This is a genomic window from Burkholderia sp. SCN-KJ (assembly GCF_024656005.1).
Classification (GTDB): Bacteria; Pseudomonadota; Gammaproteobacteria; order Burkholderiales; family Burkholderiaceae; genus Burkholderia.
In genome coordinates this window covers 114,618-171,865 of the sequence record NZ_JANKOG010000016.1, presented here as the reverse complement: position 1 = coordinate 171,865, position 57,248 = coordinate 114,618, and the positions used below count along the sequence as shown (strand labels likewise).

Genomic DNA, 57,248 nt, shown 5'->3' with positions numbered 1-57,248 from the left:
ACCGGTTTCCCGTCGTGGAACGTGACGCCCTTGCGCAGCTTGATGATCCACGTCTTCGCGTCGGTCGTCTGCAACGACTGGGCGAGATTCATCTGCGGCGTCAGGCTCGCATCGAGCTGCGTGAGGCCACTGTAGAACATGAAGAAACGAATGTAGTCGGCGCCCGTCGAGCCCTTGGCCGGGTCGAGCGTATCGGCCGTCGAGCCCGATTCGTTCGCAACCCGAATCTTGCCGCCGCGCTTGGGCGCGGGTGCCGCAAAGGCACTCCCGGGTTGCATCAGCAGCCCGCCGGCGCCGGCGGCCATCATGCCGCTCGCCGCCATGACCCGCATCATGTCGCGGCGCGTGAAGCCGCCCTTGCTGCCGTTGTCGATATCGTCGCTCATCCGAACTGCTCCTGACTGTGGAAAGTGGGTCCTGGGGCCCAGCGTGGTTCGAGAATCCCGTCGTGCCCGTGTGCTGGTCGCGGGCGCGACGTCGTGCGCATTGAGTTCATTTAAGCATCGCCAAAATGCGGGTTATCGCGATTCGGGGCGGCTGCACGATACGATTCGACCGTTTTGGACCGCCCGCGCAGCATGATTTGCTGCGTGACCGCGCGTACCGCCATCGGCTCGATGCCGCGTCGCGACCACTGCGCGATACGTGCGCGACGAAGGAAATCGTAAAGTGATACGCGCGGCAGATTGCGCCGACAAAATTGGCCGCGCGGCATCCGAAACGCGTTCGACGCACGCAAACCGCATGTTTGTGTGGAATGCGGGCTCGCGGCCGCGGCACCCGGTACGACCGGGACGTCGCGCACGCGTCGGACGGCGGGCGCCGGCCGCGAGAACGCCCGGCGCATGAAAGGTCAGGAGATTGCCGCGACGTCGAAGCGGCTTTGCCGGACGACGGGCGGACGACGGGGATGCCGCCGGATGATCCGACGCGGGGCGCGAACCCGTGACGGGCCGTCAAGCCGCGACTCCCCACTGCGACGCGGTCGGAGCCGGCAGGTTGGTGAGCACCACGCCGGACACTTGCCGGCGTGGCGTCAGGAAAACGAGGTGATGGCGTTGCCGGCGGGTGCGCACGCGGCGGTCAGCAGTCGGGCGATCAGGCGGTCAGGCAGTCAGGCAGTCAGGCAGTCAGACGTCGAGCAATCAGGCAGTCGGGCAGTCACACGGTCACGCGGTCAGGCGGTCAGGCGGTCACGCAGTCACGCAGTCACGCAGTCACGCAGTCACGCAGTCACGCAGTCACGCAGTCACGCAGTCAGACAGTCAGACAGTCAGACAGTCAGACAGTCAGACAGTCAGGCAGTCAGGCAGTCGAGCAATCAAGCCGTCAGCCTGAACACCGATACGGCGGCCCTCAACCGTGCCGCCTGTTCATCCAGCGAGGACGCGGCCGCGGCGGCCTGCTCCACCAGCGCGGCATTCTGCTGGGTCACTTCATCCATCTGCGCGACCGCCAGGCCGATCTGTTCGATGCCGGTGCTTTGCTCGGCGGATGCCGCGGTAATCTCGCCCATGATGTCGGCGACCCGGTCGATCGACCGGACGATCTCCGTCATGCGCGCGCCGGCCGTCTCGACGAGCCGGCTGCCGCTGCCGACCCGCTCGACCGACGCCTCGATCAATCCCTTGATGTCTTTCGCGGCCGCCGCGCTGCGTTGCGCGAGCGAGCGGACCTCCGCGGCCACGACCGCGAACCCGCGCCCTTCCTCACCGGCCCGCGCGGCTTCGACCGCGGCATTGAGCGCGAGAATGTTGGTCTGGAACGCGATGCTCTCGATCACGACGGTAATGTCGGCGATCCGCACCGATCCGTCCGAAATCTGCCGCATCGTTTCGACGACTTCCCGCACGGCGGCGCCGCCGAGTTCGGTCGCCTCCTTCGCGTGGGTCACGAGCGCATTCGCCTGACGTGCATTGTCGGCATTCTGTTTGACCGTCGACGTGATCTGCTCCATGCTGGCGGCCGTTTGCTGCAGCGACGCGGCCTGTTCCTCCGTGCGCTGGGACAGGTCCAGGTTGCCTTGCGCGATCTCGCCGGTGCCGACGGCAATCGAGCGGGTCGTGGTCTGGATGTCGGCGATGGTTTCGGTGAGTCGCGCCTTCATGTCGCCGAGCGCGACGAGCAGGCTGCCCGGTGCGGCGTGCGCCGTATCGAACTGCACGTCCAGTTCGCCGGCGGCGATGCGGGCCGCGATCCCGGCCGCCTGCGCGGGCTCGCCGCCCAGCGTCCGCCGGACGCTGCGCAACACCCCCCACGCGATCGCCGCGAGCGCCGCGGCGATGACGAGCGTGATGGCGCCGAGCACCTGCGCGAGCCGCGCAAACGCCGCGTTGATGTCGTCGTAGAAGAATCCCGTGCCGATCCACCAGTCCCAGTCCGGAATGGCGACCACGCCCTGGAGTTTCGGCTCCACGTCCGCGTCCGGGCTGCGCCTGATCAGCACGTCGACGAGCGCGAAATGCGCCTGGGCCATTCCGGCGCGGTATGCCTCGCTGTCGGTCAGGCCGCTGGTCGTGCGGTTGCCCTTCGCGCGGGTGCCGATGAACTTCGCGTTCGGATGCACGAGGTTGACGCCGTCGGACGTCGTCACCCAGTAGTAGCTCTTCGAATTCGCATTGAGCGCGGACAACGCGGCCTTGGCCTGCTGCTGGGCCTGCTCCCGGGTGAGCGTTCCGCTCGCCTGCATCGCGCGATACGAGTCGACCAGATGCTCGGCTTTAGTCAGAAGAATGACGATCTCGTCACGACGGCTGTCGATCAGCGCGTCGCGCAGCGTGTGCAGCGACATCGCGGCGAGCAATGCAACGCCGAGCAGCGCCGCGACGACGAGCATCAGCAGTTTCGTGGACAACTTCATGCGGGGGCCTCGCGATATTAACCGTTCGGTACATATATCGGCTCGGACGGCCCCGCCTTGAATGGCGCCGTATCGGTAATTACCCTCAGTTCGTGCGGTGAGCGAACGCGTGAAGGGGCACGGCCGTCGCGCCCCCTTGGCCGGTCCCGACAGGCCTGCCGGCACGGCCGCGCGCGCGGAGCACGCAGCCGCCCGCCTGCGCGGCGACGCTTACAGCCCGAGCTGCGTCGCGAGGTGGCCGATGTCCGACACCTCGTAATAGTTGTAGAACGGCGTGCCCGGCTCGTGCCCGCGATTGACGAATGCCTTGTGCTTGATGCCGAGATCCTCGGCCGTCATCAGGTCGTAGCGCAGGCTCGACGACACGTGCAGCACGTCCTCGGGCTTGCAGCCGAGCTTGCCGAACATGTATTCGAAGCCCTGCATGCGCGGCTTGTACGATTGCGCCTGCTGCGCGGTGAACACCGCATGGAACGGCGCGCCGAGCTTGTCGACGTTGCTCATGATCTGCTCGTCCATGGCGTTCGACAGGATCACGAGCTTGTACTTCTGCGCGAGCCGCGACAGGCCGGCCGGCACGTCCGGATGCGGGCCCCACGTCGGCACCGCATGATAGAAGCGCTCGGCCTCGGCTTCGTCGAACGGCGTGCCGATGCGCGCGCAGGTGCGCCGGATCGCGTTGACGACGACGTCGCGGTACGGCTTCCACGCCCCGAGCACCTCGTCGAGCCGATAGGCGGCGAACGCGCGCACGAAATCCTCCATCGCGACCGGCGACAGCCGGTCCGCGTAGATCTCGCGCGCCAGGTCCGCCATCTGGAAGCGGGTCAGCGTGCCGTAGCAGTCGAACGTGATGAACTTCGGTTCAAATTGGATCATGGTGAGGTCCTGTCGGTATGAAACCCCGGCAGGGCCGGGGACGGGCTGGGTTCAACGCAATTGAATCAGGGCAAAAAATCCGTCGCGCATCGTTCGACGCCGGTCGAAACGCAGATTCGCCGCGTGTTGCAGGCCGCGGGCAGCACGATCTGCGGCACGGTCGCGCGCGGCGCCGCGGGCCACCCCGGCAGGCTTCGCGCAACCGCGGCGCGCCAACCGCCCGGCGGGCCCGGCGCGGCTCGCCCGGGCGGCGCCGCTGCAGTTCCATCGTAGTGTCATTCCCACAGCAGAAGCTGGCGGATTGGCGGGCCGCGCCGGCATGAAGCGCGCGTTCGCGCGCGCCGATCGCGCCGGTTTGCGTCGATCTCGCCCGGCCGCCCGCCGTCGCCGGAAAACAGGCGAATCGTCCTATCCGCGCCGCGGTGTCGCTGGCAGAGTCGATACGTTATTCCTACCCATCCGGAGTCCGGCGTGTCCGATCTCAACCCTTCCAGCACGCTTATCTATCGTCCGTTCACCGACACCGACCTGCCCGCCGCGCATCGTCTGTCGGAAGCGGTCAAGTGGCCGCACCGTCTCGACGACTGGCGCTTCGCGCTCCAGCTCGGCAGCGGCTTCGTCGCCGAAGACGAAGGCGGCATCGTCGGCACCGCGCTCGGCTGGCGCTTCGGCGACGCGCACGCGTCGCTCGGCATGGTGATCGTGTCGCCCGAGCGCCAGGGCCGCGGCATCGGCCGCGAACTGCTCGCGCGCGTCGTCGACAGCCTCGGCGCGCGCACGATCTTCCTGCATGCGACGCCGTCCGGCGAACCGCTCTACGTGAAATTCGGCTTCGAGGCGATCGGCACGATCGACCAGCACCAGGGTGCCGCGTTCCAGCCGCCGCTGATCTCGCTGCCGCCGGGCGAGCGCCTGCGCCCGCTCGGCACCAACGACGGCCCGCGCCTCGCGGCGCTCGCCTCGCGCGCGGCAGGCTATCCGCGCGACGCGGTGATCGATGCGCTGCTCGGCGTCGCGAACGGGATCGCGCTCGATCGCGACGGCGAGCTGCTCGGCTTCGCGCTGTTCCGCCGCTTCGGCCGCGGCCATGTGATCGGCCCGGTGGTCGCACCCGACGCGCTGCGCGCGCAGGCGCTGATCAGCCACTGGCTCGCGCTGCACGAAGGGATGTTCGTGCGGCTCGACGTGCCGGGCGACAGCGGGCTGTCGGACTGGCTGCAGGGCCTCGGGCTGCCGCGCGTCGACACGGTCGTCGCGATGGCGCGCGGCGCGGCGCCCGCGCGCGACCCGGCGCTGCGCACGTTCGCGATCGTGAACCAGGCGCTCGGCTGAGCGGCACGCGCGATGAGCTTTCTCTACAAGGCCGACCCGGTGCGCGGCGCACAATGGGCGCAGCGCTTCGCGCAACAGGCGCCCGACCTCCCGTTCCGGATCTGGCCGGACCTCGGCGACCCTGAAACCGTCCGCTATCTCGCCGCCTGGCAGCCGCCCGACGATCCGGCCGCGCTGCTGCCGAATCTCGAGGTCGTGTTCTCCGTCGGCGCCGGCATCGACCAGTTCGACCTGTCGCGCGTGCCCGCGCACATCCCGGTCGTGCGGATGATCGAGCCGGGCATCGTCGAAGGGATGGTCGAGTACGTGACGCAGGCGGTGCTGACGATCCACCGCGACCTGTTCGACTACGCGGCGCAGCAGCGCGCGCAGGTGTGGCGCGAGCGGCCGGTGCGCGCGGCCGCGTCGCGGCGCGTCGGCGTGCTCGGGCTCGGCACGCTCGGCCAGGCCGTGCTCGACACGCTGCGGCGCTTCGGCTTCCCGTGCGCCGGCTGGAGCCGCACGCCGCGCACGCTCGACGGCATCGACTGCTACGCGGGCGACGCGGCACTCGACGCGTTCCTGGCCCGCACCGACATCCTGATCTGCCTGCTCCCGCTCACCGACGGCACGCGCGGGCTGCTCGGCGCGCGCGTGTTCGATGCGCTGCCGGCCGGCGCGTCGCTCGTGCAGGTCGGGCGCGGCCCGCAGCTCGACGAGGCCGCGCTGCTCGCGGCGCTCGCGAGCGGCCGGCTCGACAGCGCGATCCTCGACGTGACGGACCCCGAGCCGTTGCCGGCCGGCCACCCGTTCTGGACGCACGCGCGTATCCGGATCACGCCGCACATCGCGAGCGCGACGCGGCCCGATACCGCGGTCGACGCCGTGCTCGCGAACCTCGCGCGCCACCGCGCGGGCCAGCCGATGATCGGCGTCGTCGATCGCGCGCGCGGCTACTGACGCGCGCGCCCGGCCCGGCGGGGCGCGCAGCAGAAAATGCCGAAGCGTCCGGTGCAAACACCGTTTTCATACGTTTCAGGGCGCAAATTGAAGACACGTGCGGATTTCTCGCCCGGTAGCATGAACTCACGCTGACACCCGACGAGAGTCCCTCCCCGCCATGAACCAAGCCGCGCTGATCGAAGCCGATCGTCAACACCTGATCCACCCCGTCGTCAATTACCGCGTGCACGAGGCGCGCGGCGTCACCGTGCTCGACTCCGCGAGCGGCGTGTTCCTGCGCGACGCCGACGGCCATACGCTGCTCGATGCGTTCTCGGGCCTGTGGTGCGTCAACGTCGGCTACGGTCGCGACAGCATCGTGAAGGCCGCCGCCGACCAGATGGCGAAGCTGCCCTACGCGACCGGCTATTTCCATTTCGGCTCGCAGCCGGCGATCGAACTTGCCGAGCGGCTCGCCGCGCTCGCGCCGCCTTCGCTGAACCGCGTGTACTTCACGCTCGGCGGCTCGGACGCGGTCGACTCCGCGGTGCGCTTCATCACGCACTATTTCAACGCGACCGGCCGCCCGTCGAAGAAGCACATGATCGCGCTCGAACGCGGCTATCACGGCTCGTCGTCGATCGGCGCCGGCCTGACCGCGCTGCCGGCGTTCCACCGTCATTTCGACCTGCCGCGCGCGGACCAGCACCACATCCCGTCGCCCTACCCGTACCGCCATCCGCTCGGCGACGATCCGCAGGCGCTGATCGCCGCGTCGGTCGCCGCGCTGGAAGCGAAAGTCGCCGAACTCGGCGCGGACAACGTCGCCGCGTTCTTCTGCGAACCGGTGCAGGGTTCCGGCGGCGTGATCGTGCCGCCGGCCGGCTGGCTGAAGGCGATGCGCGACGCGTGCCGGCGCCTCGGCATCCTGTTCGTCGCCGACGAGGTGATCACCGGCTTCGGCCGCACGGGCCCGCTGTTCGCGTGCGAGACCGAACAGGTCGACCCGGACCTGATGACCGTCGCGAAGGGCCTGACCGCCGGCTACGCGCCGATGGGCGCGGTGCTGATGTCCGACGAAATCTACGAAGGCATCGCGGGCAGCCGCACGGAGTCGGCCGCGGTCGGTCACGGGCATACGTATTCCGCGCATCCGGTCAGCGCGGCGATCGGCCTCGAGGTGCTGAAGCTCTATCACGAAGGCGGGCTGCTCGCGAACGGCCAGGCGCTGGCGCCGCGCTTCGCCGCGGGCCTCGATGCGCTGCGCGCGCATCCGCTCGTCGGCGACGCGCGTTCGGCCGGCCTGCTCGGCGCGCTCGAGCTGGTGGCCGACAAGGCGCACAAGACGCGCTTCGACCCGGCGCTGAACGTGCCGGACAAGATCGCGGCGGCTGCGTACGCGAACGGCGTGGTGTTTCGCGCGTTCGGCGACGGCGTGCTCGGTTTCGCGCCGGCGCTGAGCTTCACCGCGGGCGAGTTCGACCTGATGTTCGAACGCGTGCGCAAGACGCTCGACGACGTGCTGGCCGACCCGGGCGTGCAGCGCGCGCTCGACGTCGCGCACGCGCAGCCGGCCTGACGGGCCGAGGGAAAGCCGGGCTTGTGGCGGCCATCGTTCGACTCTAAAGTAACCGGACATTCCATTTTTTCCCCTCTCACGGAACCATGACGGACAGCAAGCTGGATCGCATCGACCTGCGCATCCTCTCCCAGTTGCAGAAGCGCGGCCGCATGACCAACGTCGAGCTGGCCGATGCGGTCGGGCTGTCGCCGAGCCCGTGCCTGATCCGCGTGAAGCGGCTCGAGAAGGCCGGCTACATCGGCGGCTACGGCGCGCACATCCAGCTCGAGAAGCTCGGCGACGTGCAGGTCGTGTTCACCGAGGTCACGCTGGCCGACCACCGGCGCGAGGACTTCGACCGCTTCGTCGCGGCGATCCGCAACGTCGACGAGATCGTCGAATGCCACCTCGCGAGCGGCGGCTACGACTATCTGCTGAAGTTCATCACGCGCAGCGTGAGCCATTACCAGACGATCGTCGAAGGGCTGCTCGAGCAGAACATCGGCATCGAGAAGTATTTCAGTTACGTGATCATCAAGTCGCCGTTCGTCAAACGGCACTACCCGCTCGAATCGCTGTTCGGCGAACGGCACTGACCGCGGCACGCGGCACCCTTGAACGCGGCAGCCCGCTGTCCGCGCGGGGTCGTCGCGCGCCGGCGTCGCCGCCGAACCGCCTCACCCAAGGACCTGTCATGCCGCTTACGCTGTCCCGCACCGAACTCGTTCGCACCGCCAACCTGATCGACGGCACCTGGCGCGACGCGCTCGACGGCCGTCGCTTCGACGTCACCGATCCGGCAACGCTCGACCTCGTCGCCCACGCACCCGACAGCGGCGCCGCCGACGCGCGCGCCGCGACCGACGCGGCCGCACGCGCGCTGCCCGGCTGGCGCGCGACGCCCGCGCGCGAACGCGCCGCGATCCTGCGTGCGTGGCACGCGGCGATCGTCGCGCACACCGACGATCTCGCGAAGCTGATGTCGCGCGAACAGGGCAAGCCGCTCGCCGAAGCGCGCGGCGAAGTCGCCTATGGCGCGTCGTACGTGCTGTGGTTCGCCGAGGAGGCGACGCGCACGTATGGCGACCTGATTCCGCAACAGCAGCGCGGCAAGCGGCTCAGTGCGGTGAAGGAGCCGATCGGCATCGTCGCCGCGATCACGCCGTGGAATTTCCCGCTCGCGATGATCGCGCGCAAGATCGCGCCCGCGCTCGCGGCCGGCTGCACGGTCGTCGCGAAGCCGGCGGAGGACACGCCGCTCACCGCGCTCGCGCTGGCCTTCCTCGCGCAGGAAGCCGGCGTGCCGCCCGGCGTGCTGAACCTGATCGCCGCGTCGCGCGAACGCGGCATCGACGCGGTGGCCGACTGGCTCGCCGACGGCCGCGTGCGCAAGATCACGTTCACCGGCTCGACGCCCGTCGGCAAGCTGCTCGCGCGCGAGTCGGCCGCGACGCTGAAGAAGCTGTCGCTGGAGCTCGGCGGCAATGCGCCGTTCATCGTGTTCGACGATGCCGAGCTCGACGCCGCGGTCGACGGGCTGATGGCCGCCAAGTTCCGCAACGGCGGCCAGACCTGCGTGTCGCCGAACCGCGTGTACGTGCAGGCCGGCGTCTACGAGGCCTTCGCCGCGAAGCTCGCCGCGCGCGTTGCCGCGCTGAAGGTTGCGCCTGCAACCGACCCGGCCGCGCAGATCGGCCCGATGATCAACGCGCGCGCGGTCGACAAGATCGCGCGCCACGTCGGCGACGCGATCGAGCGCGGCGCGCGCGTGCTGACGGGCGGCACGCGCCTGACCGAACTCGGGCCGCACTACTACGCGCCGACGGTGCTCGCCGACGCCACCGCCGACATGCAGCTGACCTGCGAGGAAACCTTCGGCCCGGTCGCCGCGCTGTTCCGGTTCGATACCGAGGACGAAGCCGTCGATGCCGCGAACGACACGCCGTTCGGGCTTGCCGCGTATTTCTACACGCAGGACGTGCGGCGCATCGCGCGCGTGTCGGCGCGGCTCGAAACCGGCATCGTCGGGATCAACGAAGGCGCGCTCGCGAGCGAGGCCGCGCCGTTCGGCGGCGTGAAGGAATCGGGCTACGGCCGCGAAGGCTCGCGCTACGGCCTCGACGACTACCTGTCGATCAAGTACCTGTGCCAGGGCGGGCTCGACTGATCCCGCGCCGATCGCATGCAGCCGCCCGGCGCCGCCGCGGCTGCATGCCCGTTGTGCGGTGCGCCGCTGCCGCACACGTTTGCGGCGCCGGGTGCGGCGATCGCGGCGCGAATCGGCCTCGATTTCCGGGCATACTTGCCGTTAACCCGGATTTGACCCGCGCCGCTGCAGTCGCAGCGAGCTTCCCGCACGAGCGCCAGCCATGCCTGCACCCACTTCGATCGAGAAAATTGCCGACTGGGCCGGCCGCAATTACTTGATCGTCGGCGTGCTGGGCACGCTGATGTCGCTGGCGGCGCTCGGCATCAGCGCGGCGACGCTGTGGGCCGCACGCAGCGAAGTGGTCGAACATGCGCACGAGACGTCGCGCAACGTCGCCGCCGTGCTGGTCAGCGAGATCGGGCGCACCGTCGAAACGTCCAACAATGCGCTCGTCGCACTCGCCGCCAACCTGCGCAACCCCGCGGTCGCGCGCATCGACACCGGGCTGCGTCACGACGTGCTGTTCGAGCGCACGACCGCGCAATACATGACCGGCATGGGCGTGACGAACCGCGACGGCCGGCAGATCGACGGATGCTGCGGCCCGCTCCACAACTGGGATTTCAGCGATCGCGACTACTTCAAGGTCCATCGCGATGCGCACAACGTCGGCCTCTACGTGTCCGAGGCGTATAGCGCGCGCTCGCGCGGCGGCACGAAATCCATCGCGCTGTCGCGGCGCATCGAACGGCCGGATCACACGTTCGACGGCATCGTGGTGGTCGCGATCAACCTGGCCTACTTCGATCACCTGCTGTCGCGCCTGAACGTCGGACCGCACGGCGTCAGCGCGATCCTGCGCGCGGACGGCACGATCCTCGCGAGAAACCCGCCGTTGAGCGATCAGCAGATCAGCCGGCTGCGCCGCACGAAGTCGTTCGTGCAGATGCTGAGCCGCGACTCGGGCTTCTATGCGGCGCGCTCGAGCATCGACGGCGTCGCGCGGCTTTATACGTACCAGCACGTGCCCGGCACGCCGTTGATCGCGGTCGTCGCCCCGGCCGAGGGCGACGTGCTGGCCGGCATCACGCGCCTGACGTGGACGGTCGGCGTGTCGGCGTCCGTCATCGGCGCGCTGTTCTGCGCGGTGGTGTGGCTGCTCGCGTTCGCGCTGCGCGACAACCTGCGCAAGCAGACGCTGCTCACGGACCAGACGCGCACCGATCCGCTGACGGGCCTGCACAACCGCCGCGCGCTCGATGCCGCGCTCGCCGACGAATGGGCGCGGCTGCAGCGCGGCAGCGGCGGCAGCCTGTCGGTGCTGTTCATCGACGCCGACCACTTCAAGCAGTACAACGACCGCTACGGCCATGCGCAAGGCGACACGGCGCTGCGCTTTCTCGCCGAATGCATCCGCGCGAACGTGCGGCGGCGCGGCGACATCGCTGCACGCTACGGCGGCGAGGAATTCGTCGCGGTGCTGCCCGATACGGACGAACGCGGCGCCGCGGAAGTCGCGGAAGCGATCCGGTGCGCGGTCGAACACAGCCGGCTCGACGGCTTCGATGCAACGATTCCGCCGTTCACGGTCAGCATCGGCTGCGCGACCGGCCATCGCGCGCACCCGCGGACCGTGCATGCGCTGTCGCATCAGGCGGACCTCGCGCTCTACGCGGCCAAGCGGCACGGCAGAAACCGCGTGTGCCGCGCCGACGCGGAACCGGCCGCCGAGGCGGCGTGATCGCGCCGGTTATCGTCGTCGTTCTGGGGAACACCAGTGCGGCCGGACGCACGCATGGCCGGCGCGTTACGATGCGCTGCCGATGGCCCGCTCGCCTCGACCACAACGTTCAGCATCCCAAATTCACCAAATAGTGAGCATTCGCGCGCTTCGACCGCGCCGCGCAACAAAACCTTAACGGCTGCGTCACGATCGCCCACGACAATCCGCCATCTTCAACACACCGGATGGAGTTTTGCATGTTTGCGTCACGAAGCCGTTTCCCGCTGCACGTCGCAGCGCTGTCGAGTGCGATCGTTCTCGCCGCGTGCGGCGGCGGCGACGATGTCGCGTCGACCACCTCGACCAGCGCGGCCATGCCGGCGCCGCCGGCCGACCCCGGCTTCGTCGACAGCGCACCCGTGCCGAGCGTGCCGGCCTTCGTCGACAACATCGCGACCAACCAGCGCGGCGACGCGCGCTATGCGACGCTGTCGACCAACGCCGCGGTGCGCGTGGTGAGCCGCTTCCTCGACCTGTGGCAGCCGTCGACGATGCTCGTCGACGCGGGCGTGACCGCGGCCGCGAACGGCGCGTTCCCGGCGATCTCGCCGTCGACCTGCTCGGGCCTGCCCGGCAGCGGTACGCCGTGCGGCACGATCCTGAACGACACGGTGCTGGCGGCCAATGTTCAATACGTGATCAACGCAACGACCGCGCGCACGCAACAGCAGGCCGATGCCGCCTACTTCGACGACCGCCGCGGCAAGGGCTACAGCGTGACCGACGGCATGGGCCCGCTCACCGGCGCGTGGCGCACGGCCGCGCAGCAGACGACCAGCATCACCAGCGTGCCCGCCGACGCCACCACGGTGCTGTACAACGACAGCGGCAACAACGTCGGCGTCGGCAGCAGCGCCAACGCGAACTTCGGGAAAGTCGTCGACCTGCTCAACGAAATGGGCAACAACGCGTCGACCGAACCGTCGAAGCGCTTCTACAAGTACGCACGGCCGTACCGCTGGAGCGCGAGCGTGGTCGTCGCGCCGACGCTCGTGCCGGCGGAAAGCACCACGCCCGCGACCGACGGCGGCTTCATCAGCGGCCACACGGCCGAAGCGATGCGCGACGCGATGACGATGGCGTGGCTCGTGCCGGAGCGCTTCCAGGAGATGGTCAGCCGCGGCCTCGAACTGGGCGAGAACCGGATCCTCGCCGGCATGCACTCGCCGCTCGACGTGATCGGCGGCCGCATGCTCGCGCTGGCCGTCAGCGCGGCGAACCTCACCGCGTACGCGAGCGACGCGCAGGCCGCGTACGGTCAGGCTCACCAGGCGCTTCAGCAACTCACGGGGACGACCGGCACGACCTTCGCCGCGTTCGCGCATTCGGGCACGACGGCCACCGACCGGTTCGCCGATTACGCGACCAACAAGGCCGCTTTCACGCGCCGCATGACGTTCGGCTTCGGCGCGATCGAATCGACCGATGCACCGCCCGTCGTGCCGAAGGGCGCGGAGGTGCTGCTGCAGACGCGCTTCCCGTACCTGAGCGCCGACCAGCGGCGCGTCGTGCTGAAGACCACCGAAGTGCAGTCCGGCTATCCGGTGATGGATGATGCGGAAGGCTGGGGCCGCCTGAACCTGTTCGCCGCGGGCGACGGCTACGGCGCGTTCAACGGCAACGTGATCGTGTCGATGGATGCATCGCAGGGCGGGTTCAATACGGCCGACCAGTGGCGCAACGACATCGCGGGCGCGGGCAAGCTGACGCTGCAAGGCACCGGCACGCTGACGCTGGCGGGCGACAACCGCTATACGGGCGGCACGCAGGTCAGCGGCGGCACGCTCGCCGCGGCATCGGCAAGCGCGTTCGGCACCGGCGACGTGTACGTCGGCGCCGGCGGCAGCGTGAAGATCGCGGCCAGCGCACCCGTCACGATCGCGACGCGCTACACCCAGCTCGACAACACGACGCTCGAACTCGACATCGACGGCAACGGCGGCGGCCGCCTGCGCGTGGGCGGCCCGCTCACCGTCGCCGGCGGCACGCTGCACGTGAAGTTCGTGAACGGCTACGCGCCGAAGGCCGGCGACACGATCGCGCTGATCGACGGCGCGGCGGCTTCCGCGAAGTTCTCGACGGTGACGGTCGACGGGTTCAAGGCGACGCCGGTTTATACGGCGACGGGGGTGTCGGTCAGGTTGTCGGCGTCGTAACCGGCAGCGGCCGTCGGGTCACGCCGGGCGCACCGCGTAGCCTGTTTGCGTCGATCACTCACGCGTTCCAGTTCGATTCGGTTTGCCGTCGGCCGTCCCGTCGGCGGCAAACCGCCATTCTGCTTCGAAGGTCTCGTTTCTCGGTCGTCATGGTCCGACTGCATGTGTCCAACCGGACACTCCGCATGAGCTTTCGCACAGATAATGACAAATTTCACATACTTTTCGCGCAGCAGATTCGCTAGGATCATTTCCCTGCTTTTCCGATTCATATTTTCTCGCAGGGAATGGCGAAAAATGAAGAAACCTATCCGACACGCAATCACGGCATTTGCGCTTTTGACAAGCGCACAGTTTTCGAACGCGCAAGCCATTGCGGCTGACACGCCGCAATCCAATGGCGCGCTGCCCGTGACGCTACCTCAACCGGATTACACTTCGCAGCGCGTGAAAGTCGGTTTGTCGAGCGCAGAAACGACGCTCGTTCTTCCGTGGTTCGTGGAGGAGCTGATCGCGACAGCCAACACCAGCCATTCACTGGACGAAGCAGCCAGGGATTATGCAGGGCGTTTAAAGCGTGGTCTTTAATCAATAGTCCGTTACCAAACCTGACGGTAACCAGACGCCAGAACGCCCGCTGCGCCGCATCGGGCATTTTCCGTTTCAGTGCGTACGACGGACATCCGTCATATTTTGAATTGCCGACGGAGGCTATATGCCATTAACCGTCGGCATGCTTGCCCGGCGTCGATGCCGGCACCTTTTCATCAGGAGGGAGTGCATGAACCGCATACCGGACGAATCGACCGCGTTCCGGATCGGTGCTCGTCGCGTTCGAACGATGCAGCTGGACGGCGGCATCCTGGCCGCACAGGTGGGTAGCGAACCGCCCGCGGTCATCGTACTGAACGGCGGACAAGCCTTCGTCTCGAAGACGACCTCGCGCCGGCTGCGGCGCGACCTGCTCCGCGTCGCCGGTATCTTGCCGCCCGACACGCCATTCGTCCTGCTCGGGTATCCTGACAAGCCCGGTGCGCAATACCGAATCGCCGACATCGCCGAGCATCTCGCGCGCGGCATCGCCGCGCATTGGCAGTGCACGACGCTCATCGGCATCTCGTTCGGCGGCGTCGTGGCGGCGCGCCTCGCGGCCGCCCACCCGGAACGCGTCTCGCGACTCGGGCTGGTGTCGAGCGCGCATCGTCTTGCCCCGAACGGCTGCCGGCTCATCGAGCAGCAAATCGTGCATACGACCCGCTCCGATTTCGTCCGTCTGCTCGAAACGATGTCCGGATGCTTCCGCGCCAGCTGGCGCAACATGCTCCTGCGCGCGGCGCTGTTCAGTCGACGCCGCCACGTCGCGTCATCGGTCAACGAACGACACGTCATTGTCCGCACCCTGCGCGCCTTGCGTGACGATGCACGCGACGATACGCCGTGGCCGCGGCGGATCCGCGCGGATACGTTGATCGTCGGCGGCGCCGACGACCCGATCTTCGCCGAGGCGGCGCTCGAAACTTCCGCGTGGGTGCCGTCGGTGACGCATCATGCGCTGCCAGGCGAAGGGCACATGGTGATGATCGAGCGCAGGAAGCAGGTTGCGCGACTCGTTCGGAACTGGCTCGCCGCGCGATCCTGATGTTCGCGTCCGAATAGACGCCTGCACACGATGATCCCTGAGATGTGGCGCACGACGCGGCCGCACCAGGTACGAAATATGCGCACATCCCGGATTGCCGGTTGCCCGGCAGATATTGCAACGCAGGCAACCGGCATCATGACCCACAACTACAGGAGAAAAGTAATGACCCTGCTTATCTACCTGCTCGGATGGATCGTTTTCATCGCCGGCGTGGCATGGGGCCTGATGACGCTGCATGTGTCGCAGCACATCATCGAGATCGTCGCCGTCATTCTGTTCGGCATCGCGGTGATCACGGGCGCGACGCGCGCGCGCCATCGCGACCGGACGTAGTCGCGGAACGGGCGCCGGATTTCGCTGCATTCAGGCGTCGCGCAGGTCAACGGCCCGTCGCCGGACGCCCGCGCGGGTTATCCGTACCACCCGCGGCGGCGCGTCGTGCCGGCGCCGCCGCGAGCGTGCGTCGATTTCATCGAGGCGCAGGCGCGGTAGAACGCCGCCTCAGCGCCGGTTCGAGCGCGACACCACGTCGATCCACACGGCCAGCACCAGCACCGCGCCCTTGACGATCATCTGCCAGTACGCGTCGACGTCGAGCATCGACATCCCGTTGTCGAGGCTCGCCATCACGAGCGCGCCGATCAGCGCGCCGTAGACGGTGCCCGACCCGCCGCGCATCGACGTGCCGCCGATGAAGCACGCGGCGATCGCGTCGAGTTCGCCCATCGTGCCGGCCGACGGCGAGCCGGCCGCGAGCCGCGCGGTGTTGACGATGCCCGCGAACGCGCACATCAGCCCCATCAGCGCGAAGATCGCGAGCTTCACGCGATCGGTGTCGACGCCCGACAGCCGCGTCGCCTCCAGGTTCGAACCCACTGCATAGATGCGCCGGCCGAACACGGTCTGCGTCGCGATCCACGAGAACGCGCCGAGCAGCGCGAGCAGCAGCAGCACGGGCACCGGAATGCCGCCGTAGCGGTCGAGCGTCGCGACGAACGCGAACAGCACGGCCCCGGCGCCGACGACCTTCGCGACGTCCTGCCACAGCGGCGCGACGGCGAGCCGGTAGCGGTGCCGCGTGGCGCGCTGCCGCAGCACCAGCAGCGCGACGAGCGCGAACAGCAGCACCGCGAGGCCGTCGCCGGCCGCGCGCGGCAGATAGCCCTGGCCGATGAACACGAAGCCGTCGGACACCGGCGCGATCGTCGAGCCGCCCGTCACGCCGAGCAGGATCCCGCGGAACGCGAGCATCCCGCCCAGCCCGACGATGAACGACGGCACGCGCCGGTAGGTCGACCACCAGCCGTTGAACAGCCCGACCAGCACGCCGAGCGCGAGCACCGCCGGCACCGTCACGGCGACCGGCCAGTGCCGATTGACGTCGAGGATCGCCGCGACACCGCCGAGCAGCCCGAGCAGCGAGCCGACCGACAGGTCGATCTCGCCCGCGATGATCACGAACACCATGCCGCACGCGAGCATCCCGGTGATCGACATCTGCCGCAGCAGGTTCGACACGTTGCGCGGCGTGACGAACGCGCCGTCGGTCAGCACCGAGAAGAACACCCAGATCGCCGCGACCGCGAACAGCAGCGCGAGGACCTTGTAGCGCACGAACACCTGGCGCAGCGGACGGCCGTGCGTGCGACGCGCGTCGGCGCCCGGCGGCACGGCGGGAGAAGAAGAAAGTTCGGTATTCATGGTGCACTCGCTGCAATGGGTTCGGACGGCTGCCGCGCGGATTTCAGCGCGGCGCCGAGGATCTGTTCCTGCGTGAGACCGTCGTTGACGAAATCGCCGCGCAGCTCGCCTTCGCCGATCACCAGCACACGATCGGCGAGCCCGAGCACTTCCGGCAGTTCCGACGACACGACGATCAGCGCGACGCCGCGTTTCGCGAGCGCGAAGATCAGCCGGTAGATCTCGGCCTTCGCGCCGACGTCGACGCCGCGCGTCGGTTCGTCGAGGATCAGCACCTGCGGGTCGGCCAGCAGCATCCGCGCGAGCACGGCCTTCTGCTGGTTGCCGCCGGACAGGCTCGCGATCGGCAGGAACGGGTGCGCCGCGCGCACCGACAGCCGCTGCATCTCGGTGCGGATCGCATCGAGTTCGGCGGCCGCGTCGATCCTCCCGCGCGCGGCGAAACGGCGCAGCACCGACAGCGTGATGTTGTGGCCGACCCCGAGCTGCGGCACGATCCCGTGGCGCTTGCGATCCTCCGGCACCATCGCGATGCCCGCACGGATCGCGTCGGCCGGCGAGCGGATCGCGAGCGGCTGGCCGTTCATCCGCACGGTCGCCGCGCTCGCGCCCGGATACGCGCCGAAGATCGCCTGCATCAACTCGGTGCGGCCCGCGCCGACGAGCCCGGCGACGCCGAGGATCTCGCCGCGCCGCACGCTGAACGACACGTCGTCCACGCGCTTACGGCGCGGGTTCGCCACGTCGTGACAGGTCACGTTGCGTGCCTCCAGCACGACGTCGCCGATCTCGTGCGGCTCGCGCGGATACAGGTTCCGGATCTCGCGGCCGACCATCATCGCGATGATCCGGTCGGTGGTCAGCGCGCGCATCGGCTCGGTCGCGACATGGCGGCCGTCGCGGATCACGGTCACGGTGTCGCACACTGCGTCGACTTCGTCGAGCTTGTGCGAGATGTATACGCACGCGACGCCGCGGCGCTTCAGGTCGCGCACGATGTCGAGCAGGATGCGCGTCTCGGCGGCACTCAGCGACGACGACGGCTCGTCGAGGATCAGCAGCTTCGCGCGCTTGTTCAGCGCCTTCGCGATCTCGATCAGCTGCTGATGGCCGCCGCCGTAGTTCATCACCGGCTGCGCGACGTTGATTGCGTCGATCCGCAGCTCGCGCAGCAGCGCTTCCGAACGCCGCACCATCTCCGCATAGTGCATGCGCCCGCCGGGCAGCGTGATCTCGTTGCCGAGGAAGATGTTCTCGGCGACCGACAGCTCGGGCACCAGCATCAGTTCCTGGTGGATGATCACGATGCCCGCGCGTTCGGTGTCACGCACGCCGGACGCCGCGAGCGGCGCGCCTTCCCAGCGGATCTCGCCGTCCCACGTGCCGTGCGGGTAGACGCCCGACAGCACTTTCATCAGCGTCGACTTGCCGGCGCCGTTCTCGCCGCACAGGCCGACGCACTCGCCGGGGCGCACGGTCAGGTCGATGCCGTCGAGCGCCTTCACGCCGTCGAATGCCTTGACGATGCCGCGCATCGTCAGCAAGGGTTCGGTCATACGTTCATTGCCTCGCAGTGCGCACGCGGCCAGCGAGGTGCGGCCGCGTGCGTCATGCCCATCGAGCGGTTACTGGCTCGCGAGCTGGGCCTGGGTGTAGAAGCCGTCCTTCACGACGACGTCGACGTTGCGTTTGGTCAGGAGCGTCGGCTGCAGCAGCACCGTGTCGACCTTCTTCTTGCCGTTGTCGTATTGCGCGTTGAACGCGGGCTTCGTACCCTTCGCGAGATCGACCGCGAGCTTCGCGGCTTCGCTCGCGATCAGGTTCAGCGGCTTGTAGACGGTCATCGTCTGCGTGCCGGCGATCACGCGCTTGACGGCCGCGAGGTCCGCATCCTGCCCGGACACCGGCACCTTGCCGGCCAGATGCTGCGCGGCGAGCGCCTGGATCGCGCCACCCGCGGTGCCGTCGTTCGACGCGACGATCGCGTCGATCTTGTTGTTGTTCGCGGTCAGCGCGTCCTCGACGATCCGCAGCGCGGTCGATGCGCTCCACTCCGGCACCCACTGCTGGCCGACGACCTTGATGTCGCCGCGCTCGATCGCCGGCTTCAGCACCTTCAGCTGGCCCTCACGCAGCATCTTCGCGTTGTTGTCGGTCGGCGCGCCGCCGAGCAGGAAATAATTGCCCTTCGGTTTCGCGTCGAACACGCCCTGCGCCTGCAGTTCGCCGACCTTCTGGTTGTCGAACGAGATGTACGCGTCGACGTCCGCGTCGAGGATCAGGCGGTCGTACGACACGACCTTGATGCCGGCCTTGCGCGCTTCGGCGACGACGTTGCCGAGCGTCTTCGAATTGAACGGCACGATCACGATCACGTCGACGCCGCGCGAGATCAGGTTCTCGATCTGCGAGATCTGCCGCGCCTCGCTCGCGTCGGCCGACTGTACGGATACCTTGGCGCCGAGCTTCGTCGCGGCCGCGACGAAATAATCGCGATCGCGCGACCAGCGCTCGACGCGCAGGTCGTCGATGCAGAAGCCGATCTCGGGCTTGTCCTTGCTCGCATGCGCGAGCGGCGCGCCCAGCGCGAACATCGCCAGCGCAGCGGCGCCGGCAAGCGAACTCAATACGGTACGACGCGTCACGGATTTCATTGTCTCCACTCCTTGTTATCGAACTTGTCGAACTACCTCACGAACATCGGGCGGGCGCATGAGTGCGCCGCCCGCATCGAGTCCTCGCAACGCGCGGCATCGTGCGATGCGAACCGCGCGCGCCATCCGCGCGTCACGCGCCCATTGCAAACACCGGTTCGAGCGCGCGGTACAGCGCGCGAAACGTCGGCCGCCGCATGTCGCGATACCACGCGTGCCGCGCGAGATCGGGCTCGCGCACCGCGACGACCGGCGGTTGCGGGCACACGTCGCCGAGCGGCGTATCCGGTTCGAGCGCGAGGCGAGCAAGGCGCGCGGCACCGAGCGCCGGACCGACCTCGCCACCCGCGCGCAGCGTCAGCGCGCGTCCGCTCAGGTCGGCGAGCATCTGCGTCCAGTAAGCGCTGCGCGAGCCGCCGCCGATCACCGTGATGCCGGCGGGCTCGAGCCCGGCCGCATGCAGCGCGTCGATGCCGTCGAGCAGCGCGAAGCCGACGCCTTCGAGCGTCGCGTTCGCGAGATCCGCGCGCTGTGTATCGGGCGTCAGCCCATAGAAGACGCCCTTCGCATTCACGTCGTTGTACGGCGTGCGCTCGCCGCTCAGGTAAGGCAGGAACCACGGGCGGGTCGCGCGCGCGTTCGCCTCGGCATCGGCGAGCAGCGCCGCGACGCCGTCGTAACCGGTCAGTTGCGCGGTGAAGTCGACGCAACCGGCCGCGTTCAGCATCACCGACATCAGGTGCCACGTATCGGGCAACGCGTGACAGAAGCTGTGGACCGCCGATTCGGGGTTGGCGCGAAACCCGTCCGACACCGCGAAATACACGCCCGACGTGCCGAGCGACAGCAGTGCATCGCCTGGCCGCACGATCCCCACCCCGACCGCGCCGGCCGCGTTGTCGCCACCGCCGGCCACCACCGGGATCTCGCGCAGCCCGAGTGCGCGCGCGACGGCCGGCAGCAGCGTGCCCGTCACGCGGTTGCCCTCGAACACCGCCGGCATCTGTGCGCGCGACAGCCCGCACGCGGCGAGCAGCGTGTCGTCGTAGTCGCGCTTCGCGACGTCGAGCCACAGCGTGCCGGCGGCATCCGACGGGTCGGTTGCGAACGCACCGGTCAGCCGGTAGCGCAGATAGTCCTTCGGCAGCAGCACGTGCGCGATGCGTGCGAACACATCGGGCTCGTGCCGGCGCACCCACAGCAGCTTCGGTGCGGTGAAGCCCGGCATCGCGACGTTGCCTGCCACCGTGCGCAGCGCGGGCGCGAGCCGCTCGAGTTCCGCGCACTCCGCATCCGCACGGCCGTCGTTCCACAGGATCGCGGGGCGCAGTACGTCGCCATGCGCGTCGAGCAGCGTCGCGCCGTGCATCTGGCCGGTGAGCCCGAGTGCGGCGATGTCGCGCGGATCGATGCCGCCTGCGCGGGCGTCGGCGACGACCGCGGCGAGCGCGCCGCAGGCGGCGTCCCACCAGTCGTGCGGCGCCTGTTCCGACCAGCGCGGCCGCGGCCGGCTCACCGTCAACGGGTGGCTCGCGCTCGCCCGCACCGCACCGTCGCGATCGAGCAGCACCGCCTTCACGCCCGACGTGCCGAGATCGAGTCCGAGATACATGGCGTCAGCGCAGCCCGTAGATGGCCTGGTTCACGATGTTCTCGAGCCGCTCCTGCGCGCCGCTCGCGTGCCGCGGGTCCACGCCGCGCGCGAGCGCGTCGTCCGCGAGCGACTGCAGCGTGTAGCCGCCCGACAGGATCTTGCGGCCGAACGCGTCGTCCCACTGCGCGTAGCGCTGCCGGCGCAGCGCGTCGAGCCGGTCGTTCTCGACCAGCACCGCCGCGCGCTCGAGCGCGAGCGCGAGCACGTCGATCGCGCCGACATGGCCGTAGAACAGGTCTTCCGGATCGACGCTCTGGCGCCGCACCTTCGCGTCGAAGTTCATCCCGCCGGTCGTGAAGCCGCCGTGGCGCAGGATCTCGTAGAACGCGAGCGTCAGCTCCTCGACGCTGTTCGGGAACTGGTCGGTGTCCCAGCCGTTCTGCGGATCGCCACGGTTCGCGTCGACGCTGCCGAACACGCCAAGCGCGAACGCGTTCGCGATCTCGTGATGGAACGAATGACCGGCGAGCGTCGCGTGGTTCGCCTCGATGTTCACGCGGATCTCGTTCTGCAGTCCATACTGCACGAGAAAGCCGTGCACGGTCGCGACGTCGTAGTCGTACTGGTGCTTGGTCGGCTCCTGCGGCTTCGGCTCGATCAGCAGCGCGCCCGTGAAGCCGATCCGGTGCTTGTGCTCGACCACCATCGACAGGAAGCGCGCGAACTGCTCGCGCTCGCGCTTCAGGTCGGTATTGAGCAGCGTCTCGTAGCCTTCCCGGCCGCCCCACAGCACGTAGTTCTCGCCGCCGAGCCGGTGCGTCGCGTCGAGCGCATGGCACACCTGCGTCGCGGCCCACGCGAATACGTCCGGGTTCGGGTTCGTCGCGGCGCCCGCCGCGAAGCGCGGGTGCGAGAACAGGTTCGCGGTGCCCCACAGCAGCCGCACGCCGCTCGCCTGCTGGCGCTCGCCGAGATAGTCGACCATCCGCGCGAAATTGGCCGCGTATTCGCGCAGGGTGTCGCCTTCCGGCGCGACGTCGGTGTCGTGGAACGTATAGAAAGGCGTGCCGAGCTTCGTGAAGAACTCGAATGCCGCGTCCGCCTTCATGCGCGCACGTTCGAGCGCGTCGCCCGGCTGCTGCCACGGCCGCCGGAACGCGCCCTGCCCGAAGATGTCGTGCCCCGGCCACACGAACGTATGCCAGTAGCAGACGGCAATCCGCAGATGCTCGGCGAGCGTCTTGCCGAGCACGCGCTTCTCGGCGTCGTAATGGTGGTAAGCCAGCGGGTTGTCCGACTGCGGGCCTTCGTAGCGAATCGCGGGAATGTGTTCGAAATACGACATGGCGTCTCCGTGCAGGGTCTTGTTGCGGCGCAACGCGCGTCGTGACGACGACGCACGCGGCCGAATCCGGTTGGCTGGATCGTGCCCGCGCGCCTGCCGGCCGGCAATTGCGAAATTGCGCAGCATGCTTAACGTTTCTTGCCAGCCGCTGCACGCGGTGCGCGTTCCGGCCTACAATCGCCGGACACCAGAGCATCGCGCGGCACCGTCCGCGCGCCCCGGAGACAACGGCGGGACGTCCGAGCGACGCCCGCCCCGAGACCGACATGACCCGCGCCTCTTCCGCCCAGACACCGCACCGCATCGCGCTGCTGTTCAACGCGAACAAGGTCTACGACCGCGAGATCATCAGCGGCATCGGCCAGTACCTGCACACGACGCGCGTCGTGTGGGACCTGTTCCTCGAGGACGACTTCCGCTGCCGGCTCGCCGGCATCGAACGCTTCGACGGCGACGGCATCATCGCGGACTTCGACGATCCGGCCGTCGCCGACGCGCTCGCCGGCTCGCCGCTGCCGATCGTCGCGGTCGGCTCGTCGTACGAGGATCCCGCGCAGTATCCGCACGGCGTCCCATATATTGCGACCGACAACCCGAAGCTCGTGTCGCTCGCGTATACGCACCTGATCGGCGCGGGGCTCGCGCATTTCGCGATGTACAGCCTGCCGGTCGCGCAGGAGAACCGCTGGGCGCAGCAGCGCGAGCTCGCGTTCGATCGCCTCGCGCGCGCGGACGGGCTCGACGCGCCGATCTACCGCGGCCTGTCGACGAGCGCGTCGGGCTGGAATCACGCGATCGAGCAGCTGATCGGCTGGCTGCATGCGCTGCCGAAGCCCGTCGGCGTGATCGCGGTCACCGATGCGCGCGCGCGGCATCTGCTGCAGGCGTGCCTGATCGCCGGCATCGCGGTGCCGGAACAGGTCGCGATCATCGGCATCGACAACGATCCGCTCACGCGCACGCTGACGCGCATTCCGCTGTCGTCGGTGATCCAGGGCACCGAGGAAATGGGCCGCACCGCCGCGCACCTGCTGCACCGGATGCTGCGCGGCGCGCGTTTTCCCGGACAGCGCATCCTCGTGCCGCCGGTCGGCATCAACGTGCTGGAATCGACGCGCCACCAGCCGCTCGCGAGCCCGCACGTGATGCGCGCGCGGCATTTCATCCGGCAGTACGCGTGCCAGGGGATCAAGACCGAACAGGTCGCCGACTATGTCGGCGTGTCGCGCTCGCTGCTCGAAGAACACTTCCGGCGGGAACTGCAGCGCACCGTGCACCAGGAAATCCTGCGTCACAAGCTCGAGGCCGCGCAGGCCCTGCTCGCGAGCCGCAACGCGTCGAGCGCGGAAGTCGCGATCCGCTGCGGCTTCACGTCGTTGCAATACATGTACGCGGTATTCCGCCGCGAACTCGGCTGCACCCCGCGCGAATACCAGGAGCGCACCGCGCCCGCCCACTGAATTCACCGCTCACGAGCGAACCCACTCATGCATATCGACACCGACTCTCCCCGCCCCGCATCCGACATCGGCCCCATTCCGTCCGAACCGTGGGGCACGCTGCCCGGCGGCGATGCGGTGCGGCGCTACACGCTGCGCAATGCGCACGGGATGCGCGTCGTCGTCAGCGATCTCGGCGCGACCGTCGTGTCGTGGCTCGCCCCTGACCGCACCGGGCGCTTCGCCGATATCGTGCTGGCGCACGACACGCCGGCCGACTACGTCGAATCGGGCGCCTACCTCGGCGCGACGGTCGGCCGCTGGGCGAACCGGATCGCGAATGCGCGCTTCGCGCTCGACGGCGTCGACCACACGCTCGACCGCAACGAGAACGGCAACCTGCTGCACGGCGGCGCGAGCGGCTTTCACCGCGCGCGTTGGGACGTGGTCGACGACCGTGGCGGGCTGACACTGCGGCTCGATTCGCCGGAAGGCGATGCGGGATTTCCGGGTAACGTGACGGTGCAGGTGCGTTACACGCTCGACGACGACGGCACGCTGACGATCGACTACGCGGGCGTGACCGATGCGCCGACGCCGCTGAACCTGACCAATCACAGCTACTTCAACCTGAGCGGGCGCGCGGGCAGCGACGTGCGCGGCCATCTGCTGCAGATCGACGCCGACGCGTTCGTCGAAGTGGACGATGCGCTGATCCCGACCGGCACCGCCGACGTGACGGGGAGCGCGTTCGATTTCCGGCAGAGCGCGCCGCTCGGCGCGCGCCTCGACTGGCCGCATGCGCAGCTCGCGCGCGGGCGCGGCTTCGACCATTGTTATGTGCTGCGCGAGCCTGGGCGCGGCGTGCGGCCCGTCGCATCGATCTACGATCCGGAAAGCGGTCGCGAACTCGCCGTGTCGACTGATCAGCGCGGGCTGCAGCTGTATACGGGCAACTATCTGGACGGTGTGCGCGTGAGCGGCGGGTCTTGCGTACGACATGCGGCGCTGTGCGTCGAAGCCGGGTTCTTTCCGAACCAGGTCAACATGGACGCGTTGCGTGACGAAACCATCCTTCATCCGGGCCGGACCTATCGCCAGACGACGCGGTATCGAGTCGGCATTCGCGGGTAGCGGTAGCGGACACGTCGGGCCGGATCGCATAACGCGCCAGTCCGCAAACCGCTGTGCATACCCGTCGGCATGCCCGCTCCGAAACCACCGGGTCAATCACGTCAACCGGGATACCGAATCCGTCCAGGCAGCGGCCGCCCAACGTTTATCGTTTATCCGCCGCGATGCGGTCCCATGAGGATCCGGATCTGTCGCTGAACATGGCGCGAGACGCGCCGGGCTGGCGCGCCGCGCGAAAGCATCGCCAGCACGCAAACCTGTGTCAGACTCCCATGTGCGATCGAGCGTCCGTGCGCAATCGGCCGGCGCCGGATTTCATTCAACTCTTGCGGGTTCCTTACGGATGTCTGAAGAATACGAAGTTCATGGCCCTCACGACCATGCGGTGGAACATCACGCGGCTCACGGCGGCGATCAAGGTACGTCGCGCATCGCCGTGCTGACGGCCGTGCTTGCCTGCTTCGGTGCGATATCGGCCTACCAGAGCGGTGCCGACGAAAGCCTCGCGCTGCTCTACAAGAATGACGCCGCGATCCGGAAAACGGAGGCTGCGAACCAGTGGGCCTACTATCAGGCGAAGGGCAACAAGCAGAACCTCGCCGAACTCGGCGCGGCGTTGAGCCCGGATGCGTCGTCGCAGCGGAAGCGGTTCGAGGCGGATGCCGCACGATACCGCGCCGACAAGGAACCGATCCGGGCACATGCCGAGGCGCTCGAAAAGGAAGTCGAGAAGAACAACGCGGCCAGCGAGGCGCGGATGCACCGGCACCATCGGTGGTCGCAGGCGACGACCGTCATCCAGATCTCGATCGCACTGGCGGCGATCACGATCCTCACGCGCCGTTCGTGGATGCAGGGTCTGTCGATCGGCGTGGCCGCGATCGGCATCGTGATCGCGGGGTTGGCGTTCTTCGGGGTTTGATTGACGGCGAGGTCGTCGCGGTCTGGTCGTTTCGACCGTGTCGTGTTGTATACGTGAAGCCACGCGCGCATCGGGCCCAACGTGCTCCCGGCGCGGCGATCATCGCCGTGGTCAGCCTGGCTTCATGCATTCAGACGGCTCAGGATTTGCTATGAACGGCACTTGAGCAGAAGCATAACGCTGCAACGGGCGGCAATTCGATCTCCCCGTCTCACCCTCACCGTCTACACGCCCATCGCCAGATAGTAGGCAACGCACGCGTTCTTTGCGTTGGCATCGGCGGCTGCGCTACGCTCGATCCGGCCTCGTATCGAGGCTGGAATTTAAGCGCTTAAACCAGCGAAGCCCGCGATCCTGCGATCGATCGACCGGCGCGCGCTGTTCAGTCTAGCCAACCCTTAATAACCCGCCACCAGATTTTCGTGGACGACCAGGCGAAGCACCGCGCGCACCCGCTCGACCATGCGTCCGGCCTGGATTGCCGGGTTCACGTCATTCCAATAGCGCAGCGAGAGAACCCGGTGTCCTTCCACGCCGCCGAGCCAGTCCAATTCCTCGACGTTTCCGGACCATATCAGCAGGCGCGCGCTACGCGGCATGAGCCGAAGTGCCGGTAAAACATGCGGGCTGCCCGGCATGTCGCTCGCCATCGATTCGCACCATGCGTGATGCGCGGCTACCGAATCCGCGATCCGCAGGACCGCCACCTCGGGTATGCCGCCGATGCGCTGCTCCAGCATCTCGACGGCTTTCGGCGGTACGTGCCCGTCGACGACGACACAGACATGCGTCGATCCGGTCCCGCTCGACACCCAGTCGTAGAATGCCCGCGTGCGACCGGCGTCGCTCATCGCCCGCTCCGCTCACATCCGCTTCCCGCCAGCTCGCAGGCCAGACTGCCGACGATCGGCACGAAGCCGGCCAGCAGGTCCGCGCTCGGCATCTCATCGAGCAGCACGACCGACCCGACAAGTCCCGTGATCGGCACGCCGAACGTTGCCAGCGACATCGTGACTGGCGGAATGCGCCGCTCGACTTCCGCCGAAATCACAAAGCAGATGCAGGTGGCCACCGCCCCGATAAACACGACGAGCAACGCTAGCGAAGGCGTCGGCCACGAGCCGCACGTCGGCACCCGTCATTCTGGATAACTGGATATTGCCGACGCGGTCATACACAGCATCCGAATACTTGACCCGATTCTCCTGCATCAGCACACTCTTCATTCCGAGATGCGCGGCAACGGCGGACACCTGGCGCGTCTGGTTCGACTGGATGCCGCCGATCGACACGAGCGTGTCACACCCTTGCGCAAGCGCTTCGGAAATCAGGTATTCGGGCTTGCGGGTCTTGTCGCCGCCGAACGCGGGCCCGCTGTTGCAGTTCTCGCGTTTCGCGTACGGATCGACCTTGCTGCCGAGATGGGCGCTCAAACGCTTCATCGGCGGGATCGGCGTCGGGCCAAACGTGAGCGGATAGCGGGCGAAGCGTTGCAGGGTCATGGTGGAGATTCTTCTCGATATGTGGTCGGACATCGCTACGCGCTCGTCGCATCAGGTCTGAACCATCATAGAGAATCCCTCGTTCGGACGGATTGCAAAAAAAAATGCTTACGCATAACGTCATGAAACGACGCTCTGCTTTAAGCCATTCTTATTTCTTCTGATCGCACTCCGACGCAAGAAAAAAAACTACAGCTGCTGCATGGAGTGCCATGTGGTGACCGGCGAATTCGACTATTTCATGCTGATCCGCACGCGCGACAGCGACAGCTTCAACCGGCTGCACGCGGAAAAGCTGCTGTATCTGCCGGGCCTGCGGCAAATCCGAACCTTTATCGTGCTGCGAGAAATCCTGACGACCACCGAACTGCCGGTCTGAGCGCAGGAACGGCGCCGTGCGGGTCCCCTGAAAAGAATCGACCGGAAGTCACAGGAGCCCGCAGAGGAACTCCACGAACAGTTGCACGTTTTTTGGCAGCATGCGCCCGACGAGCGTCTGCACCTCGATATGGCGCTCGCCGAGCCCGGGATCGCGGATCGGCACCGCGGCAATCTCGCCACGCGCGGCGCGATGCCGGATCGTGACCTCGGCCGCGATCGACACCGCGTCCGACGCCGCGACGAAATTGTGCAGCGACTCCGCATAATTGCTGACCATCACCGGTTCGAACACGAGACGCTGCTGGCTCGCGACGATGTCGAACAATTGCCTGATCGTCGTGTTCGTATCCGACAGCGCCAGCGGATACTCGCGCAGCTGCGCGAGGCTCACGCGCTCGAAACGCGCAAGCGGATGCGCGCGGCGCATCACCGCCACGACCGGTGCCGGGCTGCGATGCACGACCTTGATGTCGCCGTGCGTGGTCCGGCTGAAGGTCAGCCCGATGTCGACTTCCCCTTCGCGCACGCGCCGCATCACCTCCGCCGGAGCGCTGACCATGAGGTGAAAGTGAATGCCGGGATAGTCGGTCCGGAACGCCGCCATCGCCTGTGGCAGGAACTCGATCGCGCCGCCGTCCGATGACGCAATCCGGATCTTGCCGCGGCGCACGCCCTGCAACGCGTCGATGTCCTGCACGATCCGATCCGCCTCCAGCGCCAGCCGCGATGCATAGGCGGCGAGCAATTCGCCCGCCGCGGTCGCGACCATCCCGCGCGGCCGGCGCTCGAACAGCGGCGTGTCCAGCGCGCTCTCGAGTCCGGCGATCTGTCGGCTGATCGCCGACGCCGCCACGTTCAGCCGCACCGATGACTCGCTGATCGACCCGGTACGCACGACGTCGAGGAAGTAGCGCAACGCGGTTTCCTGCAGATGATGCTGTTTCATTCCCGATCCTTGCCGGCATGGCACTCTCGGCGCCGGCCGAACTCTTGCGACGACCACCTCGCTGCGCGCCACGTACCGGGGGCTCGAACCGCCGTTTTGCCGATTCGGCAACGCGAAGTTATTTATTCAATAATAGTCTCGGCAAAAATCTCCCGATAGTCTCGCTACCAGCATCCGACGTTCAACAGCGAAGTCCTGTTCCGGGGGGCGATTCATGAAGCTTCATGCTGGTCTGATCCGCAACGCAAGGCGTGCATTCGTATGCGTGTCCGCACTGCTCGGTACCGCGCACGCGGTTGCGGGCAAAGCGAACGATACACTCGTGTATGCATCGGATAGCGAAGTTGAAAATATTTCCGCGTATCACAACAATTTACGCGAAGGCGTGATTCTCGCTCACCTGATCTGGGACAACCTGATCTACGAGGATCCCACCACCGGCCAGCTCAAGCCCGAGCTGGCCACGTCGTGGAAATGGGAATCGCCGACCTCGCTGCTGGTCGATTTGCGCCACGATGTGAAGTTTCAGAACGGCGATCCTTTCAGCGCCGCCGACGTCGCATTCACATTCAACTTCATGAGTTCGCCGAACTCGAAGGTCGTGACCCGGCAAAACGTCGACTGGATCAAGCGTGCCGAGAAGGTTGGCGATTATCAGGTGCGCATTGTGCTGAAGGCGCCCTTCCCCGCCGCGCTCGAATATCTGGCCGGCCCGCTGCCGATCTACCCGGAAGCCTATTTCAACAGGGTCGGCCTGGAAGGCTTCAGCAAGGCGCCGATCGGCACCGGACCGTATCGCGTCACGTCGATCCAGCCCGGGGTCGGCGTGACACTCGCAAAGAACGCCGCCTATTTCAGCGGCAGTCCGCTCGGCCAGCCGAAGATCGGCATGCTGCGCTTCGTCGTGATCCCTGATCCGGAAACCCGTGCCGCACAACTGATGACCGGCGCGGTCGACTGGATCTGGCGCGTGCCGGCCGATCAGGCCCAGTCGTTGAAGGCCATGCCGAATCTGACGGTGGTCGGCGGCGAAACGATGCGCATTGGCTTCCTGACGATGGACGCCCAGGGAACCTCGGTGCCGAACTCGCCGTTCAAGGACGTGCGCGTACGCGAAGCCGTCAACCACGCGGTCAACCGCGCCGCCCTCGCGAAGGACCTCGTGCGTGGCGGCAGTCAGCCGATCCATGCGCCGTGCTTTCGCACACAATTCGGCTGCGACGCGAGCGTCGCGGTCAAATACAACTACGATCCGGCGAAGGCGCGTGCGCTGTTGAAGGATGCCGGCTACCCGAATGGCTTCGAGACCGACCTGTATGCATATCGCGAGCGCGACTACGCGGAAGCCATCATCGGCGACCTTCGCAAGGTCGGGATCGTTGCTCATCTGCACTACCTTCAATATGCGGCGCTGCGCACCGCGTATCGCGCCGGCAAGACGCCGATGACCTTCCAGGCCTGGGGTTCGTATTCGGTCAACGACGCGTCCGCGTCGCTCGGCGCGTTCTTCAAGGGCGGCCCCGACGACTCCGCGAAGGATCCGGGCGTGATGAAGGACATCGGCATCGCGGACGCATCGAACGATCCGGCCGAGCGCAAGGCCCGCTACGCCACCGCGCTCAAGCGCATCAGCGAGCAGGCGTACTGGGCGCCGCTGTTCTCGTACTCGACGAATTACGCATTCACGTCGGACCTGAAATTCCAGCCTTGGCCCGACGAACTGCCGCGTTTCTCGCAGGCGAGCTGGAAATAATCGGGCCCCGCCCCTTCACGTCACGGAGCCCGTCATGCTCTCCTACGTCGCACGCCGCTTCGCGCTCGCGCTCGCGGTGGCCTTCACGGTGTCGCTCGTCAGCTTCGCGCTGCTGCACTTGTCCGGCGATCTGGCCACTTCGATCGCGGGGCCCGAGGCGTCCGCGCAGCAAGTCGCGGAAATCCGCGCGCAGTACGGGCTCGACCGACCGCTCCCGGCGCAATATCTCGACTGGTTGTGGCGGGCGGTTCACCTGGATTTCGGCCGCTCGTTCTTCTTTCAGGACACGGTGATGGACCTGATCGGACAACGCCTGCCGATCACGCTGAAGCTCGGCGCGGTGTCGCTCGCGTTGGCGGTGGCGATCGCGATTCCGCTGGGCGTGCTCGCGGCGATTTTCCGCGACACGTGGATCGATCGCCTGTCGCTGTTCGTCGCGGTCGTCGGGCAGGCGATGCCGAGCTTCTGGTTCGGCCTCGCGCTGATTCTCGTGTTCTCGATCTGGCTGCGCTGGCTGCCGGTCGCGGGCAACGCGCAGTGGCAGAACTTCGTGCTGCCCGCAATCGCGCTCGGCTATTACGCGACGCCATCGATGATGCGCCTCACGCGCGCCGGGATGCTCGACGTGCTCGGCGCCGACTACATCCGCACCGCGCGCGCGAAAGGGCTCTCTCCCGCGCGCGTGATCTTCCGCCACGCGCTGCGCAACGCACTGATCCCGGTGGTCGCGCTCGCGGCCGTCGAGTTGGGCTTCATGCTCGGCGGCTCGGTCGTGATCGAATCGGTGTTCTCGCTGCAAGGCCTTGGTCAGCTCGCGTGGGACGCGATCGCGCGCAGCGACTTCCCGGTCGTGCAGGCAGTGGTGTTGCTGATCGCGATGTTCTACATCGGACTCACCTTTCTCGCCGACGTCGCGAACGCCGCGCTCGATCCGCGCCTGCGCGTGGGCTAACCCGAGGACCCAACTGATGACGACAGGACACTCTTCGTCACGCAGTGACGCAACCGCTGTCAACCTGTGCATGCCGGCACCCGCATGGCATCGGGTGCTGCGGCGCATCGTCGGCCATCGCGGCCTCTCGATCGGCGCGGCGCTGCTCGGCGCGATCGTGCTCGCCGCGCTGCTGGCGCCGTGGCTGGCGCCGCACGACCCGTATTCGCAGGACCTCGGCAGCCGGCTGATTCCACCGGTCTGGCACACGAACGGCGATTGGCAGCACCCGCTCGGCACCGACAAGCTCGGACGCGATTACCTGAGTCGACTGCTGTACGGCGCGCGCGTGTCGCTGACGATCGGTGTCGCGGCCGCCGCGCTGTCCGGCCTGATCGGTACGACGCTCGGCGTTCTCGCCGGCTACTTTGGCGGCCGCGTCGACAGCGTGATCAGCTACGTGCTCACGACGCGCCTCGCGATGCCGGTGATCCTGGTGGCGCTCGCGCTGTCGTCGCTGCTCGGCACGTCGCTGAGAACCGTGATCCTCCTGCTCGGTTTTCTGATCTGGGATCGCTTCGCAGTCGTATCGCGCTCGGTCACCCAGCAACTGCGCGACGCTGAATTCATCGCGGCCGCGAAGGCCGTCGGCGCGTCGACGCCGTACATCCTGCTGCGCGAGCTGCTGCCCAACATCGCGAACGCACTGATCGTCGTGCTGACGCTCGAAATGGCCCACGCGATCCTGCTCGAGGCCGCGCTGTCGTTTCTCGGTCTCGGCGTGCCGCCGCCGCTTCCTTCGTGGGGGCTGATGATCTCCGAAGGCAAGACGTACATGTTTTTCCAGCCGTGGGTCATCATCATTCCGGGCGTCGCGCTCGCGGTGCTCGTGCTCGCGATCAATCTCGTCGGGGACGGCCTGCGCGATCTGAACGCGCCCGACGGCCGCCATCATGGAGGAAACGGGCGATGAGTGCGCTGCTCGAAGTGCAACAGCTACAGGTGGAACTACCCACGCCGAACGGTCCGCTGCGCGCGGTGCGCGGTATCGACCTCGAGATCGCGCGCGGCGAGATGCTGTGCCTGGTCGGCGAATCCGGCTGCGGCAAGTCGATGACCTCGCTCGCGCTGATGGGACTGCTGCCGCGCCGCGCTCGCCGCACCGCGCAGCGGCTGCGGCTTGCCGGCGAGGATCTGGGCGCGCTTTCGGACCGCGACATGGCCAGGCTGCGCGGCAACCGGATCGCCATGATCTTCCAGGAGCCGATGACCTCGCTGAACCCGTCGCACACGCTCGGCAGCCAGCTCGTCGAGGCGCTGCGCCAACATCGCCGGGTAACGGCCGGCGAGGCCCGCGACCGCGCTGTCTATTTGCTCGAACGGACCGGCATGACGCACGCCGCGCAACGGCTCGGCCAATATCCCCACCAGCTTTCCGGCGGCCTGCGGCAGCGCGTGATGATTGCGATGGCGCTGATGTGCGAGCCCGAGCTGATCATCGCTGACGAGCCGACCACCGCGCTCGACGTGACGATCCAGGCGCAGATACTCACCATGCTGCGCGAGTTGCAGCAAGAGTTCGGCACCGCCGTGCTGTTCATCACGCACGACCTCGGCGTCGTCGCGCGCATCGCCGACCGGGTCGCCGTGATGTACGCGGGGCAAATCGTCGAGACCGCGCCGGTCGGATCCTTGTTCGCGCGGCCGGCACATCCGTATACGCGCGGCCTGCTGAACTGCATTCCGGTGCGCGGCCGGCAGCAGCCGGGCACGCACCTGAGCGCGATCCCGGGCGTCGTGCCTTCGCTGCTCGGCGAGCTGGCGGGCTGCGCGTTTGCGAACCGCTGCGCACACGCAGGCGATGCGTGCTCGCAAACGCCCCCTTACCTCGAAACCGGGGCCGGCCATCGAGTGCGCTGCCTGCTCGCCGCCGGGCCCGCGCCGATGCCGGCGGAGGTGCGGCAATGAACGACGCAATCGCCCTCGAACTCTGCTCGCTCGCGCGCACGTTCACGCTGCGGCGCGGCTGGTTCGGCCCGGCCACCGAGTTGCGCGCGGTCGACGACGTGTCGCTGCGGCTATATCGCGGCGAAACGCTCGGACTGGTCGGCGAATCGGGTTGCGGCAAGAGCACGCTCGCCAAGATGCTGCTCGGCCTGCTCGAGCCGACGGGCGGCAACGTGTTGATCGGTGGCAGGGAAATCGATCCGCGCGAACGGCGCGCGATGGCTCGCCGGATTCAGCCGATCTTCCAGGATCCGTACTCGTCATTGAACCCGCGCAAGACGATCGAGCAAATCGTCGGCCTGCCGCTGAAGCTGCACGGCGAACGCGATGCCGCCGCGCAGCGGGCCGAAGTCCGCAGGATGCTCGATCTCGTCGGGATGCCGGAGCGCACGCATGGCCAGTATCCAAGCCAGTTGTCCGGTGGCCAGCGGCAGCGCGTGGCAATTGCGCGCGCACTGATCCTGCGCCCGGACATCCTGATCTGCGACGAACCGACTTCCGCGCTGGACGTGTCGGTCCAGGCGCAGATCCTGAATCTGCTGCTCGACTTGAAGGCGGAATTCGGGCTCAGCTATCTGTTCATCAGCCACGACCTCGGCGTCGTCGAGCATCTGGCGGACCGCGTCGCCGTGATGTATCGCGGACAAATCGTCGAGCTCGCAGATCGGGAGACGATTTTCGAACGCCCCGCTCACCCGTACACGCGCCGACTGTTGTCGTCGGCGCTCACGCCCGAGCCCGGCCTCGGGATTCCGAAACTTGCGCCCCTTCTTCCCACGAACTGACCGAGGATTTTCTTCATGAGCCGCAAGCAAGCCATTGCATACGCAACGGGGTATTTCGACGACGGCAGTTTCCGGCAAGTTTTGAGCGAACGCGTCGCGCACCGAACCGAAAGCCAGTCGAAAAACAGCCTGCCCGCGCTGCAGGCCTATCTTGACGAGAATCTGATTCCCGCATTCGAAGCGCTTGGCTTCACGTGCCGCTGCGTCGCCAACCCGGTACCGGGATGCGGCCCGTTCCTGCTTGCCGAGCGAATCGAGGATTCGACCGCCCTCACGCTGCTCACGTATGGGCACGGCGACGTCGTCCACGGCTACGACGCCCAGTGGCAGGCCGGCCTCGCGCCGTGGCGGCTGAGCGTCGATGGCGACCGCTGGTACGGCCGGGGGACTGCTGACAACAAGGGACAGCACACGATCAATCTTGCCGCGCTGGCGCAGGTGTTGCGCGCGCGTGGCGGCAAGCTCGGCTACAACGTGAAGGCGATCATCGAGATGGGCGAGGAAGCTGGATCGCCAGGCTTGGCCCAGATGTGCGAAATCAATCACGATGCGTTACGCGCCGACCTGTTCATCGCATCCGACGGGCCGCGCGTGAGCGCCGAGCGCCCGACGCTCTTCATGGGTTCGCGCGGCAGCGCGAACTTCACGCTGTCGGTGGAATTGCGCGACGGAGCACATCACTCCGGCAACTGGGGCGGGCTGCTGCGCAGTCCCGGGATCCGACTCGCGAACGCGCTGGCGTCGATCGTCGACGCGCGCGGGCAGATTCGTATCGACGGCCTGCGTCCACCGCCGATTCCGCCGAGCGTGCGCGCCGCACTCGCGTCGCTGTCCGTCGGCGGCGGCTCGAACGATCCGGCCATCGACCCCGACTGGGGCGAGGAAAGCCTCACGCCGGTCGAGCGGGTATTCGGCTGGAACAGCTTCGAGGTGTTGGCGTTCAAGACCGGCAACCCGGAAAGTCCAGCCAATGCGATCCCCGGACACGCATACGCGCATTGCCAGATGCGTTTCGTGGTCGGCAGCGATGCCGCCCATTTTCTCACTCACTTGCGTGCCCATCTGGATGCGAACGGCTTTACCGACGTGCAGGTGTCCCCGTACACGAGCTTCATGGCGGCGACGCGCCTCGACCCGGACGACCCGTGGGTCGAATGGGGCGTGCACTCGATCGCTGCGACGCTCGGCGTGGCGCCTGCGCTACTGCCGAATCTCGGCGGCTCGCTGCCCAACGACGTGTTCGCCGACATTCTGGGCCTGCCGACGCTGTGGGTGCCGCACTCGTACCCGGCCTGTTCGCAGCACGCGCCGAACGAGCATCTGCTCGGCAGCATCGCACGAGAGGGCCTGCAAATCATGGCGGGACTGTTCTGGGACCTCGGCGAAGCAGGCCAGCGGCGGCCGCTCACGAATACCGCGTCGCAAGCGGCCGAAACTACGCGCGAGGATTCCGCGTATCGATAAGCTGAAAAAAGCGGAACGATGACGTGGGCGATGAGACGGGGATGCTCCCCCGCCGGCTCACGCATGGCGCGACGGGTCCTTGCCGGAATGCGCCGATCGTGCGGGCGGGCGACGCCAGGCCGGCCGCCCATCCCGCCCTTCGATCCCTCGATCCCGTTCCAGTCAGAACTTATGCCGGATCCCCGCATGCACCATCAACTGCTTCGACGTCGACGACAGATCGGCCGCCCCCGGGACATACGCCTGATCGAGCGACGAGCCGGTCGCGTCGCCGGCAACCCGCTGGTACGCGCCCATCAGATAGACGTCGGTGCGCTTCGACAGGTTGTAGTCGGCCATCAGCCCGATCGAATGGATCTTCGGTCTCGCCCTGCCGGTGGTCGCTTCATAACGCACGGTCGTATACACATACTGCGCGCCCACGAAGAACGCCGGCGTGAACTGGTATTTACCGTTCACTTCGAAGTTCTGGTATTTGATCGCCGTGACCGTGCCGCCCGCGAGCGGCCCGGTGACGGGTTCGATCGTCTCGTCGCCGAACAGGTAGCCGACGTTCGCGGTCGGCCGCGTGACGTTGCTGTTGGTATACGCGAACCCGACCGTCGCGGGCCCTGCCGTGTAATTGACGCCCGCCCCGAAAATCCGCAGCCGCGCCGACGCGAAGTTCGCATCCGCGCCGACCGACCCCGAGCCCGCGATCGCACCGCCGGCCGTCGCGCCCGGGTTGTCCGCGTTCAGGAACGCCGCGCCGACGAGCAGGCCGCCCTGCTCGTACTGCGCACCGACGCTCCACTGCCGGTTGTTCGCGAACCCGGTGTCGTTGCTGAAGCTGTACGTGCCGCCGAACGAGAAGCCGGCAAAATCCGGGCTCGCATACTTGACCGTATTGTTCACGCGGAACGTGTTGCCGGTGTTGTCGTTGTCGAGCGGATGCGAGAACGGATAGGTGCCCCAACTGCCGTTCGCGGTCGTCGGCGCGAGATAGTCGACGACCGAGTCGTATTGCCGGCCGAGCGTGAGCGTGCCGAAGCGCGTGCTGCCGAGCCCGACGTAAGCCTGCCGCCCGAACATGCGGCCGCCCTGCGCGAGCGTGCCGCTGTTCACGTTGAAGCCGCTCTCGATCTGGAACAGCGCGCTGTAGCCGCCGCCGAGATCCTCGGTGCCCTTCAGCCCCCAGCGGCTGCCCTGCGCGAAGCCGCTCGCCATCTGCCAATCGCTGTGGCCGTCGACGTTGTTCGTATAGTCGATGCCCGCATCGATCAACCCGTACAACGTGACGCTGCTTTGCGCAAACGCCGGTGCCGCGCACAGTGCCGGCATCGCGACGAAAAACAATCTCCAGTTCATTCGTTTTCCTTATTGATTTGGCGATTCCCACTCGCTCGCTACGCTGCGGTTCGGCTTACTTCGTGCCGTAGATGTCGAAGTCGAAGTACTTGCGGTTGATCCGCTGATACGTGCCGTTCGCGAGGATCGTCGCCAGCGCGCGGTTGAACTCGTCGCGCAGCTCGGTGTCCTGCTTGCGCAGCCCGAGGCCGTCGCCCTGTCCGAAGTACTTCGCATCGTCGATCGCCGCGCCGACGAACATGAAATCCTTGCCCTGCGGCTTCTTCAGGAAGCCGTCGCTGGCCGCGATCGACGCCTGGAACGCCGCGTCGAGCCGCCCGCTCACGAGATCGGCATAGACCTGGTCCTGGTTCTGGTACGACTCGATCTGCACGCCGGCCGGCTGCCAGTTCGCGATCGCATAGTCGGCCTGCGCGGAACCCTGCTCGACGCCGACCCGCTTGCCCTTCAGCGACGCGGCCGTCGGCAGCAGCGGCGAACCCTTGCGCGCGACCAGCCGCGCCGGCGCGTTCGAGATCCGGTTCGTGAACGCGATCTGCTGCATCCGCTTCGGCGTGATCGTCATCGACGACGCGATCACGTCGAACTTGCGCGCGAGCAGCCCCGGAATCATCCCGTCGAAACTCGACTCGACCCACACGCAGCGCGCATGCAGCTCCGCGCACAACGCGTTCGTGATGTCGATCCCGAAGCCGGTCAGCGTGCCGTCGGGCTGCTTGTATTCGAGCGGCGGATAGGTGGGATCGACCGCGAGGCGAATCTCCTTGCCCGTCCAGTCTCCGGCATGCGCGGCGCCTGCCACCGTCGTTGCCGTCAGCGCCACCGCGAGCGCCGCCATCCATTGTTTCATTGCCAGTCTCCTTGTTGCCGTCGTTGAAAGTGAATCGAATCGGTCCGGCCGCGTCACGCGAGGTAGCGCTCGGCGAGCGCGATCCAGTAACTTGCGCCCGTCGCGAGGCACGCATCGTTGAAATCGTAGCCGGGGTTGTGCAGCCCGCAGCCGGCCGCGCCGTCGCCGTTGCCGATCGACAGGTAGCTGCCCGGGCACGCGTCGAGCATGAACGCGAAATCCTCGCTCGCCGCGATCGGCCGCAGATGCGGAATCAGCGCGTCGTCGCCGCCCCATTCGCGCGCGACATCGCGCGCGAACGCCGTTTCCGCCGCGTGATTCACGAGCACCGGATAACCGTGGCGATAGTCGATCTCGGCCGTAGCACCATAGCTGTCGGCCTGGCCGTGCACGATCGCGCGAATGCGCCGTTCGAGCAGCGCGCGCACGTCCGGCGACAGCGCCCGCACGCTCAGATCGAGATCCGCATGCGGCGGAATCACGTTCGATGCGGTGCCCGCGTGGATCGAGCCGGTCGTGACGATCGCCAGTTCCTGCGGATTGACGTTGCGCGACACGACCGTCTGCAGCGCCATCACGATCGACGCGCAGACGACCACCGGATCGATCGTCGTATGCGGCGCCGCGCCGTGGCCGCCGCGGCCGGTCACGCGCACGCGCACCTCGTCGGCCGACGCCATCGCCGGGCCGTCGCAGAAGCCGAGCACGCCGGCCGGCAGGCCCGGAACGTTATGCATCGCGAACACGGCATCGCACGGGAATTGCGTAAACAGCCCGTCGTCGAGCATCCGTTTCGCGCCGCCGAGCCCTTCCTCCGCCGGCTGGAAAATCAGGTTCAGCGTGCCGCTGAAGCGCCCGCGCTGCGCGATGCAACGGGCGGCGGCGAGCAGCATCGCCGTATGGCCGTCGTGGCCGCACGCGTGCATCACGCCGTCGTGCCGGCTCGCATGCGGCAGCCCGGTCGTTTCGCGGATCGGCAGCGCATCCATGTCCGCGCGCAGCCCGAGCCGCTTCCCCGCGCCGCGCGTGAGCGTGCCGACCACGCCGGTACCGCCGAGGCCGCGCGTGACCCGATAACCCCATGTTGTCAGGCAATCGGCGACGAGCCCGCTCGTCGCGTGTTCGTCGAAACCGAGTTCCGGATGGGCATGCAGCCGGCGGCGCAGCGCGATCATCTCCGTCTCGATGGCCGCCATTTCTGGCGCAATACGTGCTCGATCCAACCCCGTTACTCCTCTCCAGGTGCCGCGTGGCGACTGCCGGAATGGCAGGTCGTGGGCAAGATCGTAGGCAGCGAAAAAGTCGGCGAACAGCCGCAGTTTCGTTATGATGACAACCTTTCGTTGTCGGCCATCACACCCTTTCGCACCCTTTCGCACCATGAGCACGATCAAGCTGCATCAGTTGCAGGCGCTCGTCGCGAGCGCGGAGGCCGGGAGCATCCGCGGCGCGGCACGCACGCTCGGGCTGTCGCAGGCGGCCGTCACGCGTGCGCTGCGCGAGCTGGAGGCCAGCGAGCGCCTGCCGCTGCTGGTGCGCGCGCCGGAAGGCATCGGCTTCACCGAATACGGGAAGACCCTGCTCACGCACGCGAAACTCGTGCTCAAGCAGCTCGAGCACGCGCAAAGCGATCTCGAACGGATGCGCGGGCGTGTCGAGGGGCGGCTGAGCGTCGGCGTCACGCCGTGGCTGACGATGACCTTCCTCGCGGAAACCGTGCTGCAGTTTCGCGAGCGGATGCCCGACGTGCGCCTCGAACTGTACGAAGCGCTGATGGCCGTCGCGCAACCGCTGCTGCGCGACGGCAGCATGGATTTCGCGCTCGGCCACGTGCAGGCCGGCAGCGGCGCGCAGGAGTTCGCATTCGAGCCGCTGCTGCGCTACGAGACGTCGGTGATGGTGCGCGCCGGGCATCCGCGCGAACGCGCGACGTCGGTGCACGACCTGCTCGATTGCGACTGGGTGCTGAATTCGTCGGCCGACGGCCAGGCCGCGCTCGTCGACTACCTGTTCACGCGGCACGGCGCGCAGATCGACGAACGGCGCATCGTGCGCGCGCAGTCGGTCGCGATGCTGCAGACGATGCTCGAGCAGGCCGGCATGTGCACATGGTGCCCGACGATCCTCGCGGCGGTGCCGCCGTTCGGCGAGCGGATGCGCGTGCTGTCGCTGAAGGAAACCTTCGAGCCGAGCGAACTCGGCGTCGTCACGCGCCGCAGCAGCACGCTGAGCGACGCCGCGCGCTGCTTCATCGACTGCCTGCTGCAGGTGATCCGGCGGCATGCGCGCTCGGCGCGCAAGGACGATCTCGCGCTGTTCCGCACGCTGTCGCTGCTGATCTGACACCGATCGCGCGCCGGCATCGGGAACCCTGCCGCCGCCGACCCTGCGGCATCCGGGCACGACCGGGTATACCTCCGGCACCGCATTGTTCTATACTGCCCCCCAGTATCCGGAAACCACGATCCCATGCCGCATTCCCCCGCAGAGAAGAAACGCGTCCTGACTCGCGTGCGCCGTGTCCGCGGGCAGCTGAATGCGCTCGAGCAGGCGCTCGAGGAAGGCGCCGACTGTGGTCCGGTACTGCAGCAGCTGGCGGCGATCCGCGGCGCGATCAACGGCGTGATGGCCGGCGTGCTCGAAAGCCATCTGCGCGAGGAATTCACCCAGCTCGCGGAGGCCCCGCGGCCTGCTTCCGAATCGATCGACGATATCGTGACCCTCGTCCGGTCCTATCTGCGCTGACCGGCGCAGGATCGTCGACGCTCCGCTCCATTCGATGATTTTTTCAACAGGATTGTCATGAAATCACGTGCCGCAGTTGCGTTTGAAGCGGGTAAGCCGCTCCAGATCGTCGAAATCGACGTCGAACCGCCCCGCAAGGGCGAAGTGCTCGTCAAGATCACCCATACCGGTGTCTGTCACACCGACGCCTTCACGCTGTCGGGCGACGATCCCGAAGGCCTCTTCCCGGCCGTGCTGGGTCATGAAGGCGCCGGCATCGTGGTGGAAGTCGGCGAAGGCGTGACCAGCGTCAAACCCGGCGACCACGTCATTCCGCTCTACACCGCCGAATGCGGCGAGTGCCTGTTCTGCAAGAGCGGCAAGACCAACCTGTGCGTGTCGGTGCGCGCCACCCAGGGCAAGGGCGTGATGCCCGACGGCACCACGCGGTTCAGCTACAACGGCCAGCCGATCTATCACTACATGGGCTGCTCGACGTTCAGCGAATACACCGTCGTCGCCGAAGTGTCGCTCGCGAAGATCAACCCGGACGCGAACCCCGAGCAGGTTTGCCTGCTGGGCTGCGGCGTCACGACGGGCCTCGGCGCGGTGAAGAACACGGCGAAGGTGCAGGAAGGCGACACCGTGGCCGTGTTCGGCCTCGGCGGCATCGGCCTCGCGGTGATCCAGGGCGCCAAGCTCGCGAAGGCCGGCCGCATCATCGCGATCGACACCAACCCCGGCAAGTTCGACCTCGCGCGCGTGTTCGGCGCGACCGACTGCGTGAACCCGAAGGATCACGAAAAGCCCATCCAGCAGGTGATCGTCGAAATGACCGGCTGGGGCGTCGACCACAGCTTCGAGTGCATCGGCAACGTCAACGTGATGCGCGCCGCGCTCGAATGCGCGCACCGCGGCTGGGGCCAGTCGGTGGTCATCGGCGTCGCCGGCGCCGGCCAGGAAATCTCGACGCGCCCGTTCCAGCTCGTCACCGGTCGCCGCTGGCTGGGCACGGCATTCGGCGGCGTCAAGGGCCGCTCCGAACTGCCGGGCATGGTCGAGGAAGCGATGGCCGGCACGATCCAGCTGGCACCGTTCGTCACGCACACGAAGCCGCTCACCGGCATCAACGAAGCGTTCGACCTGATGCACGAAGGCAAGTCCATCCGGACCGTCGTGCATTTCTGAACCACACGCGAGGAAGCCGGTTGCCGCAACCGGCCCGTTTGCGCGCGTGCGCCGGCAAGCCGCATCGCTTGGCCGGCGCGATGCATGCTCCAACCCCCATCCTCTGTCCAGCCGGTAACGATCGCCGTTGCGTGATCCGTCGCCCGGCGCGCGACTCGGCTTTCGACCGCGAGCCTGTGTCGCGGCTGCCCCGTCAGCACCGCACGCGCCGCATCCGGAGCGTGGCCGACGGCGATTCCCCGAACGCGCGCTTGTAGTCGATCGCGAACCGTCCGAGGTGCGCGAAGCCCCATTTCAGCGCGATGTCCGTCACCGACGCGAGCCCCGATGTCGCATCGTCGAGCAGTTCGTCGCGCACACGTTGCATCCGCAACTGGCGCACGAATGCCATCGGCGTGATGCCGTGGCGATTGCGGAAGCCGGCGAACAGCGTGCTCGGGCTGACGCCCGCGAGTTCGGCGAGCCGTTCGATCGTCAGCGGCTCGTCCAGATGCGCGCGGATGTATTCCTCGACGCGCCGCACGTAGAACGGCGCGAGCGGCGCCGGTGCGTGGCGCGTGCCGTTGCGCGCGGTGTTCGGGTGGCCGTACAGCAACAGGTTGAGCAGCGTGGATTCGAGTTGCTCGAACGCGAGCGGATGGCGCAGCGGATGCCCGTCCGTCGCGATCGCGTCGGCCAGCATCGGCAGCATCTGTGCGAGGCACGCGCCCTGCTGCGACGACAGGCTGAATTCCGGCTCGAACTCCACCGGCGCGCGCCGCTCGTCGCCGAAATGCCGCTGCGCATGCCGCTCCATCACCTCGCGCTCGATCCGCAGGATCACTTGCGGGCACGCCTCGCCCCACCGCATCCTGAGCGACAGCGTCGGCGACAGCAGCGACGCGGTGTCGGGCGACGACACGAAGCGCGTCGCGCCGCACTCGATCTCGGCGTCGCCGCGCAGCGGAATCTGCAACAGATAGAAGTGCTCGAGCGGCCCGGGTTCGATCGACACCTCGCCGCCGTAGTCGAGCAGATTCAGCGACAGGTTGCCCCAGCGAGCATGGTGCATGCGGCTGTGCAGCGCGCGCGAATCGCCGGTCAGCGTAAGCCGGTGCGGCTTGAACACGTCCGCTACCCGCGCGCGCACCTCGTCGAGATCATCCGACTGCAGCAGCAGCGTGTCGTGATTGAAACAGGCGGCGTCACCCAGCCAGCCCGCTCCGGAAAATTGCCCCATCGAAGTTCTCCCGTCGTGCTCGATCGCACTTGCGCTGTGCACGCGTTCCCGATTCCGGGGAATCCCGTCGCACGATCCGGATAGCGGCCGGAGTATCCGGACAGTCCGCCTCGTTACACTACGCAAGCCCTGCGCACCCGATGCAAGAAGCGGACCGTTCGCGCATCGTAGAAAACTGTGCGGCGCTTCCGCATCCGCACAAACCCGCAGAGCGGCGTGTCCGGGCCCCGCTGCGGCGGGCCGGTCCGCAGGTTTCCGGAATTCGCGGATACCGGCCGAAGAAAGCGGATAGAAGCGCGCGTTTCGTCCGCCAATACTGGGCCCATGCCAGTCACGAACAGAATGGAGAGACACATGCAAGGACGACACATCGAGATCCCGTCGCCGGACGGCGGCGCGTTTCGCGCATACCTGAGCACGCCGGCCGGCGGCACGGGGCCGGGCCTCGTGCTGTGCCACGAGATCTTCGGCGCGAACGCGACGATGCGCAACGTGGCCGATTACTACGCCGAAGAAGGCTACACGGTGCTCGTGCCCGACCTGTTCTGGCGCCAGGCGCCCGGCATCGAACTCGGTTACACCGCCGCCGACTTCGAGCGTGCGATGGCGCTGTACCGCGAATACGACGAAGACAAGGGCGTCGAGGACATCGCCGCCGCGCTGGCCGTGCTCACGCAACGGCCGGAATGCACGGGCCAGGCCGGCGTGCTCGGCTACTGCCTCGGCGGCAAGCTCGCGTATCTCGCCGCGTGCCGCCTGCCGGACGTGGCCGCCGCGGTCAGCTATTACGGCGTGGGCATCGAGCACGCGCTCGACGAGGCCGCTCATCTGCGCGGCCGCCTCGTGCTGCAGATCCCCGCGCAGGACCGCTTCTGTCCGCCCGACGCGCAGCAACGCATCGCCGCGGCGCTCGCGGGGCGCGACGGCGTGGAAGTGTACGTCTACCCTGGCGTCGATCATGCGTTCGCACGCGTCGGCGGCGATCATTTCGACAAGGCGGCCGCGGTGATGGCGCACCAGCGCGCGATCGCCGCGTTCCGCGCGGCGCTCGGCCCGCGCTACGACCTGTCCGCGCTATGGGAAGAACATCTCCGGCACGAATTCGACACGCGCAACGTCGACGCGACGATGGACACGATGGTCGCGCAGCCCTACGTGAACCATATTCCGACACTGACGGGCGGCGTCGGCTACGACGAACTCAAGCGCTTCTACACGCATCACTTCGTGCATGCGAACCCGCCGGACACCACGATCACGCCGATCTCGCGCACGATCGGCGCGAGCCAGATCGTCGACGAACTGCTGTTCTGCTTCACACATACGACCGAGATCGACTGGATGCTGCCCGGCGTCGCGCCGACCGGCAAGCGCGTCGAGATCCCGCTCGTCGCGATCGTCAAGTTCCGCGGCGACAAGCTGTATCACGAGCACATCTATTGGGACCAGGCGAGCGTGCTCGTGCAGATCGGCCTGCTCGACGCGGCCGGGCTGCCCGTCGCCGGTGTCGAAACGGCGCGCAAGCTGCTCGACGAAACCGTGCCGTCCAACGGCCTGATGCAGCGCTGGCGCGACAGCGCGTAATCGACGGATACCCGGGCGGCACGGCGAACGCGCGCCGCCTGCGCTCAATCATTCCAGGAGACTCCCCATGACTGCCCTTGCTGGCAAAGTCGCGATCGTCACCGGCGGCGCCACGCTGATCGGCGCCGCCGTCGCACAGGACCTGAGCCGCGCCGGCGCGTGCGTCGCGATCCTCGATCTCGACGCGGAGAACGGCGCACGCGTCGCCGATACGCTCGGCGAACGCGGAGCGTTCATCGCGACCGACATCACCGATGACCGCGCGATCGAGCGCGCGGTATCGGCCGTCGCCGAACGCTTCGGCTCGATCGACCTGCTGATCAACCTCGCGTGCAGCTACGTCGACAACGGCATCCAGGCCACGCGCAACGACTGGCTCGCGGCGATGGACGTCAACGTCGTCTCGGCCGCGATGCTCGTGAAGGCCGTTCATCCCTACCTGACCCGGCGCGGCGGCGGCGCGATCGTGAACTTCAGCTCGATCTCCGCGCAATGCGCGCAGACCGGCCGCTGGCTCTATCCCACATCCAAGGCCGCGATGCGCCAGCTCACGCGCAGCATGGCGATGGATCTCGCCGCCGACCGGATTCGCGTCAACTCGGTGTCGCCGGGATGGACGTGGTCGCGCGTGATGGACGAGCTCACGCACGGCGATCGCGCGAAGACCGATCGCGTGGCCGCGCCATTTCATCTGCTCGGGCGCGTCGGCGATCCGTCGGAAGTCGCGCAGGTCGTCACGTTCCTGTGCAGCGATGCGGCAAGCTTCGTGACGGGCGCCGACTACGCGGTGGACGGCGGCTACTCCGCGATGGGCCCCGAGCAGGCGGTGCCGGCGATTCCGCGGCTGGCCGAATAACCGCCGGCCGTTCCTTCCCGCCCACATTCCATTCCATTTAATTCGTCATGCAAAGGATTGCATCATGAAACACATCGCTATCGTCGGCGCCGGCCAGTCCGGCCTGCAACTCGCCTTCACGCTGCTCGACCAGGGTTATCACGTCACGCTCGCGACCAACCGCGACGCCCAACAGATCCGCGCCGGCAAGGTCATGTCGAGCCAGTGCATGTTCCATACCGCACTGCAGATCGAACGCGATCTCGGCCTGAACGCCTGGGAAGAGGCGTGCCCGTCCGTCGACGGCATCGGCATCGCGGTGCCGCATCCGCAAGGCAACGGTCGCAAGGCGATCGACTGGTCGTCGCGGCTGACCCGCTACGCGCAATCGGTCGACCAGCGCGTGAAGATGGCCGACTGGCTCGACGCGATCCGGCGCCGCGGTGCCGACGTGCGCATCTGCGACGTCGGCGTGCCGGAGCTCGAGGCGCTCGCACGCAGCCACGATCTCGTGCTGCTCGCGGCCGGCAAGGGCGAAATCGTGAACCTGCTAGGCCGCGACGACGCACGCAGCGCGTTCGAGCGCCCGCAACGCGCGCTGGCCCTCACCTACGTGACGGGCATGACGCCCAGCCAGCCGTATTCGCGCGTGCGCTTCAACCTGCTGCCCGGGATCGGCGAATACTTCGTGTTTCCGGCGCTGACCACGACGGGCCCGTGCGAAATCATGGTGTTCGAAGGGATCCCCGGCGGCCCGCTCGACTGCTGGGCCGACGTGAAGACGGCCGAGCAGCATCTCGACCGCAGCCTGTCGTTCCTGCAGCAGTACGTGCCGTGGGAATTCGAGCGCTGCCGCGACGTTGCGCTGACCGATCCGAACGGCACGCTGTCCGGGCGCTTCACGCCGACCGTGCGCAAGCCGTTCTTCCGCCTGCCGTCGGGCCGCACCGTGTTCGGCATGGCCGACGCGGTGGTCGTCAACGATCCGATCACCGGCCAGGGTTCGAACAATGCGGCGAAATGCGCGAAGGTGTACGGCGACGCGATCCTCGCACGCGAAGCCGAGCCGTTCGACGAAGCCTGGATGCACGACACGTTCGAACGCTACTGGGCCTACGCACAGCACGTCGTGCGCTGGACCAACTCGCTGCTCACGCCGCCGCCGCCGCACATCCTCGAGCTGCTCGGCGCCGCCGGCCGGCTGCCGTCGCTCGCCGCGACGATCGTCGACGGCTTCGACGATCCGCGCCGGTTCGCGCCGTGGTGGTTCGAACCGTCGGCCTGCGCCGCGCTGATCCGCGAACACGCTGCCCGCTCGGAGTAAGCGACATGAACGCCACCGCTTCCAGCAATCCGGGCCTCGACCCGCAGCAATTGCGCGCCGCATTCGGGCAGTTTCCGACCGGCGTCACCGTGATCACCACGCGCGCGCCGGACGGGCGCAAGGTCGGCCTCACCGCCAATTCGTTCTCGTCGCTGTCGCTCGACCCGCCGCTCGTGCTGTGGAGCCTGCGCAAGGTCGCGCCGAGCCGTCCGGATTTCGTCGCGGCCACGCACTTCGCGATCAATATCCTCGCGCACGACCAGATCGAACTGTCGCGCCGTTTCGCGACGCCGAGCGCCGACAAGTTCGACGGCGTGCCGCACGTGGATGCCGATGCGGGCGGCGTGCCCTGTCTCGACGGCTCAAGCGCTCGTTTCGTGTGCCGCCATGTCGGCCATTACGAGGGCGGCGACCACCTGCTGTTCATCGGCCAGATCGAGGCATTCGATGCGTTCGGCCATGCACCGCTCGTGTTCCATGCGGGCCAGTACCGCGCGATCTCGGCACACCCCGATCTTTCTCGTGCCGCTTGATTAGTTATACAAACAAATATTCAGGAGGTGGTGATGATGAAATGCGGCTCTCGCCTGCTTGCGATCGCAGGCCTCGTGTGCTTCGGCCTGACCGGGCACGTGCCGGCGCATGCGACCGACCTGCCATCGGTCAACCTGGGGATGACCAGCTTCCTCGACGGGATGCCGCCGGCCGGCGCCGGCTGGTACGGTACGCAGTATCTCGAGTACTACACGGCCGGACGCGTCAACGACAATGCCGGCAACAAGGTCGGGCTGCCGAAGCAGGACATCGACCTGTTCGCGGGGCTGAGCCAGCTCGTCTACCAGTCGCCGCTGGCGTTCGGCGGCATGCATCCTGGGCTCGACGTGATCCTGCCGTGGGTGGCGTCCGTGCACACGAACGACGGAATCGGCAACGTCGCGCTGAATTCGCGGGCCGGGTTCGGCGACCTGCTGATCGGCCCGTTCATCCAGTTCGATCCGGTGATGGGCCCGCAGGGGCCGCGCTTCGCGCAGCGGGTGGAATTCCAGTTCATCGCGCCGACCGGCGCATACGACCCGGCGCGGGCGATCAATCCGGGCAGCCATTTCTGGTCGTTCGATCCGTACTGGGCCGCGACGTTCTGGCTCACGCCGAAGTGGACCGTGTCGTGGCGCCTGCACTATCTGTGGAATGCGACCAATCACGAACCGGCGACCGCGCTCGGGCCCGACGTGACGTCGACGCAGGCCGGCCAGGCCGTTCATGCGAACTTCGCGACCGAGTACGAAGTGCGGCCCGGGCTGCGGTTGGGGCTCAACGGCTACTGGCTGCGCCAGACCACCGACATGAAAGTGAACGGGCAGGATGTGTCCGGCACACGGGAAGCCGTGCTCGCGATCGGGCCCGGTGCGATGGTCAGTTTCTCGCCGCAGGATCACCTGCTGTTCAACGCGTACTTCGAGGTGCATGCGCGCAACCGGCCGCAGGGTTCGCGGATGGTGTTGAGGTACGTGCATCATTTTCAGTGACGCGCAAACCCGGCCGGCCTGGCCGGCCGATATCGTATGACGAATGCATCGCGCACCTTCGGAGCCTGGATGCGTGTCCTATAGTTTCGGGGATGGCAAGGAGACCACTGAAACACAACAAGGAAGGGAACACGCGATGGCGACCTCTGCTCCTCCCCGGCTTTTCCCGCGCGCCGCGCAGCGGCTGGTGCATCACCTGGCGACGGTTGCACCGGCGCTGGCCGTCGGCATCGCCGTTTCCGCCTGCGGCGGCGACAGCTCGCTGAACAGCGACGAGCCTGCCTACGCCACCCAGGCGCGCCCGCAGATCAATGCGCTGCTCGCAAGCACGATGACGCCCGGCGCGGTCGTCTACGTGCAGTCGCCGCAAGGCAACTGGCTCGCGTCGTTCGGCACGGCCGTGCGCGGCACGAACGCGCCGATCCCGACGAACGCGCACTTTCGCATCGGCAGCGTGACGAAGACGTGGACGGGCACCGTGATCCTGCAACTCGTGCAGGAAGGCAGGCTGCGCCTGACCGATCATGTCAGCCAGTACGTCGCGAACGTGCCGAACGGCGACACGATCACGATCGAGCAGTTGCTGACGATGCGCAGCGGTCTCTACAACTACTCGACCAGCCTTGCGTTCAACCAGTCGCTCGACGCGCAGCCGGACAGGGTGTGGGCCGTCGACGAACTGCTGGGCATCGCGGAGAACCAGCCCGTCTATTTCGCGCCGGGCGCGGATTTTCGCTACTCGAACACGAATACGGTGCTGCTCGGCCTGATCATCGAGCAGCGCACCGGCATGAGCGCCGCCGATGCGATCCGGACGCGGCTGTTCGCGCCGCTCGGGCTGACCGAGACATCGCTGCCGCCGCAGGACAACTCGGCGCTGCCCGCGCCGGCGCCGCGCGGTTATCAATGGGGCACCAACGTGGAGACGATCGACGGCGACGCGCTGTCTCCCGCGCGCCAGGCCGCCGCGAAGAACGGCACGCTGCAGCCGACCGACGTGACGACGGTCAATACGTCGTGGGCATGGACGGCCGGCTCCGGCATCTCGACCGCGGCCGAACTGGGTGCGTACGTGCAGCGGATGGTCGGCGGCGGCTACCTGAATGCGGACCTGCAGGCGCAACGCCTCGCGAGCTGCACGCCGATCGATCCGTCGAATCCGGCGTCGGCGAGCTACTGCATGGGGCTCGCGAAGTTCGGCACGTTCTACGGGCACACCGGGGAAATACCGGGTTTCAATACGTTCGCGGGCTACGATCCGGTCACGAAGACGACGATCGTCACGTGGGCGAACACGGCGTCCGGCCCGGACGGACGCGCACCGGCCAACGAGATCGCACGGATCATCATGGGCGAGCTCAGCAAGGCGGCCGATGTGCCGAGCGAGGGGCGGCCTTGAGGGGAAGCCGTAGGGGGCCACCCGCGCGGGCAGTGGACTACGGCTGCGTCCAGGGTCGACCATGGGTCCGGGTTGCGTTGACGCCGCTATGACCGACCTGTCTCGCGGCGCCGCCCGGGGGGAGAAGGAGCCTCCCATGAAGACGGGGACCGTGCCGGCCGGCGATGCCGGGCCGGCACGCATATCCGGTTCGCGCGGCGCCCCCGCCGCCGCTTACTGCCCGATGCTGGTGAAGGTCGGCAGCAGCACGCGATACACGTGAATCATTGCCGGCCCGAGCAGCACGCACATCAGCGCCGGGAAGATGCAGAAGATCAGCGGGAACAGCAGCTTCAGCGCGATCTTCGCGGCCCGCTCCTCGGCGCGCATCCGCCGCCGCGTGCGCAGCATGTCCGAGAGCACGCGCAGCGATTCCGCGATGCTCGTGCCGAAGCGATCGGCCTGGATCAGCATCGCGCAGAACGATTCGATATCCTCGACGCCGGTCCGCAGCGCCAGGTTGCGCAGCGCGGTATCCTTCGTGAACCCGGAACGCATCTCGAGCAGCAGCAAGTCGAGTTCGCCTGCGACCACTTCGCTGCGAAATCGCAGTTCCTCGCTCACCCTCATCAGCGCCGCATCGAGCCCGAGCCCTGCTTCGACGCATACGGTCAGCAAGTCGAGCGCATCCGGGAAGTCCTCGAAGATCACCTGCTGACGCTTCGCGATCCGGCGCCGGAGGATCACGTTCGGCACGTAGTAGCCGATCCCGGCGAGCGCCACGAGGATGAACGACAGCAGCATGCGTTGACCCGCGAGGCGGGTCGTGGCGAGCGCCAGCAGCGCAGCGCCCGGCAGCGCCAGCGCGAGTACCGTCTTCGCCGCGAAGTAAAGCGCGCCCGCGTTCGCATCGCGCCAGCCGGCATTCATCAGCCGGATCCGCAGCGGCGAGTTCTCCCAGCCCTCCTGCGGTAGCGACAGCCGGGAAATCGGTTTCGACAGCTCGACGAGTTTCGCGACCCAGTGCGACGTTTGCCCGCCGCCGTCGTTCGCACCGGTGCCGATGCCCACGCTCGCTCCGCTCGCCTGCTGGATCCGGCGCTCCATGTTGCGCGGTGCAAACAGCAGCATCGCGACCAGCACGCCGCCGGCGACGAAAAGGAACAAGCCGGCCAGCATCACGGTATGTACTACGCTCAGGTTTTGCATGACAGCCTCGATTCGGTTCGTGAAGCCCGGGACACGCGTCAGACGCGAATGCGGATGATGCGGCGAATCCACAGCAGGCCGAATGCCATCGACCCCAGCATCACGCCAACCATCTTGATGCCGGCCGGATCCTCCCAGAGCACCGACAGGAACTCGCGGTTCAACACCGCCATCATGCCCGCGGTACCGAACGGCAGCAGTCCGAGGATCCAGGCCGACAACCGCCCTTCCGCGGACAGCACGCGGACCTTGTCGAACAGCTTGAAGCGTTCGCGCACCAGCGATGCGATGCTGTCGAGCAGTTCGGCCAGGTTGCCGCCGGTCTCGCGCTGAATCAGCACCGCGATCACGAAGTAGCGCAGGTCATGGGCCGGCACGCGCGTGGCGAGGTTCACCAGCGCATCGTGCAGCGACACGCCGTAATTGATCTCGTCGAACGTGATCCGGAATTCACCGCCCATCGGATCGGGAAACTCCTCGCCGACCATCCCGAGCGCGCTCGTAAACGAGTGGCCGGAGCGTAGCGCGCGCGCGATCATGTCGCAGACATCCGGCAGTTGGCGCTCGAGCTTGAGCATCCGTCGGTTGCGATGCCGCATCACGTACATCGCCGGTATGCATGCGGTCAGCAGCGCAATCGGCACCACGATGATCAGCGGCAACGCGGTCAGGGCCAGGGCCAGCATCGTCGCCACCGGGAATGCGGCGCAGAGCGAGACCAGTTTCGCGACCGTCCAGTCGAGCCCGGACTGCTGCAGCAGGAGGTCCAGCGACTGCACGCGCGGCACGCGCAACAACAGCCGGTCGAACGGTTTCGACTCGTCGAGCATCCGCTTCTTGAGAATCGACAGCCGCTCCTGCTGCACGCTGCCGCCGGCCGACATCGCGCGCAGGCGCGACTCGATCCGGCGCGCGGCGGCACCGTGGCGCGTGTTCCACCATTGATAGACGCCCTCGATCGCGAGCACGACCGCGACGAAGGTGAGAATCACAAAACCGTAAAAGATCGAGTCCATGAGGCCTCCCCGGAATCAGACGACCGCGCGTCGTCACTTCGTCTCGTAACGCTGCGCCGGGTCGTACAGCGAATCCGGCAGGTTGATGCCGAACGCCTGCAGCCGCTCGGCGAACTTCGGTCGCACGCCGGTCGCGCAGAAGTGTCCGCGCACCGTGCCGTCGCGATCCATGCCGGTGCGCTTGAACGTGAAGATCTCCTGCATGTTGATGATGTCGCCCTCCATCCCGGTCAGCTCCTGGATGCTGACGATCTTGCGCTTGCCGTCGGTGAGCCGCGTGGCCTGAACCACCACCGAGATCGCCGACGCAATCTGCTGGCGCATCGTCTTCGGCGGCAGCGTCAGGCCGCCGACGCTGATCATGTTCTCGAGCCGCGTGAGCGCATCGCGCGGCGTGTTCGCGTGGATCGTCGCGAGCGAGCCTTCGTGGCCGGTGTTCATCGCATTGAGCATGTCGAGCGCTTCCGCGCCGCGCACTTCGCCGAGAATGATCCGGTCCGGCCGCATCCGCAGCGCGTTGCGCACGAGCGTGCGTTGCGTGATCTCGCCCTTGCCCTCGATGTTCGGCGGCCGCGTTTCGAGCCGCAGCACGTGCGGCTGCTGGAGTTGCAGCTCGGCGGCGTCCTCGATCGTCACGATCCGCTCGGATCGCGGAATGAAGCCCGACAGGATGTTGAGCAGCGTCGTCTTGCCGCTGCCGGTGCCGCCCGACACGAGCACGTTCACTTTCGCCTGGGCCAGCGCATCGAGCAGTTCCGCCATCGGCGGCGTGAGGCTCTGGTAACTTACGAGGTCGTCCATCTTCAGCGGGTTGACCGCGAAGCGCCGGATCGACATCAGCGGCCCGTCGATCGCCGACGGCGGAATGATCGCGTTCACGCGCGAGCCGTCCGGCAGGCGCGCATCGACCATCGGGGTCGATTCGTCGATGCGGCGCCCGACCCGCGACACGATCTTCTCGATCACCTTCATCAGGTGCGCGTCGTCGTAGAACGTCACGTCGGTCAGCTCGAGCTGGCCGGCGCGCTCGACGTAGACCTGTTTGTACGTATTCACGAGGATGTCGGAGATGCCGGGGTCGCGCAGCAGCGCCTCGAGCGGGCCGAAACCGAACATCTCGTCGTACACGTCGATCGCGAGCTGGCGCCGCTCGATGTCGTTCGCGAGCAGGCGCTCCTCGTCGAGGATGCGCGAGATCAGCGCCGAGATTTCCTGCCGGACCTGTTCCTGCGGCAGGCGCGACAGACGCTCCAGCTCGACGCGTTCGAGCACCGCCAGGTGAATTTCGCGGCGCAGCTTCTGGTAGGCGTTGCGTACCGACGAATGCGTCGCACCTGCCGGTTCGGTGCCCGCCGCCTGCGGCTGCGTCCGGTACAAGGACATCTGTTCGCGCAATGACATGATGGTTTCCCCGAAAGATTCACATGGACTTGAGCTTCGGCGTGGCCTTGCGGCCGAACAGCCGGGACATCAACGGTTCGCTGCTGGAGGTGCCGTGCCTGGTGCGCACGTCCCCTTCGACGATCTGCTTCGCACAGGCCTGCAACGCACGCGTGACCGCCGCGCCGCGGGCGACGCGCGAGGCCGGATGCCCCTGGTCGAGCGCTTCGCGCACGGTGTCGGCGTCGTCGGGTATCGTGCTGCTGGCATGCAGGCCGAGCACTTCCTCGAGCGCGGCGCGAGACCGCTCGCTCGCGCGCGTCATCCGGTTCACCACCAGCCGCAACTGGTCGGTCGGGTAGCCGAGCGACACGAGAATCTCCAGCAGCCGGCGGCCCGCGCGCACGTGCGGCATCGCGGGCTGCAGCACGAGCTGGATCTGGTCGCTGCGATCCAGCGCGATCATCGACAGCGGATTGATGCTGACCCCGATGTCGAAGATCACGAAGTCGTAACGCGGCGCCGCGACGCCGAGGATCCATTCGAGCGCGTCCTCGCGCATCTCCGCGGCCTTGACCGGGTCGCCCGCGCCGGCGAGCACGTGAAACGTCGACGTCACGTGCGCGACGCTCGCGTCGAGAAACGCGCCGTCGAGCCGTTCGATCTGCGCGCACAGTTGCGGCAGCGTCGACGGCGGCGTCTCGTCGCTGACGAGGAACGCGGCATCCGCGAACTGCTGGTTCAGATCGACCAGCAGCACGCGGCGCTTGTGGCCTTCGGCGATCTCGTACGCGACGTTGCTCGCGGCGAAGCTCGTTCCCGCGCCGCCCTTGCACGACATGAACGACACGAAGCGCGTATCGTCGCTGTCGCGCCGCGTGCTTTGCGCGGCCGCGCGTTCGAGCGCGCGGGCGAGCGCCGCGGGGTCGATCGGCCACTGCAGCACGTCGCGCGCGCCGGCGCGCATCGCGTCCAGCAGCACGTGCGGCGCCGCATCCGCGGTGACCAGGATGCCGGTCAGGCCCGGGTGCAGACGGCAGATCCGCTCGAGCGCCGACAGCTCGGCCGCGTCGGTCGTCGCGCCGTCGATCAGCAGGATATCGAACGAATCGAGCCCGTCGGTTCGATGCTCGATCTGGGACGGCCGTCCGTGCGCGCGCGTCACGCGATAGTGTCCGCTGTCGGTGACCAGGCGCGCGATCTGCGTGAGCCGGGCGGTATCGTCGGCAGCTACGAGGATATTGATCATGACAGTGCCTCGTCGGTTCGATTATTGACAGGCGCTTCCGCCCGTCGACGAATTCAGGCTTTCCCGCGACAGCGTCGTGGTGAACGACGGCATCGTGATCGCGACGTTCGCGATCGGAATCATCGTCCTGACCGTCACGTTGGTGATGCTGACCGTCACGAACGAGCAGGAGCTCACGTCGCAGCCCGACGGCGTGTAGCTCACCGACACGTTCGCGTTCGACAGCATCGGCATCATCGACTTCACGCGCTTCACGACGCCGGCGGCGTTCACGTCGCAGACGATCGCCGTGCGTGCGCCGAGCCGGATCGCCTCGGTCGCGGTGTTCCAGTAGAACAGCACGCGCCCGAATTCGAAGACGCCGATCAGCAGCATGATCAGGATCGACGCGATCAGCGCGAACTCGACGATCGTCGCGCCGCGTTGGACGCGCCGGCGCGACAGCGGAAAGGGGCGCGCGTTCATGACACTTGCCTCATCACGGTGACGATGTTGCCGAAGGTGATCGAGGACAGCCCCGGGTAGGCCGGAATCGGCTGGTACTGGTAGCCCTTCACCTTCACCTCGACGACGTTGATGCTGCCGGTCGCCGTGCCGCTTGCCGCATTGTTGGTCGAGTCGTACGTCGGCAGGTTCGCGAACTGCGGCGGGTCGGACGCATCGGCGCAATCGGTCGAGTGCGCGGCGTCGCAGACGATCACCATCGACGTCGTGAGCCCCGGCACCAGTTCGGTGCCGGCGGAGCCGCAGGTGGTGCTGCCGTACACGACGAGGCACTGCGCCTCCGCGAGCGGATACGCGCTGTCGGTCGGCAGAAAGACCGACAGGTAGCGCGCCGCGTTGCGCGTCGCCTTGGTGAGGGTCTCGTACTGGTAGATCGCGCGGCCGAACTCGGCCACGCCGGTCGCGAGCACGATCATCGGCATCAGCACGAGCGCGAATTCGACCGCGGCGACACCGCGCATGCGTGACCGGCGAATCGGGAGCCTTTTCATGATCGCGTCTCCACTATTGAACGAGCATCGGCACCTTGATGCCGGCCGAACTTCCGGTACCCGGCAAGCCGTGCGTCGCGCAGGGCGTCGTGCCGGATGCCGTCGTGCCGAGGTATTCGAGGTGTGCCGTCACGCCGCCGCTGCCCGGGCTGAACGGCAGCGGATCGAGCATCAGCACGCAGTCCCACTGCGTGACGTGAAGCTTGCTGCTGCTGCCCGACAAGGTCGAGCAGTCGCCTTCCGGTGCGAGCGCGAGCCGGCGGTCGCCGCCGAACGTCTGGTAGTTGCTTGCCGTTGCCGTCCCGTTGGTCGAGATGCCGCTGCCGGTGGGCGCTGCGCCGTCGCCCTGGTAGGACTTGAAGCTCGCGCGGTCGAGCACGAACTGCGTGTATGCGTCGCCGACGATGCCCGGGGTTCCCGGCGGCCCGTAGTTGGGGCCGACGTACGCGTAGCCGGTGAAGTCCGGCTGGCCGCTCGAGCCGTTGGCGCCGTTCGTGTAGATGCCGAAGCGGGTGTTCCAGGCACGCAGCGACGCGGACTTCAGGCCCGTCGACCCGAGGTCGGGCGGCGACGTGATGTTGCAGCTGTTGCCGGACAGTTCGCTGGCGATGGTCGTCTCGTTCGTCGAACCGTCGAGTGCCGCCCAGCCGAAGTTGCCGGGCCCGTAAGTCGACGACGAGCCGGACGGCGACGAGATCCAGTCGCCGACCTTGTAGGGCGCGGCGGCAGCTGCACGACACACGAATACCGGAATCGCGCAGGCCGTCTGCCCGGCGCCGACCGTCGCGATCGCGCTCGCCGCGACCTGGGCCGCGTTCGCGACCTGCACGCCGGGAATCGTGTTGAGCACCTCGATGAACCAGTGCGCGATGTTGGTCAACTGCGCGGTGCACTTCACGTACTTGATGTTCGCCGGCGTGGTAACCGCCGTCTTGGTCAGGAACGGATTGGTCAGCGAATCGCTGAACGTGACGTTCGAATCCGTCTGCATCTGCACCGCGTTCTGCTGAAAGAACGCGAAATTCGAGTGGCCGGCGGCGATGCCGTCCGCTTCAGCGACCTGCAGGCTGATGGCCGACGTAAGGTCGCGCGCAGCGGACAGCGCGCATGCGTCGGCGCTGTTCTGCAGTTCGCTGCGCGTGACGTACAGCTTGCCGAGGTCCAGCGCGAGACCGACGAACCCGATCATCACCGCCAGTGCGAGACCGACGATGATCGCGACGGCGCCTTGCTGGCGATGCATACCGCGACGCGTGAGTTTCGGATGACGAGCTGCGCTGGACATGGCGTTCTCCCTGAGCTTGCCTGTGTGTTACTGCGCCGACTTGCCGATCCCGATTACGAAGGCATTGGCTTTCGGCTCGGGCTGCTTGAACGACTTGTCGTAGTTGTCGAGCGCGGACGCGGCGGCGCTGCCGTTGACCCCCGGGTTCGATGCCGCGTGTTCGGCGGCATGCGGATCGATGATCTGGGCTTGCGTGACGGCGCGGACCGAGTCGCCGAAGCGGGTGTCCCACACCGGCGTCGACGACATGCAGCCGGCGAGCGCGAACGCGAGCGGGACGGCGAGCGCCGCGCGGCGC

51 protein-coding genes and 2 pseudogenes (2 of these 53 cut by a window edge) are annotated in these 57,248 nt (G+C 67.4%); 29 read left to right on the top strand and 24 right to left on the bottom strand.

Annotated features, from left to right (window positions below; genetic code table 11):
- The 3 genes from NQV17_RS25005 to NQV17_RS24995 form a co-directional block, all read right to left on the bottom strand.
- Positions 1-386: the start of an ABC transporter substrate-binding protein gene (locus NQV17_RS25005; RefSeq protein ID WP_257774282.1), read on the bottom strand. The gene continues 1,198 nt to the left of window position 1, outside the view; the window shows 386 of its 1,584 coding nt (coding positions 1-386); it begins with the start codon at positions 384-386; the stop codon falls past the left edge of the window.
- Between the two features lie 935 nt (positions 387-1,321).
- Positions 1,322-2,860 (bottom strand): methyl-accepting chemotaxis protein, encoded by a 1,539-nt coding sequence (locus NQV17_RS25000; protein ID WP_257774311.1) that lies wholly within the window; start codon positions 2,858-2,860, stop codon positions 1,322-1,324.
- Between the two features lie 210 nt (positions 2,861-3,070).
- On the bottom strand, positions 3,071-3,739 hold the full coding sequence (locus tag NQV17_RS24995; protein ID WP_044844272.1) for a haloacid dehalogenase type II: 669 nt from the start codon (positions 3,737-3,739) through the stop codon (positions 3,071-3,073).
- Positions 3,740-4,210: 471 nt separating this feature from the next.
- Between NQV17_RS24995 and NQV17_RS24990 the strand changes: the two genes are divergently transcribed.
- From NQV17_RS24990 to NQV17_RS24945, 10 genes are all read left to right on the top strand, one after another.
- Positions 4,211-5,071, top strand: coding sequence for a GNAT family N-acetyltransferase (locus NQV17_RS24990; protein WP_257774281.1), 861 nt, complete (start codon positions 4,211-4,213; stop codon positions 5,069-5,071).
- 12 nt (positions 5,072-5,083) lie between these two features.
- Positions 5,084-6,010 carry a glyoxylate/hydroxypyruvate reductase A gene (locus NQV17_RS24985; RefSeq protein WP_257774280.1) on the top strand — a complete coding sequence of 309 codons (927 nt, stop codon included), beginning with the start codon at positions 5,084-5,086 and terminating at the stop codon, positions 6,008-6,010.
- A 160-nt stretch (positions 6,011-6,170) separates the two neighbouring features.
- The gene (locus NQV17_RS24980) at positions 6,171-7,571 is read left to right on the top strand and encodes an aspartate aminotransferase family protein (protein ID WP_257774279.1); all 1,401 of its coding nucleotides are present in this window, start codon (positions 6,171-6,173) and stop codon (positions 7,569-7,571) included.
- Positions 7,572-7,657: 86 nt separating this feature from the next.
- A complete protein-coding gene (locus NQV17_RS24975; RefSeq protein WP_006749694.1) occupies positions 7,658-8,149 on the top strand; it encodes an Lrp/AsnC family transcriptional regulator in 492 nt (163 codons plus the stop codon).
- A 98-nt stretch (positions 8,150-8,247) separates the two neighbouring features.
- Positions 8,248-9,720 carry an NAD-dependent succinate-semialdehyde dehydrogenase gene (locus NQV17_RS24970; RefSeq protein ID WP_257774278.1) on the top strand — a complete coding sequence of 491 codons (1,473 nt, stop codon included), beginning with the start codon at positions 8,248-8,250 and terminating at the stop codon, positions 9,718-9,720.
- Between the two features lie 202 nt (positions 9,721-9,922).
- Positions 9,923-11,443: a GGDEF domain-containing protein gene (locus NQV17_RS24965; protein ID WP_257774277.1), complete on the top strand. Its 1,521-nt coding sequence runs from the start codon at positions 9,923-9,925 to the stop codon at positions 11,441-11,443.
- Between the two features lie 239 nt (positions 11,444-11,682).
- Positions 11,683-13,641 (top strand): phosphatase PAP2 family protein, encoded by a 1,959-nt coding sequence (locus NQV17_RS24960; RefSeq protein WP_257774276.1) that lies wholly within the window; start codon positions 11,683-11,685, stop codon positions 13,639-13,641.
- 297 nt (positions 13,642-13,938) lie between these two features.
- Positions 13,939-14,229, top strand: a complete 291-nt coding sequence (locus NQV17_RS24955) for a hypothetical protein (protein ID WP_257774275.1) — start codon at positions 13,939-13,941, stop codon at positions 14,227-14,229.
- A gap of 127 nt (positions 14,230-14,356) precedes the next feature.
- The gene (locus NQV17_RS24950; protein WP_257774274.1) at positions 14,357-15,280 is read left to right on the top strand and encodes an alpha/beta fold hydrolase; all 924 of its coding nucleotides are present in this window, start codon (positions 14,357-14,359) and stop codon (positions 15,278-15,280) included.
- 165 nt (positions 15,281-15,445) lie between these two features.
- Positions 15,446-15,616 (top strand): hypothetical protein, encoded by a 171-nt coding sequence (locus tag NQV17_RS24945; RefSeq protein ID WP_185640854.1) that lies wholly within the window; start codon positions 15,446-15,448, stop codon positions 15,614-15,616.
- Positions 15,617-15,784: 168 nt separating this feature from the next.
- Here the strand turns inward: NQV17_RS24945 and NQV17_RS24940 are convergent, their stop codons facing one another.
- The 5 genes from NQV17_RS24940 to xylA form a co-directional block, all read right to left on the bottom strand.
- Positions 15,785-16,984: a sugar ABC transporter permease gene (locus NQV17_RS24940; protein ID WP_257774273.1), complete on the bottom strand. Its 1,200-nt coding sequence runs from the start codon at positions 16,982-16,984 to the stop codon at positions 15,785-15,787.
- Positions 16,981-18,540 (bottom strand): D-xylose ABC transporter ATP-binding protein, encoded by a 1,560-nt coding sequence (xylG, locus tag NQV17_RS24935; RefSeq protein WP_257774272.1) that lies wholly within the window; start codon positions 18,538-18,540, stop codon positions 16,981-16,983. The genes NQV17_RS24940 and xylG overlap by 4 nt, the downstream gene beginning before the upstream one ends.
- A gap of 69 nt (positions 18,541-18,609) precedes the next feature.
- On the bottom strand, positions 18,610-19,638 hold the full coding sequence (xylF, locus tag NQV17_RS24930; protein ID WP_257774271.1) for a D-xylose ABC transporter substrate-binding protein: 1,029 nt from the start codon (positions 19,636-19,638) through the stop codon (positions 18,610-18,612).
- A 133-nt stretch (positions 19,639-19,771) separates the two neighbouring features.
- Positions 19,772-21,250, bottom strand: coding sequence for a xylulokinase (xylB, locus tag NQV17_RS24925; RefSeq protein ID WP_257774270.1), 1,479 nt, complete (start codon positions 21,248-21,250; stop codon positions 19,772-19,774).
- Between the two features lie 4 nt (positions 21,251-21,254).
- On the bottom strand, positions 21,255-22,577 hold the full coding sequence (gene xylA, locus NQV17_RS24920; protein ID WP_257774269.1) for a xylose isomerase: 1,323 nt from the start codon (positions 22,575-22,577) through the stop codon (positions 21,255-21,257).
- A 266-nt stretch (positions 22,578-22,843) separates the two neighbouring features.
- Between xylA and NQV17_RS24915 the strand changes: the two genes are divergently transcribed.
- The 3 genes from NQV17_RS24915 to NQV17_RS24905 all read left to right on the top strand — a co-directional run bounded on the left by NQV17_RS24915 (position 22,844) and on the right by NQV17_RS24905 (position 26,072).
- Entirely contained in the window at positions 22,844-24,037 is a 1,194-nt protein-coding gene (locus NQV17_RS24915) for a DNA-binding transcriptional regulator (protein ID WP_044844283.1), read from the top strand.
- A 27-nt stretch (positions 24,038-24,064) separates the two neighbouring features.
- Entirely contained in the window at positions 24,065-25,150 is a 1,086-nt protein-coding gene (locus NQV17_RS24910; RefSeq protein ID WP_257774268.1) for an aldose epimerase family protein, read from the top strand.
- Positions 25,151-25,493: 343 nt separating this feature from the next.
- Entirely contained in the window at positions 25,494-26,072 is a 579-nt protein-coding gene (locus NQV17_RS24905) for a DUF4337 domain-containing protein (protein ID WP_257774310.1), read from the top strand.
- Positions 26,073-26,470: 398 nt separating this feature from the next.
- Here the strand turns inward: NQV17_RS24905 and NQV17_RS24900 are convergent, their stop codons facing one another.
- From NQV17_RS24900 to NQV17_RS24895, 3 genes and pseudogenes are all read right to left on the bottom strand, one after another.
- Entirely contained in the window at positions 26,471-26,923 is a 453-nt protein-coding gene (locus tag NQV17_RS24900; protein WP_257774267.1) for a hypothetical protein, read from the bottom strand.
- Positions 26,920-27,144: a hypothetical protein gene (locus tag NQV17_RS38090; RefSeq protein WP_374692741.1), complete on the bottom strand. Its 225-nt coding sequence runs from the start codon at positions 27,142-27,144 to the stop codon at positions 26,920-26,922. Before NQV17_RS38090 ends, NQV17_RS24900 begins: the two co-directional genes overlap by 4 nt.
- Positions 27,145-27,157: 13 nt before the next feature.
- Positions 27,158-27,574 (bottom strand): annotated as a pseudogene (locus NQV17_RS24895) (pyridoxal-phosphate dependent enzyme); the annotation flags it as partial.
- 193 nt (positions 27,575-27,767) lie between these two features.
- On the opposite strand from NQV17_RS24895, the pseudogene NQV17_RS24890 reads away from it, so the two are divergent.
- Positions 27,768-27,953 (top strand): annotated as a pseudogene (locus tag NQV17_RS24890) (Lrp/AsnC ligand binding domain-containing protein); the annotation flags it as partial.
- Between the two features lie 48 nt (positions 27,954-28,001).
- Here NQV17_RS24890 and NQV17_RS24885 read toward each other — a convergent pair.
- Positions 28,002-28,901 carry a LysR family transcriptional regulator gene (locus NQV17_RS24885; protein ID WP_257774266.1) on the bottom strand — a complete coding sequence of 300 codons (900 nt, stop codon included), beginning with the start codon at positions 28,899-28,901 and terminating at the stop codon, positions 28,002-28,004.
- A gap of 214 nt (positions 28,902-29,115) precedes the next feature.
- Here NQV17_RS24885 and NQV17_RS24880 point away from each other — a divergent pair, with 214 nt between their 5' ends.
- Genes NQV17_RS24880 through NQV17_RS24855 form a run of 6 tightly spaced genes read left to right on the top strand, consistent with a single transcriptional unit; the run spans position 29,116 to position 35,841 of the window.
- A complete protein-coding gene (locus NQV17_RS24880; protein WP_257774265.1) occupies positions 29,116-30,654 on the top strand; it encodes an ABC transporter substrate-binding protein in 1,539 nt (512 codons plus the stop codon).
- Between the two features lie 34 nt (positions 30,655-30,688).
- Entirely contained in the window at positions 30,689-31,606 is a 918-nt protein-coding gene (locus tag NQV17_RS24875; protein WP_257774264.1) for an ABC transporter permease, read from the top strand.
- Between the two features lie 16 nt (positions 31,607-31,622).
- Positions 31,623-32,558: an ABC transporter permease gene (locus tag NQV17_RS24870; protein WP_257774263.1), complete on the top strand. Its 936-nt coding sequence runs from the start codon at positions 31,623-31,625 to the stop codon at positions 32,556-32,558.
- Entirely contained in the window at positions 32,555-33,553 is a 999-nt protein-coding gene (locus NQV17_RS24865) for an ABC transporter ATP-binding protein (RefSeq protein ID WP_257774262.1), read from the top strand. Before NQV17_RS24870 ends, NQV17_RS24865 begins: the two co-directional genes overlap by 4 nt.
- On the top strand, positions 33,550-34,377 hold the full coding sequence (locus tag NQV17_RS24860) for an ATP-binding cassette domain-containing protein (protein ID WP_257774261.1): 828 nt from the start codon (positions 33,550-33,552) through the stop codon (positions 34,375-34,377). The genes NQV17_RS24865 and NQV17_RS24860 overlap by 4 nt, the downstream gene beginning before the upstream one ends.
- 15 nt (positions 34,378-34,392) lie before the next feature.
- On the top strand, positions 34,393-35,841 hold the full coding sequence (locus tag NQV17_RS24855; protein ID WP_257774260.1) for a M20 family metallopeptidase: 1,449 nt from the start codon (positions 34,393-34,395) through the stop codon (positions 35,839-35,841).
- 162 nt (positions 35,842-36,003) lie between these two features.
- On the opposite strand, the gene NQV17_RS24850 is transcribed toward NQV17_RS24855, so the two are convergent.
- The 3 genes from NQV17_RS24850 to NQV17_RS24840 are packed head-to-tail and all read right to left on the bottom strand — an operon-like array spanning position 36,004 to position 39,261.
- Positions 36,004-37,188, bottom strand: a complete 1,185-nt coding sequence (locus NQV17_RS24850; RefSeq protein ID WP_257774259.1) for a porin — start codon at positions 37,186-37,188, stop codon at positions 36,004-36,006.
- Between the two features lie 55 nt (positions 37,189-37,243).
- A complete protein-coding gene (locus NQV17_RS24845) occupies positions 37,244-38,038 on the bottom strand; it encodes an ABC transporter substrate-binding protein (RefSeq protein ID WP_257774258.1) in 795 nt (264 codons plus the stop codon).
- A gap of 53 nt (positions 38,039-38,091) precedes the next feature.
- Positions 38,092-39,261 (bottom strand): M20 aminoacylase family protein, encoded by a 1,170-nt coding sequence (locus NQV17_RS24840; protein ID WP_257774257.1) that lies wholly within the window; start codon positions 39,259-39,261, stop codon positions 38,092-38,094.
- A 157-nt stretch (positions 39,262-39,418) separates the two neighbouring features.
- On the opposite strand from NQV17_RS24840, the gene NQV17_RS24835 reads away from it, so the two are divergent.
- The 3 genes from NQV17_RS24835 to NQV17_RS24825 all read left to right on the top strand — a co-directional run bounded on the left by NQV17_RS24835 (position 39,419) and on the right by NQV17_RS24825 (position 41,950).
- The gene (locus NQV17_RS24835) at positions 39,419-40,381 is read left to right on the top strand and encodes a LysR substrate-binding domain-containing protein (protein ID WP_124487303.1); all 963 of its coding nucleotides are present in this window, start codon (positions 39,419-39,421) and stop codon (positions 40,379-40,381) included.
- 126 nt (positions 40,382-40,507) lie between these two features.
- A complete protein-coding gene (gene frmR / locus NQV17_RS24830; RefSeq protein ID WP_044844290.1) occupies positions 40,508-40,783 on the top strand; it encodes a formaldehyde-responsive transcriptional repressor FrmR in 276 nt (91 codons plus the stop codon).
- A gap of 57 nt (positions 40,784-40,840) precedes the next feature.
- On the top strand, positions 40,841-41,950 hold the full coding sequence (locus NQV17_RS24825) for an S-(hydroxymethyl)glutathione dehydrogenase/class III alcohol dehydrogenase (protein ID WP_257774256.1): 1,110 nt from the start codon (positions 40,841-40,843) through the stop codon (positions 41,948-41,950).
- A gap of 193 nt (positions 41,951-42,143) precedes the next feature.
- On the opposite strand, the gene NQV17_RS24820 is transcribed toward NQV17_RS24825, so the two are convergent.
- Positions 42,144-43,169, bottom strand: coding sequence for an AraC family transcriptional regulator (locus tag NQV17_RS24820; RefSeq protein WP_257774255.1), 1,026 nt, complete (start codon positions 43,167-43,169; stop codon positions 42,144-42,146).
- Between the two features lie 354 nt (positions 43,170-43,523).
- Between NQV17_RS24820 and NQV17_RS24815 the strand changes: the two genes are divergently transcribed.
- The 6 genes from NQV17_RS24815 to NQV17_RS24790 all read left to right on the top strand — a co-directional run bounded on the left by NQV17_RS24815 (position 43,524) and on the right by NQV17_RS24790 (position 49,837).
- Positions 43,524-44,753: a dienelactone hydrolase family protein gene (locus NQV17_RS24815; RefSeq protein WP_257774254.1), complete on the top strand. Its 1,230-nt coding sequence runs from the start codon at positions 43,524-43,526 to the stop codon at positions 44,751-44,753.
- 67 nt (positions 44,754-44,820) lie between these two features.
- Complete coding sequence (locus tag NQV17_RS24810) at positions 44,821-45,609, top strand: SDR family oxidoreductase (RefSeq protein ID WP_257774253.1); 789 nt, start codon at positions 44,821-44,823, stop codon at positions 45,607-45,609.
- A gap of 64 nt (positions 45,610-45,673) precedes the next feature.
- Positions 45,674-46,912 carry a styrene monooxygenase/indole monooxygenase family protein gene (locus tag NQV17_RS24805; protein ID WP_257774252.1) on the top strand — a complete coding sequence of 413 codons (1,239 nt, stop codon included), beginning with the start codon at positions 45,674-45,676 and terminating at the stop codon, positions 46,910-46,912.
- A 5-nt stretch (positions 46,913-46,917) separates the two neighbouring features.
- Positions 46,918-47,445 (top strand): flavin reductase family protein, encoded by a 528-nt coding sequence (locus NQV17_RS24800; RefSeq protein WP_257774251.1) that lies wholly within the window; start codon positions 46,918-46,920, stop codon positions 47,443-47,445.
- A gap of 33 nt (positions 47,446-47,478) precedes the next feature.
- Positions 47,479-48,438, top strand: coding sequence for a transporter (locus tag NQV17_RS24795; RefSeq protein ID WP_257774250.1), 960 nt, complete (start codon positions 47,479-47,481; stop codon positions 48,436-48,438).
- A gap of 136 nt (positions 48,439-48,574) precedes the next feature.
- Positions 48,575-49,837, top strand: coding sequence for a serine hydrolase (locus NQV17_RS24790; protein ID WP_257774249.1), 1,263 nt, complete (start codon positions 48,575-48,577; stop codon positions 49,835-49,837).
- Between the two features lie 213 nt (positions 49,838-50,050).
- Here NQV17_RS24790 and NQV17_RS24785 read toward each other — a convergent pair whose 3' ends face one another.
- The 8 genes in view from NQV17_RS24785 to NQV17_RS24750 are tightly spaced (at most 38 nt apart) and all read right to left on the bottom strand, a layout consistent with a single transcriptional unit that may run on beyond the window.
- A complete protein-coding gene (locus NQV17_RS24785; protein ID WP_257774248.1) occupies positions 50,051-51,025 on the bottom strand; it encodes a type II secretion system F family protein in 975 nt (324 codons plus the stop codon).
- Positions 51,026-51,063: 38 nt separating this feature from the next.
- Positions 51,064-52,041 carry a type II secretion system F family protein gene (locus tag NQV17_RS24780; RefSeq protein ID WP_257774247.1) on the bottom strand — a complete coding sequence of 326 codons (978 nt, stop codon included), beginning with the start codon at positions 52,039-52,041 and terminating at the stop codon, positions 51,064-51,066.
- 33 nt (positions 52,042-52,074) lie between these two features.
- On the bottom strand, positions 52,075-53,442 hold the full coding sequence (locus tag NQV17_RS24775) for a CpaF family protein (RefSeq protein ID WP_257774246.1): 1,368 nt from the start codon (positions 53,440-53,442) through the stop codon (positions 52,075-52,077).
- Between the two features lie 19 nt (positions 53,443-53,461).
- Positions 53,462-54,670, bottom strand: a complete 1,209-nt coding sequence (locus NQV17_RS24770) for an AAA family ATPase (RefSeq protein WP_257774245.1) — start codon at positions 54,668-54,670, stop codon at positions 53,462-53,464.
- A gap of 21 nt (positions 54,671-54,691) precedes the next feature.
- Positions 54,692-55,135, bottom strand: coding sequence for a TadE/TadG family type IV pilus assembly protein (locus NQV17_RS24765; protein ID WP_257774244.1), 444 nt, complete (start codon positions 55,133-55,135; stop codon positions 54,692-54,694).
- Complete coding sequence (locus NQV17_RS24760) at positions 55,132-55,665, bottom strand: TadE/TadG family type IV pilus assembly protein (protein WP_124487327.1); 534 nt, start codon at positions 55,663-55,665, stop codon at positions 55,132-55,134. Before NQV17_RS24760 ends, NQV17_RS24765 begins: the two co-directional genes overlap by 4 nt.
- Before the next feature lie 13 nt (positions 55,666-55,678).
- The gene (locus NQV17_RS24755) at positions 55,679-56,950 is read right to left on the bottom strand and encodes a pilus assembly protein TadG-related protein (protein ID WP_257774243.1); all 1,272 of its coding nucleotides are present in this window, start codon (positions 56,948-56,950) and stop codon (positions 55,679-55,681) included.
- 27 nt (positions 56,951-56,977) lie between these two features.
- Positions 56,978-57,248, bottom strand: partial view of a hypothetical protein gene (locus tag NQV17_RS24750; RefSeq protein WP_124487329.1) — the 3' portion only. Its footprint extends 26 nt past the window's final position; the window shows 271 of its 297 coding nt (coding positions 27-297); its start codon lies off the right edge, out of view; the stop codon is at positions 56,978-56,980.

Coding starts and splice junctions, on each gene's coding strand:
- NQV17_RS25000 (WP_257774311.1), bottom strand. CDS start 2,860: ATGAAGTTGTCCACGAAACTGCTGATGCTCGTCGTCGCGGCGCTGCTC.
- NQV17_RS24995 (WP_044844272.1), bottom strand. CDS start 3,739: ATGATCCAATTTGAACCGAAGTTCATCACGTTCGACTGCTACGGCACG.
- NQV17_RS24985 (WP_257774280.1), top strand. CDS start 5,084: ATGAGCTTTCTCTACAAGGCCGACCCGGTGCGCGGCGCACAATGGGCG.
- NQV17_RS24980 (WP_257774279.1), top strand. CDS start 6,171: ATGAACCAAGCCGCGCTGATCGAAGCCGATCGTCAACACCTGATCCAC.
- NQV17_RS24975 (WP_006749694.1), top strand. CDS start 7,658: ATGACGGACAGCAAGCTGGATCGCATCGACCTGCGCATCCTCTCCCAG.
- NQV17_RS24970 (WP_257774278.1), top strand. CDS start 8,248: ATGCCGCTTACGCTGTCCCGCACCGAACTCGTTCGCACCGCCAACCTG.
- NQV17_RS24965 (WP_257774277.1), top strand. CDS start 9,923: ATGCCTGCACCCACTTCGATCGAGAAAATTGCCGACTGGGCCGGCCGC.
- NQV17_RS24960 (WP_257774276.1), top strand. CDS start 11,683: ATGTTTGCGTCACGAAGCCGTTTCCCGCTGCACGTCGCAGCGCTGTCG.
- NQV17_RS24955 (WP_257774275.1), top strand. CDS start 13,939: ATGAAGAAACCTATCCGACACGCAATCACGGCATTTGCGCTTTTGACA.
- NQV17_RS24950 (WP_257774274.1), top strand. CDS start 14,357: ATGCCATTAACCGTCGGCATGCTTGCCCGGCGTCGATGCCGGCACCTT.
- NQV17_RS24945 (WP_185640854.1), top strand. CDS start 15,446: ATGACCCTGCTTATCTACCTGCTCGGATGGATCGTTTTCATCGCCGGC.
- NQV17_RS24940 (WP_257774273.1), bottom strand. CDS start 16,984: ATGAATACCGAACTTTCTTCTTCTCCCGCCGTGCCGCCGGGCGCCGAC.
- xylG (WP_257774272.1), bottom strand. CDS start 18,540: ATGACCGAACCCTTGCTGACGATGCGCGGCATCGTCAAGGCATTCGAC.
- xylF (WP_257774271.1), bottom strand. CDS start 19,638: ATGAAATCCGTGACGCGTCGTACCGTATTGAGTTCGCTTGCCGGCGCC.
- xylB (WP_257774270.1), bottom strand. CDS start 21,250: ATGTATCTCGGACTCGATCTCGGCACGTCGGGCGTGAAGGCGGTGCTG.
- xylA (WP_257774269.1), bottom strand. CDS start 22,577: ATGTCGTATTTCGAACACATTCCCGCGATTCGCTACGAAGGCCCGCAG.
- NQV17_RS24915 (WP_044844283.1), top strand. CDS start 22,844: ATGACCCGCGCCTCTTCCGCCCAGACACCGCACCGCATCGCGCTGCTG.
- NQV17_RS24910 (WP_257774268.1), top strand. CDS start 24,065: ATGCATATCGACACCGACTCTCCCCGCCCCGCATCCGACATCGGCCCC.
- NQV17_RS24905 (WP_257774310.1), top strand. CDS start 25,494: ATGTCTGAAGAATACGAAGTTCATGGCCCTCACGACCATGCGGTGGAA.
- NQV17_RS24900 (WP_257774267.1), bottom strand. CDS start 26,923: ATGAGCGACGCCGGTCGCACGCGGGCATTCTACGACTGGGTGTCGAGC.
- NQV17_RS24885 (WP_257774266.1), bottom strand. CDS start 28,901: ATGAAACAGCATCATCTGCAGGAAACCGCGTTGCGCTACTTCCTCGAC.
- NQV17_RS24880 (WP_257774265.1), top strand. CDS start 29,116: ATGAAGCTTCATGCTGGTCTGATCCGCAACGCAAGGCGTGCATTCGTA.
- NQV17_RS24875 (WP_257774264.1), top strand. CDS start 30,689: ATGCTCTCCTACGTCGCACGCCGCTTCGCGCTCGCGCTCGCGGTGGCC.
- NQV17_RS24870 (WP_257774263.1), top strand. CDS start 31,623: ATGACGACAGGACACTCTTCGTCACGCAGTGACGCAACCGCTGTCAAC.
- NQV17_RS24865 (WP_257774262.1), top strand. CDS start 32,555: ATGAGTGCGCTGCTCGAAGTGCAACAGCTACAGGTGGAACTACCCACG.
- NQV17_RS24860 (WP_257774261.1), top strand. CDS start 33,550: ATGAACGACGCAATCGCCCTCGAACTCTGCTCGCTCGCGCGCACGTTC.
- NQV17_RS24855 (WP_257774260.1), top strand. CDS start 34,393: ATGAGCCGCAAGCAAGCCATTGCATACGCAACGGGGTATTTCGACGAC.
- NQV17_RS24850 (WP_257774259.1), bottom strand. CDS start 37,188: ATGAACTGGAGATTGTTTTTCGTCGCGATGCCGGCACTGTGCGCGGCA.
- NQV17_RS24845 (WP_257774258.1), bottom strand. CDS start 38,038: ATGAAACAATGGATGGCGGCGCTCGCGGTGGCGCTGACGGCAACGACG.
- NQV17_RS24835 (WP_124487303.1), top strand. CDS start 39,419: ATGAGCACGATCAAGCTGCATCAGTTGCAGGCGCTCGTCGCGAGCGCG.
- frmR (WP_044844290.1), top strand. CDS start 40,508: ATGCCGCATTCCCCCGCAGAGAAGAAACGCGTCCTGACTCGCGTGCGC.
- NQV17_RS24825 (WP_257774256.1), top strand. CDS start 40,841: ATGAAATCACGTGCCGCAGTTGCGTTTGAAGCGGGTAAGCCGCTCCAG.
- NQV17_RS24820 (WP_257774255.1), bottom strand. CDS start 43,169: ATGGGGCAATTTTCCGGAGCGGGCTGGCTGGGTGACGCCGCCTGTTTC.
- NQV17_RS24815 (WP_257774254.1), top strand. CDS start 43,524: ATGCAAGGACGACACATCGAGATCCCGTCGCCGGACGGCGGCGCGTTT.
- NQV17_RS24810 (WP_257774253.1), top strand. CDS start 44,821: ATGACTGCCCTTGCTGGCAAAGTCGCGATCGTCACCGGCGGCGCCACG.
- NQV17_RS24805 (WP_257774252.1), top strand. CDS start 45,674: ATGAAACACATCGCTATCGTCGGCGCCGGCCAGTCCGGCCTGCAACTC.
- NQV17_RS24800 (WP_257774251.1), top strand. CDS start 46,918: ATGAACGCCACCGCTTCCAGCAATCCGGGCCTCGACCCGCAGCAATTG.
- NQV17_RS24795 (WP_257774250.1), top strand. CDS start 47,479: ATGATGAAATGCGGCTCTCGCCTGCTTGCGATCGCAGGCCTCGTGTGC.
- NQV17_RS24790 (WP_257774249.1), top strand. CDS start 48,575: ATGGCGACCTCTGCTCCTCCCCGGCTTTTCCCGCGCGCCGCGCAGCGG.
- NQV17_RS24785 (WP_257774248.1), bottom strand. CDS start 51,025: ATGCAAAACCTGAGCGTAGTACATACCGTGATGCTGGCCGGCTTGTTC.
- NQV17_RS24780 (WP_257774247.1), bottom strand. CDS start 52,041: ATGGACTCGATCTTTTACGGTTTTGTGATTCTCACCTTCGTCGCGGTC.
- NQV17_RS24775 (WP_257774246.1), bottom strand. CDS start 53,442: ATGTCATTGCGCGAACAGATGTCCTTGTACCGGACGCAGCCGCAGGCG.
- NQV17_RS24770 (WP_257774245.1), bottom strand. CDS start 54,670: ATGATCAATATCCTCGTAGCTGCCGACGATACCGCCCGGCTCACGCAG.
- NQV17_RS24765 (WP_257774244.1), bottom strand. CDS start 55,135: ATGAACGCGCGCCCCTTTCCGCTGTCGCGCCGGCGCGTCCAACGCGGC.
- NQV17_RS24760 (WP_124487327.1), bottom strand. CDS start 55,665: ATGAAAAGGCTCCCGATTCGCCGGTCACGCATGCGCGGTGTCGCCGCG.
- NQV17_RS24755 (WP_257774243.1), bottom strand. CDS start 56,950: ATGTCCAGCGCAGCTCGTCATCCGAAACTCACGCGTCGCGGTATGCAT.